Consider the following 56005-nt stretch of genomic DNA (forward strand, 5'->3'; position numbering starts at 1 on the left):
TCGAGCACTATCGCCTCCGAATGCTCCTCATCACCGGCGGACTCGACGCCTCACCCCACACTCAACTCTGAAGAGCCGCTGATCGCGGGCACGGGCGTCGTCGTCGGTGTCGCTTGTCTGTGTCGTCGTCGGCGTCGCCGGTCAGCGCCGCTCGTCGCGCTCGGCGACCTCCCCGGCCTCGAGCTCGGTCTCGTCCTCGAGGTCGATGTCCAGCCCGTCCTCGTCCTCGACGTCCGCGGCGCCACCCTCCGGCTCCTCCCAGTTCCGTCCGGTGAGGGGCGCGACGGTGTCCGTGACGACGTTCTCGGGGAACAGCTCATGGCCGCCCCCGTGCAGGTCCTCGTGGTCGTCGTCCGGCTCGTCGACGAAGCCGTCCTCGTCGTCATCGTCGTCGGACGGGGTGGCGAGCCGCTCGCTGAGCTCGTCGATCGCGTAGTCGCCGCCGCGCACGAAGCCGCGGCGGAAGGCGGCGCGCCCCACCATCGCGCTCGCGACGGGGACGGTGAGCATCTGCGCGAGCAGCACGACCAGCAGGAACGACGCGATGCTCCACGACCTCGCGGCCAGCGCCGCCCCGGCGAAGACCAGGATCAGGCCGAGCACCTGCGGCTTGGAGGCGGCGTGGGTGCGCATCAGCACCCCGTCGAAGCGGTTCAGCCCGATCGCGGAGAGGACGCCCAGCAGGAGCCCGGCGCCGATCAGCACCGACGCGATGATCTCGACCGCGCTCATCGTGCACCTCCCGTCGGACCGTCCGCGAGCCGGTCGTCGCCCTCGAAGCCCCGGTCGCCCGCGGCGGAGCCGTCCGTCGTGCCGTCGAGGCCGAAGCCCTCCTCGGAGCCGTCGTCGGCCTCCTCCGCCGGGTCCGCCGCCCCGAGCACGCGGGCGTGCTCGTCCTCGGGCACGCGGGCGCCGTCCTCGGAGGCGGTGGCGGCCTCTCGACCGAACCCGTCCTCGCCGCCGAAGCCGTCCTCGGAGGCGGAATCGGTCGCGAGGTGGATCGCCTCGTGCGGGCCGGTGTCCGCATCGGGCTCCTCGGGATGGGGGCGGCGCCGCCCCTGCATCGGGTCCTCCCGCGCGACGAAGCGCGCGAAGGTCACGGTGCCGACGAAGGCGAGCCCGGTCAGGCTCAGCATCGCGGGCCCCGCCCAGGCCGCGCCGGCATGCGCGACGTGCAGCGCCAGGCCCATCACCACGAGGGTGACCAGGGAGTCGCTGGAGATCGCACGGTCCAGGATGGTGGGGCCCACGATCATGCGGTACACGATCGCGAGGCCGGCGAGGGCGAGGATCACGGCGTAGATCACCAGGACGACGTCGAAGGCGCTCATCGCAGACCCGCCTCCTCGAGGATCTCGCGGCGGCCGACGGCCCACAGCAGGCGCTCCTCCTGCGCCCGCACGCTCTCGCGGGCCTTCTCCACGGCCTCCGGGGTGCCCGCGTTGAAGGTGTGCAGGAACAGGGTGCCGGTGGCGCGCTGCGCCTCGACGACGACCGAGCCCGGGATCAGAGTGCACAGCACGCCCGTGAAGGTCAGGAAGAAGTCCGAGCGGGAGGCCATCTGCACCGCGATCACGGAGCTCGGGGGCTGCGGGCCGGGACGCACCGCGAACCAGCCCACCTGCACCGCCGAGATCGCGCAGTCGGTCAGGAAGCGCAGCACGAAGAGGGTGAAGCGCACAGGGCGCAGGGTCAGCTCATGACCGGTGGGAGGCATCGGGAAGAGCACGAAGACGAGCACGGCCACCAGGGCGCCGCCGAGCACGTTCTTCAGGTCGACCCCGCCCCACAGCAGGCACCACAGGGCCACGGCCGTGAGCACCCACAGCCAGGAGCGGCGCAGGTCGCGGATCCGTCGCGAGATCATCCGTCCACCTCCACGGCCACGCCGTCCTCGATCCGGTGGCCCTGGTCGTCGATCCGGTATCGCAGGTCCCCGGCCGCCTCGTCACCGAGCACCGCACCCACGTAGGGGGTGCGCTGCAGGACCGAGTGCGCGGCCTCGTCGGCGTAGTTCATCAGCGGGCCCGCGAAGACGGTCAGCGCCAGGGAGAAGGCGATCATGGCGGTGGTCGCGCCGGTCATCACCTTCGGCATCGGCACGTCCCGGGCGATGATCTCCTCGCTCGGCTCCTGCCAGAAGGCGCGGTTCCAGATCTTCGCGATCGCGTACAGGGTCAGCAGGCTGGTGATGACGCTGACGGCGATGAGGATCCACCCGGCGGTGTTGTCATAGGCGATGCCGGCCTCGATCAGGCCGACCTTGCCGATGAAGCCGGAGAACGGCGGGATGCCGGCGAGGTTCATCGCGGGGATGAAGAAGAGCACCGCGATGAGCGGGGCGAGCTTCTGGAGTCCGCCGAGCCGGATGAGGTTGGTGGTCCCTCCGCGGTGCTCGATCAGCCCGGCGGCGAGGAACAGCGTGGACTGCACGGTGATGTGGTGGGCGACGTAGTAGATCGTCGCCGCCATGCCGAGCTGGGTGACCATGCCGATGCCGAACAGCATGTAGCCCATGTGGGAGACCAGCGTGAAGGACAGCACGCGCTTGAGGTCGGTCTGCGCGACGGCGCCCAGGATCCCGATGAACAGGCTCAGCCCGGCCGCGGCCAGCAGCAGGTTCGAGATCTGCGAGAAGGGGAACAGCAGCGTCTCCAGGCGCAGGATCGCGTAGATGCCGACCTTCGTGAGCAGTCCCGCGAAGACCGCGGTGACCGGTGCGGGCGCGGTCGGGTACGAGTCGGGCAGCCAGGCGCTCAGCGGGAAGATCGCGGCCTTGATCGCGAAGGCGACCAGCAGCATCAGCTCCAGGATCATGCGGGTGCCGGGCTCGAGCCCGTCCAGCCGCACCGCGAGCTCGGCCATGTTGACGGTGCCGGCGGCGGCGTAGATCGCCGCGATCGCGGACAGGAAGATCACCGAGCTGAGCACGGAGACGATCACGTAGGTGGTCGCCGCGCGGACGCGGCTCGCGGAGCCGCCGAGGGTGAGCAGCACGTAGCTCGAGGCCAGCAGCACCTCGAAGCCGACGTAGAGGTTGAACAGGTCCCCGGCGAGGAACGCCATGGACACGCCCGCGACGAGGGTGAGGTAGGTGGGGTGGTAGATCGCCACCGGCGTCCGCTCGACGTTCTCGCTCACGCTCTGCGCGCTCGAGTAGACGAGAACCGCGAGGGTGACGAAGCTCGAGACGGTCAGCATCAGCGCTGTCAGGCGGTCCGCGACCAGCACGATCCCCAGCTGCGGGGTCCAGTTGCCGATCTGCAGGACCAGCACGCCCTCCTGGGTGACGTGCCAGGCCAGCACCAGCGCGATCGCGAAGATCGCCAGCAGCGTGACCACCGCGAGGCCGAGCTGCAGCCGGGTGTGGTGGCGCAGCAGCAGCGTGATCGCGGCGCCGACGAGCGGCAGCATCACGGGCAGGGCGAGGAGCAGCTCCATGCTCAGATGTCCTCCTCGTCGCTCGTGCGGTCGCGGATCTCGTGGCGCAGCGCCACGGCCTCCCCGCGGCGGTGCTCGCGGCGGCGGCGCGCGCTCTCGCGCAGCGAGTCGGCGTCGCCCTCGTCGGCTTCCGTCGCGTCCTGGGGGACGTCCTCGGCGCTGGTGAGGTCCGAGCCCAGCGGGTCGTCGTCCTCGTCGTCCAGCCCCTGGGACTGGGCGAGCGCGCCGCGCCGCGCCTCCTCGCTGAGAGCCTGCGACCAGGGCAGGCGCTCGGCGTCCTCGCTGCGACGCCGGCGACGGCGCAGCACGCGCCGGTCCTCGACGTCGTCGGGGACCTCGTCGTGGCCGAACAGCTGCCAGGCCCGGTACGCGAGCGCCATGCCGAAGGCGGTGATGCCCAGCGAGATCACGATCGCGGTGAGCACCATCGCGAAGGGCAGCGGGTCGGTCATCTGCTCGGGGTCGCCGCTGCCCTCGAAGGGCGGGGTCCCGATCGGTCCGGCGGCGACGATGAACAGGAGGTTCACGCCGTTCCCGGCGAGGACGAAGCCGAGCATGATGCGGGTCAGGGTGCGCTCGAGCACGAGATAGATGCCGCAGGCGATCAGCACCCCGGCGGTCAGGAGGAGGGCGAGGCTAACGGGCATCGGCATCGGCCTCCTGCTGCTGGTCGATCTGGGCGCCGAGGGAGCGCAGGAAGTCGAGCATCACGCCGACCACCACGAGGTACACGCCGAGGTCGAACAGCAGCGCCGTCGGGAAGTGCAGCTCGCCCAGCAGCGGCACGTGCACCACGGGCGTCGCCTGGGAGAAGACGTTGGCGCCGAAGAGGACGGGCAGCACCCCGGAGATGACCGCGAGCGCCATGCCGGCGCCGAGGACGAAGCCGGCCTGGACCGGGGCGGCCTCGGTGAGCTCGTAGCGGCCCCCGGCGAGATAGCGCAGCGCGAGGGCCAGGCCCGCGACGAGGCCGCCCGCGAAGCCGCCGCCGGGCAGGTTGTGCCCGGCCATCAGCAGGTACACGGAGAACATCATCATCATCGGGAAGGCGATGCGGGTGATGACCTCAAGGATCACCATCCGCCGCTCGGGCGCGAGGGTCAGCCCGGCCGAGAGCCAGGTGCGCCAGCGGTTGCCGCCCGCGACGTCATCGGGGCGCGCATCGAAGTCGAGCGCGTTCTGCGGCAGGGCCGGGTCCGCGCGACGGCGCCAGATCGAGGTGCGCGAGGCGTCGAGGTCGCGCACGCGGGCGATGGGCCGCTCGCGCCGGGTCACGAAGATCAGCGAGGCGACGCCGGTGGCGACCACGAGCAGCACGGAGATCTCGCCCATCGTGTCCCACACGCGGGCGTCGACCAGGGTCACGTTGACGACGTTGTGGCCGCCGCCGATCTCGTAGGCCGGCTCGATCAGGCCCGGGCCGAGGGCCTCCCGGTAGCGGGCGTCGGCGGCGTACAGGGCGCCGCCGCACAGCACGAGCGCGGTCGAGATCGCGATCGCCCATCGGCCCCAGGCGCCGATGCGCAGCGGCCGGCGCGAGAAGTGCAGCGGCAGGCGGCGCAGCACGAGCACGAGCACGACGGTCATCGCGGTCTCGACCAGCACCTGGGTGGTGGCGACGTCGGGCGCGCCCGCGATCAGGAAGAGCACGGCCACGCTGTAGCCGGTGACGGTGATCAGGAAGACCGCCCGCAGACGGCGCCGGGAGCGCGCGGCGCCGATCGCCGCGAGCGCCGCGACGGGCAGGACGATCAGCTCGACCGGGTGCTGGAAGAGCACCAGGTTGTCCGGCAGCGGCGACTGGGTCAGCGCGACCGGGGCCACCAGCGCCAGCAGCACCACGAGCATCGTGCCCAGGGTGTAGGGCAGCGAGCCCCGCTGGAACAGGGGCGTGATGATGATCGAGAGCTTGTCGACCGTGCGCAGGATCCGGCGGAAGCCTCGCTCGGCGTCGAGCACGTCGAGCGCCGGCTCGGGTGCCCAGGCCAGCGGGGAGACCGCCTTCTGGAGCAGCGCCACGGGCCGCGGGATCAAGCACAGGACGATGCCGAGGCCGAGGGTGATCACCGAGGCGAGCAGCGGAACTCCCAGGTGCGGGACGACCACGAGGTGGATCCCCTCCCCCGTCTCCGGGAGCACCGAGGCGTAGGTGCGAAGCACCTCCTCCAGCGGCGAGGTCAGCACGATCAGGGCGAGGGACGCCGCGGTGATCAGCGCGGGCGCGAGCAAATACAGCGGGGTGATGCGCACGGCGGCGACGCGGGGGGCGCCGGGCGCCGGGCCGAAGGCACCGCGCACGAAGCGCCAGGAATAGGCGACGGTGAGGACGGATCCGGCGACCAGCGCGATCAGGAGCAGGCGCTGCCAGCCGCCCGCGTACCAGAGCGCCGAATAGATCGACTCCTTGGCGACGAAGCCGTACAGCGGCGGGACCGCGGCCATCGAGGCGGCCGAGAGCGTGCCGATCACCGCGAGGACGGGCGCGACCCGGCCCACGCCGGAGAGGATGCGCAGGTCGCGGGTGCCGAACCGCTTGTCGATGATGCCCACGACCATGAACAGCGGCGCCTTGAACAGCGCATGGGCGATCAGCATCGCGAGCCCCGCGAGCACCGCGTCGTGCGTAGCCAGACCCGAGACCGCGGCGAGGAAGCCGAGCTGGGAGACGGTGCCGTAGGCGAGCAGCAGCTTGATGTCCGTCTGCCGCAGCGCGCGCCAGCCGCCCAGCAGCATCGTCGCCGCGCCGAGCACCGACAGAACGACCGTGATCACCTCGAGGTGGGTCAGCGCCGGCGCCATGCGGAGGATCAGGTAGATGCCCGCCTTCACCATCGCCGCGGCGTGCAGGTAGGCGGAGACCGGGGTCGGGGCGGCCATCGCGCCGGGGAGCCAGAAGTGGGTCGGCACGAGCGCGGACTTGCTGGTCGCGCCCGCGAGCATGAGCACCATGGCGGTGATCAGGAAGGGGCCGGCATCGGCCCACATCGGATCCGCGACGATCTCGGACAGGCGCAGGGTCCCCGCCTCGGCGGCGACCATCAGCATGCCCACCAGCATCGCCAGGCCGCCGGCGGTGGTGGAGATCAGGGCGTTCAGCGCCGCACGGCGGGAGGCCTGCTTGTCCTGGTAGTGGCCCACCAGCAGATAGGAGAAGACGGTGGTGAGCTCCCAGAAGGTGTAGACCACCATGACGTCGTCGGCCAGGACCAGACCCACCATCGCGCCGGCGAAGGCGGTGAGCACGCCGGCGAAGCGGCCCAGCCCAGGCTCGGAGTCCTTGAAGTAGCGCGCGCAGTACAGCAGCACCATCGCCCCGATGCCGGTGGCGATCAGGCCGAGCACCCAGCTGAGGGTGTCCAGGCGGAAGGCGAGGTCGATCCCGAAGGCGGGGATCCAGGGGACGGACACCTCGACCGGCGCGTCCCCGAGGGTGCGCGGATCGAAGGTCGCCAGCCACACGGCGGAGGCGGCGGGCACCACGGCCAGGGGGTAGAACGCGCTGCGCCCGATCCAGCGGACGAGAAGAGGAGCCACGAGCGCCGCCACCATGTGGGCGAGCAGCATCGTGAACACGGAATCTCCGTCCGGCGCGGGGAAAGGGCCAGGTGCCATCCTACGCGAAGGGGCCGTCTCGTTCCTGGGGCTCCGCTGATCTCACAGCAGGCGGGGCCCGCAGCGCGGGGCTCGGCGCTCCGTAGAGTGTGGTCATGATCTCGCCCCGACGGCTCCGTCCCCCGGTCGTCCCCTTCGTACTGTGGGACGGCGGCATGTCCGCCTTCAGCTCCGTCATCCTCACCTTCGTCTTCGCCACCTACGTGGCCAGCGGCGTCGCTTCCGAGGGCGCGGTCGGCGAGGAGGCGATCACCGCCGCGCAGGCCCATGGCTCCCAGGTGCTGACCACCTGGCAGTCGATCGGCGCGGTCGCCGTCGCGCTGCTCGCCCCGCTGCTGGGCAACCTCGCCGACTCCGGCGGCGCCCGCAACGCCCTGCTGCGGATCACGACGCTCGCCACCGTGGCGACCGTCGCGCTGATGCCGCTGGTGAAGCTCGACTCCGACTACCTCACCCTCGGGGCGGTGCTGATCGCGCTCGCGGTCGTGTTCAGCGAGCTCGCGGGCGTGTTCGTGAACTCGGTGCTGCCGGAGATCTCCACCCCCGCGAACCGGGGACGGGTCTCGGGGACCGCCTGGGCGGTCGGCTACTGGGGCTCGATCGTGTGCCTCGGCCTGGTGCTGGTGCTCTTCGTGATGCCCGGGACGGGGATGCTCGGCATCACCGGCGAGGACGGCTGGAACTACCGGGCGATCCCCCTGTTCGTGGCGCTGTGGATCCTGGTCGGGACGCTCCCGCTGATGCTGCGCGCCCCGCGCCACGCGGCCACCGCGCCCGGCGAGCGCTGGAACCCCTGGCAGGGCTACGCCTCGATCATCCGCCGCGTGCTCCGGGCGGTGAAGGAGGAGCCGGTGATGCTCCAGTACCTGGTCGCCTCCGCGATCTACCGCGACGGGCTCGGCGCCGTGTTCTCGATCGCGGGCGTCCTCGCCGCGAACGCCTACGGCTTCGGGGCGGTGGAGATCATCGTCTTCGGCATCGCCGCGAACCTCCTCGCCGGCGTCGGGGTGTTCCTCGGCGGGAGGGTCGACGACCGCGTCGGCCCCCGCCCCGTGATCATCGCCGGCTGCACCGGCATCATCGTGCTGGGCCTGGTGGTGCTCGCCTTCGAGCCGACGATCGTGTTCTGGGTCGCGGGCCTGGCGATCTGCCTGTTCGTCGGCCCCGTGCAGTCCGCCTCGCGGAACCTGCTCACCCGGCTGTCGCTCCCGGGCCGGGAGACGGAGAACTTCGGCCTCTACGCGACGACGGGCCGGGCGCTCGGGTTCCTCGGCACCGCGGCCTTCGCCGCGACCGTCGCGCTCTCCGGCGAGACCCGCACCGGGATCCTCGGGATCGTGATCGTGATGGCGCTGGGCCTGGTGGCGTTCCTGCCGATCCGGCTGGGAGCGGCGGGCCGCGCCGCCGCGGCCGCGCGCTCGGGAGCCTCGACAGCCTGACCTGGATCACACCCCCGACCGGGTTCAGCCGCCGGAGCGGGATCAGGCGAGGTCGGCGGGGTCCACCAGGAGGCCGTCGAGGTCCAGGACGTAGCCGCCGACGCTCTCGGCGATCAGCCCGGCGATCACCCCGATGCGCCGGTACGCCTCCTGCCAGCGCTCCGCGGTCGGGGCGTCCGGCGTCTCGATCGCGTCCTCCTCCGGGTTCGCGGTGACGTGGACCAGCTGGTAGTCCACGGCATCGCCCAGCCATTCGAGGGCGCTGAGGGCGACGGGGCGGGCACTGCGTCCCACCCGCACCTCGATCACGTCGCCGCCGGGCAGCGGCGCGGTGAGCCCGTAGCCGGTGCGGGAGGCCTCCTCGGGGGCGCGGTCCAGCTCCGCCTCCGGCTCGAGCGGCGCGAGCAGCTGGGCGAGGGACTCCGGCGCGAGGGCGTGAGGGCTCGTGACCGTCAGGTCCCGCACGTGGTACGGATGCGGCTCGAGGCGGACGTGGCCGTCGGTGACGACAGCGCCGTACAGACGCCGTGCGAGCGCCCAGGCCAGGTCGAGGCTCTCCCGCTCCACGCCGAAGGGCAGCCCCTCGGGGAAGGCGCGGCCGTAGCCGTGGGAGTCGACCATGCCCTCGGGCACGGGGTCCTCGCGCACCCGCGGGGTCTCCAGGGTCCAGCGGCCCGCGCCGCGCGGCGTCCGGTCGGGGACCAGACGGACGTCGTCCCCGATCGCGATCGCCCCGTCCTCGTCCTCCCGGGCGGTGGGGCGGACGTTGAGGATCATCGTGAGCACCTCGGCGGGGTCGGTGTCCCGCGGCAGCTGCAGACGATGGCTGGTGCGGACCGGCTCGGTCACTGCTGCTCCTCCTGGAGGGGGATCCGGGTGCGATGGAAGTTCTGCGCCGAGCGGGAGGGCGTGGGCCCGCGCTGGCCGAGATAGCGGTTGAGGTTCCCGGCGCTGCCGTAGGGGTTCTGCGACGGGCTGGAGAGGCGGAAGAAGCACAGCTGGCCGATCTTCATGCCGGGCCACAGCGCCACCGGGAGGGTCGCCATGTTCGACAGCTCCAGGGTGATGTGCCCGTCGAAGCCGGGGTCGATGAACCCGGCGGTCGAATGGGTCAGCAGCCCCAGCCGGCCCAGCGAGCTCTTGCCCTCCAGCCGGGCGGCGACGTCGCCTGGAAGAGTGATCTGCTCGTAGGTCGAGGCGAGCACGAACTCCCCCGGGTGCAGCATGTACGCCTCGTCGGGATCGACGGCGACCTCGCGCGTGAGGTCCGCCTGCTCGATCGAGGGATCGATCAGGGCGTGCTTGTGGTTGTCGAAGAGGCGGAAGAAGCGGTCGATCCGCACGTCCACGGAGGCGGGCTGGATCATCGCCTCGTCGAAGGGGGACAGCCGCACCCGTCCGGCCTCGATCTCGGCCCGGATGTCTCGATCGCTCAGCAGCACGGCGACCAGACTAGCCCGTTACCTTGTGAGCACCCCGATGGACGGGGTTCTGGTCGCTCGGCCGGGTATGGCTTTGTTGCCCTGCCATCAATGGTCCGGGGGGTGTTGCCGCCCGGTCGAGAGACACGCGTTGACCGCTGATAGGGACACGGCCCAGCACTGCTGAGGTCTCTTTGTAACGTGGGTGCCGGCATCGGGTGTCAAGACTGCGACCAGCGATGATGCTTCAGGGAAGGACAGCATCATGGAAACCAGATTCGCGGTCGTCATCGGACTGGACGTCGGGAAGACTGCCCACCACGCGTGCGCGCTCGATCCGGACGGGAACAAGCTGTTCGACAAGCCCCTCCCGCAGGACGAGACCAGGCTCCGCGAGCTGTTCACCCAGCTGCAGAACCACGGCGAAGTGCTGATGGTGGTCGACCAGCCCAACACCATCGGAGCGTTGCCGATCGCGGTCGCCAGAGACTCCGGCTGCTCCGTCGCCTACCTGCCAGGCCTGGCGATGCGGAAGGCCGCGGACCTCTATCCGGGCAGGTCGAAGACCGATGCGCGCGACGCGTTCATCATCGCTGACACCGCCAGGACCATGCCCCATACCCTGCGCAGCGTCGATCGTGACAGCGAGGTCCTCTCCGCACTGAAGGTCCTTGCCGGCTTCGACGAGGACCTCGCCCACGAGACGACCCGGGCACTGAACCGGATCCGGTCGCTGCTCACGCAGATCCACCCCGCGCTCGAGCGAGTCTTCGCCGGCGGGACCCTCTCGACCGGGCTCGTGCTGGACCTGCTGGAGAAGTTCGGCGGCCCCACCGGGCTCAACACTGCTGGTCGAGGCAGGGTTCTGAGGTTCGCCCGGGCCCACTCGCGTCGTGACCCCGAAGTGCTGATCGATCAGATCTTCACCGCGCTCGCGGAGCAGACCGTGGTCGTGCCGGCGACCGCGGCAGTGGAGCTGGTGATCCCGAGAGTCGCTGGCCAGGTCAAAGAACTGAAGGACCAACGAGCGACCGTGGCGAGGGAGGTCGAGGGCATGTTGGAGGACTTCCCTCTCGCCTCGGTCTTGATGAGCATGCCGGGGATCGGCATCAAGACCGCCGCCCAGATCCTCCTGAACATCGGTGACGGCACCGCGTTCGAGAGCGCGGGCCATCTCGCGGCCTATGCCGGGATCGCACCGGTCACACGACGATCCGGCACCTCGATCCGCGGAGAGTTCCCCGCCCGCTCCGGGAACAAACGCCTGAAGAACGCGCTGTTCTACTCCGCCTGGGTCGCCACCCGCTGCGACCCGATCTCCAAGGCCTACTACGATCGCAAACGTGCCGAGGGCAAGCGTCACAACGCTGCCGTGATCTGTCTGGCACGCCGCCGCTGCAACGTCATCTTCGCGATGCTCCGCGACGGCACCTACTACCAACCGCCCATCACCCCTGCCCCCGAGCCGACCGCTCTCGCAGCTTGACTCGGAACATAGGGACACCCCCCACCGGCGCAGTGCGTGAGCTCGTCCCGAATCGTCCCGGTTCGCGGACCACTCCGGAGAGGGGGTATGCTGTCTCCCGTTCGCTCGGACAGCAGGCCTCCTGCACCGACCGGGCACCGTGTCGCGGGTGTAGTTCAATGGTAGAACTTCAGCTTCCCAAGCTGACAGCGCGGGTTCGATTCCCGTCACCCGCTCTCGCGACCAGAGCCGCGATCTCCGTCCCCGGAGGTCGCGGCTCCGTCATGTCCGGGGTCAGGTCCAGGATCACGTCCGAGTGGGCCCGCGCCCTCCTCCCGCCTCGCCCCCCCCGCCGCGGCGTGACGCGTTCCGATCCCCGCCGCGCAGGGGTCTGCGGCTTGCGGGTTCTGTCGAACGTCCCGGTGAGTGTAAGAATGCGGCATGCCCAAGATCATCGGAGGGTCGCTCGAGGAGCACCGCGAACGCACGCGGGAGAAGATCTTCGCCGCCCTGGCCGAGCTGCTGGAGACCCAGGAGTTCGAGACCATCACCTTCTCCCGCATCGCGGCCGCGGCCGGCGTGGGCCGCACCGCGATGTACAACCACTTCCCCGACCGCGAGACGCTCCTGATCGAGTACGCGATCCACGAGACGACGGACTACATCACCCAGCTGCGGGCCGGGGTCAGCGACTCGGCGACCCCGCGCGAGGCGGTCATCGCCTACGTGCGCACCCAGCTGGAGCTCACCGTCTCCTTCCACGTCCCGCAGGCCGCGGGCCGGGCCGCCCTCACCCCCGACGCGGCCGCGCGGATGCGCGAGCACGTGGTGCTGATCGAGGAGGTGCTCAGCACGATCGTGGAGGCCGGGATCGCGGCGGGCGACTTCTCCGCCGACCTCGACGTGACCGGCACCGTCCGGATCATCAACGGCCTGCTCGTCGGCTCCTCCGCGAAGCGCTACCCGCGCGAGGCGCTCGAGCGCTTCGTGCTGCAGGGGCTCGGCGCGACCGTCTGAGCGCGCCGACGCCTCAGCCCCTGCCCTTGCGCTTCCTGCGGGTGGGCCGGGCGGTGACGGTGGCCTCGTGACGGTCCTCCTCGTCGACCTCCCAGTCCATCGCGTCCAGGGAGTCCTCCGGGGTCTCCTCCGCGGTGCGGGAGAAGAGCGGGCGGGACAGCTCCTCGTGCTCGTCCTCGAGGTCCACCTCGGGCGCGGTGGCGGTGATGACCCAGCAGGTCAGCGCGATGATGATCGCGACCACGGCGATGCCCCAGCGGAGATAGGCACTGGTGCCGTCGGTGCTCATCCCCACCACGGCGCTCACCGCGAGCGCGGAGAGCAGCGAGGCGGTCAGCGCCAGCGGCAGCGCCACCGAGCCGATCACGGAGCGCAGGATGCCGGTGAGCACCGCCCCGCCGAGCGCGCCGGAGTGCCCCCAGGAGCCGGGGCCGCCGTAGCGGCCGGAGCCGATCACCGCGGAGGCGCCGGCAAGGGTCGAGGCGGAGCCGAGGGTCCACAGCCCCAGGCCCGCCGCGGTCAGCACCACGCCGACGACGAGGCCCGGCAGCGCGGCCGGGCCGAGCCCGAAGCCGGCCACCACAGGGGCGAGCACCGCGACGACCACGGGGGTCAGCGCGGCCCGGCGCACCATCTCGGGCAGCTCGGGCAGTTCCGCGCCGTCACGGCCCTCGAGCATCGCCGCGCGGGTCTCCACGACCGCGTTCGCGCCGAGCCGGCGGGCGCCGTCCAGGAGCGAGGAGGTCATCAGCAGGACGGTCACGACGCCGAGGGCGACGCCGCCGAGCAGGGTGAGCGAGGCGGGGGTCGCCAGGTGCAGGGCCCGGTCCTCCCACACGGTCGCGGCGCGCGGGGCGAGCTGCAGCGCGGAGACGACGGGGCCGAGTGCGCCGAGGCCGATCAGCACCGCGGCGAGCAGCAGCGCGCCGAGCGGACCGGTCGCGATGCCGCCCGCGGCGCGGCGCGAGCCGCTCTCCGCCCCGGCGCGGTCCAGCAGCGTGGAGGCCAGCAGCGGCCCCGCATGGCCGGCGACCACGATCAGCGCGCCGAGGCCGGCGTGGACCGCGAGGGCCAGGGCGAGGGAGGGCACACCGGCGGCGAGCACGGAGAGCACGGCGGCGATGAGGACCACGAGGGCGAGCGCCCCGGCGGCGGTCAGCGCCGAGGAGCCCAGGCCCGCGGTGAGGCCGAGCGCCCCGCCGGTGCGGGAGGTGCGGGCGGCGCGCAGCACGGAGCCGCCCAGGCGATGGCCGGTGCCGCCCAGCAGCAGCACCGTCGCGAGCGCGGCGAGGGCACCGAGGCCCAGCGCCACGGCGACCACGACGTTCGGGGTGATGCCATAGAGGGCGAGCATGTCGAGGAAGGCGGAGGCGTACTGCGAGTCGTCCGTCTGGGAGATGAACTGGCTCAGGTCGCCGCCGAGCTCCTCGATCTGCGGCTCGAGCTGCTCGCGCGGCGTGTCGGTGCCGCCGGTGATCGCGGGATCGGTGAAGTTCTCGAGCCCTACGTCCTCGAAGCGGAGGTCCTTGTACTGCGAGGGGATCCACAGCGCCGCAGCGGCGACCGCGCCGGCGGCGCCGAGCACGGAGGGGATCAGCCCGCCCAGCTGCAGCGCACCGCGCTCGTGGCCCTCGCGGCCCGCATGGGGGACGACGGCGGAGACGCCCGCGGCGAGCAGCGCGGTGCCCAGCGCCAGCAGCGTGACGACGAAGCCCTCGGCCGCGAGGACGGGCACGCCGAGCAGCACGCCGAGGGCGGCGCCGGCGGTCGCGACGGCGACGAGGTCGGCGCCGAGGGCCCCGCCGCGGCGCACCATGCGGGCGCTGCGCAGGTGGGGGCCGCCGAGGTTGTCCTCGTCGTCGACGTCGAGCTCGTGCTCGTCGGTGCCGACCAGCACCGCGGCCGCGGCCGCGCCCGCCTCGACCGGGGCCGCGCTGGCCCGCACCACGAGGGCGGAGATCGCGGCGCCCGCGGCGAGGGCGATGAGCGCCGGCCCGGCCGTGGTCTGCAGGAACCACACCGCGATCACCACGGGCAGCGCGGCGAGCGCGAGCGCGCCGGCGACCGTGAGCGCCCCCAGACGCGGGAGCATCGCCCCGCGCCGCTCGGGATCGACGCCGAGCGCCGCGAGCTGGATCGCCAGGCCCCGCCAGGCCGCGAGCGGGCCGAGCGCGAGCCCGACCAGCAGCATCGCCGAGCGCAGGATGCGGTCGTCGGTCCCGCCGGGGGCCAGGTACACCACCACGGCGAGCGGCAGCCCCACCCACAGCAGGATCGAGGCGGAGGACAGCAGCGGCGCGCCGAGCCGCCGTCCGAGCGTCGGGTCCACCTCGGCGCTGTCCTCGTCGCGCCGCAGCCGGGTGGGCACGACCGCCCCGGCGACGAGCGCGGCCACGGCCAGAAGGCCGAGGACGAGCAGGGTGACGGCGAGATCGTCGCCGAGGGGGAATTGCGTGATCAGATCCACGGGTCGGCTTCAGCTTCCGTCGGCGTCAGAGGTCAGGCGAGCAGGGAGAGGTCCAGATGATCCAGGCCGCCCTCGACGACGCGGATCGGGACCCCCCAGTCCTGCTGGTGCATGTGGCAGGCGGGGAACTCCACGGCCGGGTCCGCGTCGCAGGAGGCGGCGCGGGCGCTGACGTGGAGGACGCCCTCGGTGTACGCGGGGTCGAGGGTGACGGTGCGCTCGAGCGCGGTGTCCACCCCTCCCCCGGCCTTCAGCATCGAGGTGGGGGTGGTCGCGATCGTGACCTGCGTGGACGGTCCGAGGGAGTCGTCGAGCTTGTGCCCGGGCGGCGGCGTGAACAGCACGCGCACGGTGAGCGGGCCGGGACCCACCTCGGTCGCGGGCCGCTCGGAGCGCTGGGCGCCCTCGTCGATCACGCGCTCAGCGGCCTTCGCGACAGGCACCCAGGTGATGCGGTGCGCGCCGGACTCGACGACGATCAGCTGGCCGATCCCGTCCACGGGCGGGCCGACGATCGCGTCGGAGGGCTCCTTGAGGTCGGTCGCGACGGTGACGACCTCGCCGGTCTCCTCGTCCAGGAGGCGGATCGCGCCGTTGTAGGTGTCGGCGATCGCGATGCGCCCGTCGGGCAGGGCGGTCACGCCGAGCGGGTGCTGGAGACGGGCCCGGTCGAGCGGTCCGTCCACATGGCCGAAGTCGAACAGGCCCTTGCCCACCAGGGTGCTGACCTGCATGGTCTGCGGGTCCAGGAGCCGCACCGCGGAGGACTCGGAGTCCGCGATCACGATCCGGCCGTCGGGCATCTCGTCGAGGCCCGAGGGCTGCGCCCACCAGGAGGTGACGGCGGGGCCGTCGACGAGGCCCTCCTGGGTGGTGCCCGCGAGGACCAGCAGGGCGCCGGTGACGGGGTCGTAGGTCCACAGCTGGTGGATCCCGGCCATGGCGATCACGGCCCGGTTCAGGGAGTGGCTCCAGGTGAGGTCCCAGGGGGTGGAGAGGCTGTAGGAGCGGGCATCGCCCTCGCCGCGCGGCAGCGGCTCGCCCTGCATCCACTGCTCGCCGGTGCCGGCGAGGGTGGTGACCTCGGTCGTGGTGCGGGAGCGCAGCAGGCGGTCCTGCCCGATCTTCACGCCGCGCAGGCGGTGCCCGGCGGTATCGGCGACCAGGAGGTCGTAGCCCACCTCCTGGGCGACCTCGGCGGGCAGGGCGAGGACGCCGTTGGGCTCGGCGAACTGGGCGGTGTCCTCGTCGCCGTCGGCATGGCCGCGCTCCCCGGTGCCGATGATCGCGTCGACCGTCGCGCCGTCGGCCTGGAAGACGACCAGGCGGTGCTGGCCCGCGTCGGAGACCACCAGCCGGCCGTCGGGCAGGACGGCGAGCTTCGAGGGGAAGCGGAGGGTCTGCTCGGTCCGCTCGGCGAGGACCGTCGGCGCGGGGCCGCGGCGCAGCGAGCCGTCGGCCTCGCCCTCGGCGACGAGCTCGGCGACCAGGCGGTCGAGGTTCGCGGCATGGCCCTCCCCGGAGAGGTTGCCGGCGATGCGGCCGTGGGTGTCCAGGACCATCAGGGTGGGCCAGGCGCGGGCACCGTAGGCGCTCCAGGTCTCCAGCTCCGGATCGTCGATCACCGGGTGGGAGACCTCGTAGCGCTCGATGTTGGCCCGCAGCGCCTCGGGGTCCTTCTCGAACTCGAACTTCGGGGAGTGCACGCCGATGACGACGAGCTCATCGGCCCACTTCTCCTCGAGGGGGCGCAGCTCGTCCAGGACATGCAGGCAGTTCACGCAGCAGAACGTCCAGAAGTCCAGCAGCACGATCTTCCCGCGCAGCGTCTCGAGGTCCAGCTCGGCGCCGCCGGTGTTCAGCCAGCCGCGGCCGCGCAGCGGCGAGCCGTGGGCGCGGGAGGTCAGGGGCGCGGAGGGGTCCGACGAAGTGGTCATGGGGTCCAGTGAACACCGGATCGGCGCCCGGGGGCCACCTCGAGTGACATGCGCGGACATCCGCGCCAGATCGCCTCCCGGGTCACCAGGTCGCGATCCAGGCCGCGAGCTCGGGATCGGTGAGGGAGGTGAGGGCGAGGTCCGCGGGCGGGACGGGGTGCCCGGGGGCGGGGACCGCGATGAGGCGCAGCCCCGCGTCGCGGGCGGCGCGGGCACCGGTCCCGGAGTCCTCCAGGGCCAGACAGTCCTCGGGCCGCTGGCCCAGGGCGCGGGCCGCCGCGGCGTACATGTCGGGGGCCGGCTTGGGGTTCTCGACGGTGTCCGAGGCCTCCAGGACGGTGAAGTGCTCCCGCAGGCCGCCGGCGACGAGCTTGTGGTCCAGCGCCTCGAGCCAGGAGTTCGAGGCGCAGCCCAGCGGCACCCGGGCCGCCGCCGCCCGCAGCACCTCGTCCGCGCCGGGCAGGGGGCGCACCGCGCCGGAGAGCTCGTGGTCGAACTCGCGGTGCAGGTCGGCGAGGACCTCGGCCTCGGTGTGGCCGGAGCGGCGGGCGATCAGCTCGGCGGCGACCTCGATCGTCGAGCCGTGCAGCACGGCGTCGTCCTCGGGGTCCAGGACCGCGCCGCGCGCGGCGACGACCGTGTCCTGGGCGCGCTGCCACACCGACTCGGTGTCCAGCAGCAGGCCGTCGCAGTCGAAGACGACGGCGCGCGGGGTCCAGTCGCCGAAGGCGCGGGCGAAGCGGTCGGGCGCGGTGCTCACCGGCGGGCCTCCCAGCTCGAGATCCAGTCGGCGAGGACGGGGTCCTCGAGGGAGTCGAGACGGCGCGGCGCCACGGGGTCCTGGCCGGGGATCGACGGCACCGCGATGAGCTGCATCCCCGCGGCGAGGGCGGCCCGGGCGCCGGTCTCCGAGTCCTCCAGCGCCAGGCAGTCGGCGGGGTCGGCGCCGAGCGTCGCGGCGGCGGCGAGGTAGAGGTCGGGGGCGGGCTTCCCGGCGGCGACGTCGTCGAGGGAGACCCGGGCGTCGAAGGCGCCCGTGAGGCCGAGCGCGTCGAGGGTCCGCTCGAGCAGGTCCCGCGGGGAGTTCGAGGCGACGGCGACGGGGCGCACGGCGGCGACCGCCCGGACGGTCCTGACCACCCCGGGCAGCGGCACGAGCGGCTCCTCCAGGCGCTCCTGGTGGGCGGCCATCAGCTCCGCCCCGGCGCGGTGCGGGTCCTTGCCGATGGCCTCGGCGATCGTGGTGACCACGACCTCGATCGGCCGGCCGGTCAGGGCGCGGCGCACCTCCGGGGCGAGGGAGGCGCCGTGGTCGGCGAGATAGTCCTCCTGCAGCGCGAGCCAGCGCCCCTCGGTGTCCACCAGCAGTCCGTCGCAGTCCATCACCACGGCGGCCGGGGACCACGCGGGCGGCCACGTCTCCAGCGGGGAGGGTGCCAGGAGGGCGCCGGGGTCGCTCGCATCGGTCATGGCCCCAGCCTAACGATCACCGCGGCCCCGGCGTCCAGCGGGCTCCTGCCCGCGGAGCGGCCGCTCAGGCCGACACCGCCGTGAGCCCCTGCTCGAGGTCGGCGAGGATGTCGTCGATGTGCTCGATGCCCACGGAGAGGCGCACGAAGCCGGGGGCGACGCCGGCGGCGCGCAGCTCCTCCTCGGTCAGCTGCGAGTGGGTGGTCGAGGCGGGGTGGATGACGAGGCTGCGCACGTCGCCGATGTTCGCCACGTGCGAGTGGAGGGTGAGGGCGTCGACGAAGCGGCGCCCGGCCTCGAGGCCGCCGGGCAGCTCGAAGCCGAGCACGCTGCCGGAGCCCTGCGGGAGATAGCGCTGTGCCCGCTCGTGGTGCGGGGAGGAGGGCAGGGAGGCCCAGGTGACCGTGCCCACCCGCTCGTCGGCCTCGAGGAAGTCGGCGACGCGGCGGGTGTTCTCCAGGTGGCGCTCCATCCGCAGCGGCAGCGTCTCGAGGCCCTGCCCGATGAGGAAGGCGTTGAAGGGGGAGACGGCCGGGCCCAGGTCGCGCAGCAGGTTGGTGCGGGCGCGGGTCGCGAAGGGGCCGGGCACGCCGGCGAAGACGAGGCCGTTGTAGGACTCGTCGGGCTCGGTGAACTGGGGGTACTTCTCGGCGTGGGCGGTGAAGTCGAAGCTGCCGCCGTCCACGATCGCGCCGGCGATCGAGGTGCCGTGCCCGCCGAGGAACTTGGTCGCCGAGTGGACGACCACGTCCGCGCCGTGCTCGAGGGGGCGCAGCAGGTACGGGGTCGCGACGGTGTTGTCGACGATCAGCGGGACGCCGACCTCGTGGGCGACGTCGGCGAGGGCGCGCAGGTCGGGGATGTCCTGCTGGGGGTTCGGGATCGACTCCACGAAGAAGGCGCGGGTGGTTTCGTCCGCGGCGGCGCGCCAGGAGGCGGGATCGGTCGGGTCCTCGATCCACTGCGGGGTGATGCCGAGGCGGGTGAGGGTGTGCTTGAAGAGGTTGAAGGAGCCGCCGTACAGGCTCGGGGAGACGGCGATCGAGTCGCCGGCCCCGGCGAGGTTCAGGATCGACAGCGTGATGGCGCTCTGCCCGGAGGCGAGCAGGAGCCCGGCCGCGCCGCCCTCGAGCGCGGCGATGCGGTCCTCGACCGCGGCCTGGGTGGGGTTGGTGATGCGGGTGTAGATCGGGGCGGCCTCGGCGAGCGCGAAGCGGTCCGCGGCGGACTGCGCCGAGGGGAAGACGAAGCTGGTCGTCTGGTGGATGGGCAGGGCGCGCGAGCCCGCGTCCGTGTCGGGGGTCTGTCCGGCGTGGACGGCGAGGGTCTCGAACTTCTGGGGCTGGTGCGTCATGGCTGCGCTCCTCCTGGGCGTCGGGGGTTGCGCTCAGCCTGTCCGCCGCGCGCCGGCGGGGCGAGGACTGTGAACGTCTGTGTCGCCGAGCTCGAGCGGCTCCCCGTCCCAGCGGCGGCGCAGCCAGCGGTCGTGGTAGGCGATCAGCACGGTCCCGCCCCAGTCCGCGAGCGCGGTCTCGAGCCGGGTCGCGACACGGGGTATGGAGGGCATGGATCAGCTCCTCGGCGCGGAGGGACGGCGGGCGCGGGGCTGATCACAGACGCATGGTCGCCACCGTAGGGGCCGCGCCCCGGCGGCGTCGAGCGAATTACCCGCCGAGCGCCGCGACCGCGGAGCGGATCCCGGCGGGGTCGCCGATCCGGCGGGGGTCCCGGGGGAAGTCCTCGAGCGCGGCGGCCGACGCCCGCGCATCGGTCCCGGACAGCAGCGCGACCAGCGCGACGCGCACGCTGCCGCCCGCGGCCTCGAGCACCCGTGCCGCGTCCTCGGGATCGGCGCCGCTGGCCTGGACGAGCATCCGCACGGTGCGGGCGACGAGCTTCTCGTTGGTGGGGCGCACCTGGATCATCAGGTTGCCGAAGGTGGTCCCGAGCCGGACCATCGTCGCGGTGGAGAGGGCGTTGAGGGTGAGCTTCTGCGCGGTCCCGGCCTTCATGCGGGTGGAGCCGGTGACCACCTCGGGGCCGACGTCGAGGAGGATCTGGTGGTCCGCGAGCGGAGCGAGCGGCGCGGCGGGGTTCGCGGAGATCAGCGCGGTGGGCATCCCCGCGGCGCGGGCGGCCTCGAGCGCACCGGCCACGAAGGGGGTGCGGCCGCTCGCGGCGAGGCCGATCACCACATCGCCCTCGCGGCACTGCTCGCGCACCAGCTGCGCGCCCTGCGCGGCGGAGTCCTCGGCGCCCTCGACCGCGGTGAGGAAGGCGCCGGGCCCGCCCGCGAGATGGGCGGTGACCATCGACTCGTCGGCGTCGAAGGTCGGGGCGAGCTCGACCGCGTCGAGCACCGCGAGCCGGCCCGAGGTCCCGGCCCCGAGGTAGTGGACGGTGCCGCCGTCCGCGATCGCCGCCACGCACGTCTCCACCAGCGCGGCGATCTCGGCGGACCGCGCCTGGACCGCCGCGGCGACGGTCGCGTCCTCGCCGAGGATCACGTCGACCATCCCGCGGGCGTCGAGGGTGTCCAGCTCGGCGCTGGCGGGATTGCGCTCCTCGGTGGGCGAGGCGAGCCCCACCAGGTCGACGTCGAGGCTGCTCGGGTCCCTGCGGGGGTTGCTCACGTGGTCTCCAATGATCGGTGGGCGTCGCACGGGACAGCGTAGGACAGGCGGGGCGGGCCCTACGATGTGGGGACGCTCGACGGGGAACGCTGGAGGAGGGAGCCGTATGCGCCAGCACCTGGTGCTCGCCGGGGATGTCGGGGGGACGCGTTCGCGGCTGGTCGCCGCGTCGGTGGACGGCGGGCTCCTCGCGCAGGCCGAGGGGCCGGGAGCGAACCTCCGCTCCTCGGGACCGGCGGCCTTCGACACGCTCGCGGCCACGATCGCCGAGGTGCTCGAGCAGACGCGGCACGCGCTGCGCACCGCCGACGCGGGCGCCGACGACGACACCTCCGACGGTCCGGCCGGCCCGCTCGCCGACGACCCGGCCGAGGTCGCGGCGGTCGCGCTCGGGATCTCCGGGGCGGGGCCGGCGCGTGCGGCGGAGGTCCGCGCCGCGGTCGGCGAGCGCCTCGGCCCGCTCGGGATCCCCGCCGAGCGCCTCCTGGTCACCGACGACCTGCACACCGCCTTCCTCTCCGGAGGGGTGGGCGACGACGGCCTGCTGGTGCTCGCCGGGACCGGCGCGGTCGCGGTCCGCTTCCGCGACCGCGAGGCGATCGCCCGCCGCGACGGGATGGGCTGGCTGCTGGGCGATGTCGGCTCCGCGGTGTGGCTGGGGCGGCGCACCCTCGAGGCGGTCGCCGCGGACCTCGACGGACGCGGCCCCCGCACCCTGCTGACCGAGGAGGTCGGCGCCGCGCTGGGCCTGGACCTGCGCGAGGGGCTCCGCCCGCCCTCGCCCACCGGCGACCCGCGCCAGGACCTGATCCGCGCGCTCGACGAGCACCTGCCCGCCGGGGCGCCGGCGGCGCTGGGACGCTTCGCGCCGCTGCCCGCCCGGGTGCGGGACGATCCGGTCGCCCGCGGCATCCTCTCCGCCGTGATCGAGCACGTGCTGGACACGGTTCAGGCGCTGGACCCGGAGGCGGTGCTGCCCGTCGTGCTCGCAGGCTCGGTGCTCACCGGTCCGGGCCCGATCCATGACGAGGTGACGGCCTCGCTGCAGGACCGTCGCCGCTCCGTGAGCCCCGCGCCCGACGGGCTGCCGGGTGCGCTGCTGCTCGCACGCGAGCTCGTGGGCCGGATCGCCGGCTGATCTCCACGGCGCGGTGCAGATCCAGGCCTCCGCGGGCGCCGCGGACCTCAGCCCGCTCACGGCCACCGCACGTCGCCTGGTGCGCCACCAGGTGGTCCTCGCCTATGTCATGACGACGATCATCACGACGCTCGGCGTCTCCGCGGTGATCACCGCGGTCGCCTGAACCGCCCCCGCGCGGAGACTAGGATGGCGGGCGTCAGCAGGCCGTCCACCCGGAAGAAGGCTCCTTTCGATGCCCGAGCTCCACGACCAGATCCCCACCCGTGAGAAGGTCCTGATCATCGGCGCCGGCCCCGCCGGCCTCGCCGCCGCGGCGTCGCTGAAGGCGCTCGAGGTGCCCTTCGACATCGTGGACCGCGCCGACCACGTCGGCGGCATCTGGGACCCCGAGCGGGAGGACTCCCCGATCTGGCCGACGATGGAGATGATCTCCTCGCGCGAGCAGACCCAGTACGAGGACCTCCTGCAGCCGGTCTCCTTCCCCGAGTTCCTCACCCCCGCCCATATGGCGAAGTACCTGCGCGCCTACGCCTCCCGCCACGGGATCACCGACCACTTCCGCCCGCGCACCGCCGTGCGCGCCGCACGCCCCTTCGGGGAGGGCGTGTGGGAGGTGGAGCTCTCCACCGGCGAGATCGGGATCTACCGCGCGGTGATCTCCGCGCACGGCATCTCGGAGCGCCCCCACCGCCCTGACTGGGCCGCCGACGTCCCGGGCACCGTGCAGGTCGTGCACTCCTCGGAGTGGACCGGCGCCGACGGTCTCGAGGGCAGGCGGGTGCTGGTCGTCGGCTCGGGCCAGTCCGCCGCGGACATCGCGGTCGACGCCGCCCGTCGCGCGCTCGAGGTGCGCTGGTCGATGCGCACCGGCCACTGGGTGGTGCCGCGCCGCATCGCCGGGATCCCCGGCGACGTCGCCTCCGCGCGCGAGCCCGCGATGCTCGGCGGGCTGAACGCGAGGATCGCGGAGACCGTGGTGCGACGCACCGTCGGCGACCCGGTCGAGGCCGGTCTGCCCCGCCCGGCGCAGCCCCTGCTCGAGGACCGCGTGATCGTCTCCGACGACCTGCTGCAGCGGGTCCGCGAGGGGCGCATCACCCCCGCCGGCGAGGTCCAGGGCGTGGACGCCGAGGGCGTGGTCACGCACGCCCGCGGCCGCGACGCCTTCGGCACCGACATCTACCGCGCGGACCTGATCGTGCTGGCCACCGGCTACGAGACGGCGGCCGACCACCTCCCCGAGGACCTCGTGCCCCGCACCGCGAGCGGCGAGAGCGACCTCTTCCTCGGCGCCTTCGCCCGCGGCCGCGACGACCTCGTGATCCTGGGTCAGCAGCGGGTCTCCGGCGGCGTGCTGCCGCTCCTCGTCGAGCAGGCCGACATCGCCGCCTACATGCTCGCCGCGACCCGTGACGGCGGCACCTCCCCCGCGCTCGAGCAGTTCCGTCGCGTGCGCGGCGGCGCGGAGGCCGCGATCCCGGCCCGTCCCGCACCCGCCTCCGGCGGTCTGCGCGGCCGGCTCGAGACCGCCGTCGGCACCCGCCGCGTCACCCCGCGCGAGGTCCCCTCAAGCGCCGGCGCCCTGGAGGGCCTGGTCCCCGCCGTGGACCGCGAGACCCAGCTCGCGCGGCTCCGTTCGGTGCGCAGCCTCTTCGGCTGAGCGGTCCCCGGGGCCGACGCCCCGCCGCACGCTCCGACGAAGGGGCCCGCGCCGCTGCGCGGGCCCCTTCGTCGTGCGGTCAGCCGCGGCGCCCGCGGTTCCGCAGCGCCGCCCCGCCGGCCACGAGCGCGATGAGCACCACGACGACGAGCACGAGCGTGCCCGCGGACTGCTGATCGGCGAGCGCGTCGGCCCGCCAGGTGCGGCCGGTCGCGCCGAACCAGCTCGCCGCCAGCAGCCTCTCCGTGCTGCGCAGCGCGATCCCCCCGGCAGCGCCCAGCAGCAGCGGGACCGCCGCGACCCAGGCCCGACGCGGCGCGGGCGCGAGCCTCACGGCGAGCGCGATCAGCGCACCGGCGGCGAGAGCCAGCAGCTGCAGCGCGAGATGGGCGGCGTGGCTGTCCAGGGCGGCGCGGAGCAGCGGCGGGCTGATGTAGCAGGCGGCGAGCAGCAGCGGCCCGGCCGCGGCGAGCAGCGCCGCGAGCGGCCAGCGCCCCTCCAGCAGGGTGCGCAGACGCGGCGGGATCGTCATCGCGCAGCCCAGCAGCACCCCGGCGGGCACGAGCAGCAGCACGTGCTGGAGGACGTGGGCGGAGACGAGCACCTTGCCGTACACGTTCAGAGGGCCCGAGGTCAGCAGCACGAGCGCGGCGGCCCCGAGCAGGAGCTGCAGGCTGCGTCCACGCGGACGCGGCGGGGCGCTCGGCCTCCACCACAGCAGCAGCAGGACGCAGGCGAGCGCCGCCCCGAAGGGGTCCGGGCGCCACTGCCCGAGCACGGTGACGAGGTCCGGGGCGGGAGGCAGGGGGTAGCCGGTGAGCGTGCCGGCGGTGCCCGCCGGCGGGGTGCCCTCCTCCGCGGGCGGCGGGGAGGAGCTCATCGCCGCGGCGAGCGCGACGGCGAGCCCCATCAGCGCCAGCTCGAGCAGGGCGAGGCGCCGGTAGGTCCCCAGCGCCCGGCGCCCCTCGGCGTCCGTGCCGAGCCCGGTGGCGAGCTGGCGGCGCTGGAGCGCGCCGAGCAGGCCCAGGAGCAGCAGCACCACGGCCTTGCCGAGCCCGATCTGCACGTACGCGCTGGTGAGGAGCTCCGCGGGGGTGTTCATACGCACCACGAGAGCGAGCACCCCGCTCAGCGCCAGGGCGATCCAGCAGATCAGCGCGAGATGGGAGTAGCCGCGCAGCACGCGCACGTCGTCGCGGCTGCGATCGGTGAGCACCTGCAACACGGCGAGGCCGCCCAGCCAGATCCCCACCGCCAGCAGGTGCACGAGCATCGTGGAGGTGGCGATCTCGTGGGTCTCGTCGCCCGCGGCGTGCCCGGTCATCGCGGCGGAGAAGGCGACGACGGAGGAGAGGACCGCGACGGCGCGGGCGAGAGAGGCGGAGGTGCCGAGCACGGCGACGGTGGTGGTCGCCGCGGCGGCCAGCAGCCCGCACAGGAGCCAGACGCCGAGCTCCGTCGCGAGGAACACCCCGAGGTCGGAGCCGAAGCGCGGCGAGCCGACGGGCTGCCCGGTCGCGATCGCGTACGAGAAGGCGAGGGAGGCGCCGCGGGCGAGGGTGGTGGCCGCGGCGGCGCCCGCGACGATGCCGAGGGCGCGGGTGCGGTCGGCCTCCTCGCGCAGGAGCCAGCCCGCCACCACGGCGCCGCCGAGGGTCAGTGCGGCGGCGAGGTCGGCGAGGGTCGCGGCGACCGGGGCGCCGATCCGGGCGACGGGGCCCGCATCCAGCAGCACGAGGTTGTCGCCGCCGGCGGCGTCGGCCGCGAGCACGGCGAGCAGGCTCAGCACCGCGAGGGCGGGCAGGAGGGCGAGGAGGGTGCGGCGCAGCGTCATGAGGCGATCACCAGTCCCACCCAGAGGGCGCCCATGCCGGTGCCGACGCTGAGCATCAGGTAGGCCAGCGCGATCGAGTAGGCGCCGCGGCGGGCGAGCACGACGATGTCGTGCGCGGCGGTGGAGAGCGTGGAGAGCCCGCCGCAGAAGCCGCCGCCGAGCAGCACGTAGAACACGCCGCCCGCACCGGTGGCGGAGCCGAGCCGCGCCACGACGATGCCGAGCAGGAAGCAGGCCGCGACGTTGACCAGGAAGGTCAGCCAGGGCACGAACCGCTCCCCGTTCTCGATGCCGCGGGCGGCGATCATGCGGGTGCCGGCGGTCTGCACGCCCCAGCGGGCGACCGCCCCGAGGCCGCCGCCCACGCAGACCACGGCCAGGCTGAGGACGAGCTGCAGTGCCGTCATGCCGCCCCTCCGTCCGTCGCCTCGAGCCCCCGGGCGCCGAGGCGGTTGCCCAGCAGCAGGCCGAGGACGACCGCGCCGAGGCACAGCGCGAGGGTCAGCGCGGCGTACAGCAGGGCCAGCAGCGGGAAGTCCGCGCCGATCATCGCCGAGCCCTCGAGCACCACGGTGGACATGGTGGTGAAGCCGCCGCACAGCCCGGTGCCCAGCAGCGGGCGCATCCACGGCCGCCCCTCGCGCACCTCGAGCACGCCGTTGAGCGCGCCGAGCCCGAGGGAGCCCAGCACGTTGACGGTGAGGGTCGTCCACGGCATCTCGACCAGCGTGGGGGTGGTCACGGCGGGGTCGAGCACGGTCAGCAGGAAGCGGAGCATCGCCCCGAGCGCTCCGCCGGCGGCGACGAGCAGGGCGATCCGCCAGCTCGCCGGCGCCGGACGGACCGGGCCCGAGACGAGGGTCTCGGAGTCGGCGACGACCACGTCGCGCAGGGCCGCCATCTCGACGGTGTGCATGCGGGGGTCGTCGCGCCGCGGCGGCGGGGAAGCGGGCGGGCTCGAGGTCACCGCACAAGGGTACTAAGGAGCGATCCCTCGCCTCTCAGCCCCAGACCAGGCCCAGGGAGGGGTCCTCGAGCACGGCGGAGACGTCGCGCAGCAGCTCCGCGCCGAGCGCCCCGTCGATCAGGCGGTGGTCGAAGCTCAGCGAGAGGGTCGCGACCCGGCGCGGCTCGATCCGCCCGTCCACCACCCACGGCTTCTCCTTGATCGCGCCGACGCCGAGGATGGCGGACTCCCCCGGGTTCAGGATCGGGGTGCCGGAGTCGATGTCGAAGACGCCGTAGTTGGTGATGGTGATGGTGCCCTCGCGGGTGTCGCGCAGGGAGGTGCGCCCGGCCCTCGCGGTGCGGGCGAGCTCCCCGATCCCCTCGGCGAGCTCCCGCAGCGTCATCAGGTGCGCGTCCTTCAGGTTCGGGACGATGAGGCCGCGCGGGGTCGCAGCGGCGATGCCGAGGTTGACGTAGTGCTTGTAGACGATCTCCTGGGCGTCCTCGTCCCAGGAGGCGTTGACCTCGGGATTGCGGCGGATCGCGACCAGCAGCGCCTTCGCGATCACGGCCAGGGGGCTGACCTTCACGTCGGCCCATTCGCGCGAGGCGCGCAGCTGGGAGACGATCCGCGTGACGCCGGTCATGTCGATCTCGTTGAACACCGTGACGTGCGGGGCGGTGAAGGCGGAGGCCACCATCGCCTCGGCGGTGCGCTTGCGGACCGAGCGGATCGGGACGCGGGTGGTGCGCTCATCGCTCGTGACGCCGGAGAAGGGCTGGTCACGGGTGGTCTTCATGACGTCGCCGAGGTGCTCGGGCGCCTGCGGGGACTCTTCGGGGAAGTACGCACCGGCGCCGTCGTGAGCGGCGGGCTCCGCGCCGTAGGAGCGCTGCTGGGCGTTGAGCACGTCCTGCCGGGTGACGGTGCCCTCGGGGCCGGTGGCGAGCACGTCGTGCAGCGCGATCCCGAGGTCGCGGGCGAGCTTGCGCACCGGCGGCTTGGCGAGGATCCGGTCGATGGGGACCTGCTGCTCCGCGGCGGGCTGCGCGGGCTGGGCCCGGCGTCGGCGGCGGCGCGTGCCCGTGGCCCACTCCCCGTAGCCGACGAGGTTCTTCGGCTCCTGCGCAGCCGGCGCGCCCTCGCCCTCGCTCGGGGCGACGGGCTGTTCCGCCTGCCCCTGGGCCTGCTCGGCGGCCTGCTCCGTCGCCTGGGCGGAGAGCTCGGCGGCCGACGGGTCCGCCTCTGCCGCCGCGGCGGGGGCCGGGGACGGGACGGCCCCGCCGGTGGTGTCCACGCGCATCAGCGGGGCGCCGACGGGCACCTCCTCGCCGACGGCGACGAGGATCTCGACGACGGTGCCGGCGACGTGGCTGGGCAGCTCGACGGCGCTCTTGGCGGTCTCGACCTCGACGACGGGGTCGTTGATCTCCAGGCGGTCGCCGACGGCGACCTTGATCTCGAGGATCTCGGCCTCGGTGAGGCCCTCGCCGGGATCGGTGAGGGCGATCGTGACGATCGAGGAGGCGTTCATGGTCGTGATCCTTTCACGCGGCGGGCGCGCGGGTCAGTGCTCGAGCAGACGGTCCACGCCGTCCAGCACCCGGTCGAGGTCGGGGAGATAGGCGTGCTCCATGCGGGAGGGCGGATAGGGCAGGTGGTAGCCGCCCACGCGCAGCACCGGCGCCTCGAGGTGGTAGAAGCACTGCTCGGAGATGCGGGCGGCGATCTCGCCGCCGAGCCCGCCGAGCACGGGGGCCTCGTGGACGATCAGCAGGCGCCCGGTGCGTCGCACCGAGTCCGCGATCGTGGGGTAGTCGACGGGGGCGAGGGAGCGGGCGTCGATCACCTCGAGGTCGAGGCCGTCGGCCGCGGCGGCCTCGGCGCTCTCGAGGACGACGGGCATGCTCGGCCCCCAGGCGAGCACCGTCGCGTCGGTGCCGGGGCGCACCACCTGCGCCTGCCAGGGCGAGAGCTCGGGGCGGTGGTCGGGGTCGACGTCGCCCTTGACCCAGTAGCGCCGCTTGGGCTCGAGCATGATCACGGGATCCTCGGACTCGATCGCCTGGCGGGTCATCCAGTACGCGTCCTGCGCGGTGGAGGGGGCGAGGATCCGCAGGCCCGCGGTGTGGGCGAAGAGCGCCTCGGGACTCTCGGAGTGGTGCTCGACCGCGCCGATGCCGCCGCCGTGCGGGATCCGGATCACCATCGGCATGTTCACCCGGCCGGAGGTGCGGTTGTGCATCTTCGCGACCTGGGTGGTGATCTGGTTGAAGGCGGGGAAGACGAATCCGTCGAACTGGATCTCGACGACGGGCCGGTAGCCGCGCACGGCCAGGCCCACGGCGGTGCCGACGATCCCGGCCTCCGCGAGCGGGGTGTCGACCACGCGCTGGGAGCCGAACTCGGCGTGGAGCCCGTCGGTGACGCGGAAGACGCCGCCGAGCACGCCGATGTCCTCGCCCATCAGCAGGACCTTGTCGTCGGCGGTCATCGCGTCACGCAGCCCCGCGGTGATGGCCTTCGCGATCGGGAGGGTCGTGGTGGAAGGGGTGGAGGTGCTCATTCGCTCGTCCCCTCCTCGTCCTCGAACTGGGCGACGTAGGCGAGGTACTCCTCGCGCTCGGCGTCGACGATCGGGTGGGGCTCGGCGTAGGGGTGGTCGAACATGCGCACCGGGTCGGGGTCCTCCATGCCGTGGATGTGGTGGTGGAGCTGCATCGCGAGGTCGTGCGCCTCCTCGTCGCAGCGGGCGACGAAGGCCTCGTCGATCTCGCCGAGCTGCTCGAGGTGGCGGCGCAGGCGCAGGATCGGATCCTTCTCCGCCCATTCCTGCTCCTCCGCGGCCGGCCGGTAGCGGGAGGCGTCGTCGCTGGTGGTGTGCGCGGCCATGCGGTAGGTGAGGGCCTCGACGAAGACCGGCCCCTCCCCCGCGCGGGCCGAGTCCAGGGCGGTGCGCACGGCGCCGAGCACCGCCAGGACGTCGTTGCCGTCCACGCGCACCGAGGGGATGCCCCAGCCGCGGGAGCGCTGGGCGAGGGGGACGCGGGTCTGGACGGAGGTGGGCACGGAGATCGCCCACTGGTTGTTCTGCGTGTAGAAGACGACGGGGGCCTGGAAGGAGGCGGCGAAGGTGAAGGACTCCGAGACCTCCCCCTCGCTCGAGGCGCCGTCGCCGAAGAGGGCGAGGACCGCGGTGTCGGTGGCGCTGTCTCCGGTGCCGACGACGCCGTCGCGCTGCAGCCCCATCGCATAGCCGACCGCGTGCGGGGCCTGGGAGCCGAGCACGATCATGTAGGGGTGGGTGCGCAGCTCGTTGGGGTCCCAGCCGCCGTGGCTGATGCCGCGGAACATCTCCAGCAGGCGCCACGGCTCGATGCCGCGGGCCCAGGCGACGCCGTGCTCGCGATAGGTGGGCACGAGATAGTCCTGCTCGCGGGAGGCGTGGCCGGCCCCGATCTGCGCGGCCTCCTGCCCGAGCGCGCTCGCCCACAGGCCGAGCTGGCCCTGGCGCTGCAGGCTCGTCGCCTCGAGGTCCGCGGCGCGGATCATCACCATGTCGCGGTAGTAGCCGCGCAGCCGCTCGGGGGTGGCGAGCCCCGCCTCCTCGAGCACGGCGTCGAGCTGCTCGTGCGGGGTGCGGGTGCCGTCGGGCCCCAGGAGCTGGACCATCGGCTCCTCGGCCGCGACGTCGGGGATCGTGGATCGGAAGACGCTCACGGGGGCGAGCGTAACCTACGGTGCCGTAAGTTCCAAGGAGCCGTCCGTCACCGCCGCCGGGAGCCCGGTGCGGCGCGGGTGCGGCGCAGCGCCCCCTCCCCCGCCTCCGGCAGCGCGGCGGCGAGCGCGAGGGCGTCGATCGCGTCCGGGCTCGTGCCGGACATCATCCCCAGCGCCTTCATCCTGCTCTCCCGCCGCGGTCCGCGCCGTCGAGGAGCAGGTCCACGGCGGCGCGCATCATGGTGCGGCCGGCGCCGTGGGCGAGGACGATCAGGCGGTGGTCGGGGGCGGCGTCGGGCACCCCGGTGTGGACCACGATCGTGTCCGGCCGAGCGGCGAGCAGGGCGGCCAGGCGGCGTCCCTCCTCGGCGTCGCTGCGGGGCAGACGGGTCACCGCGAGCAGCTGCGCGGTCGGGTCGTCCTGGGCGCGCCGCGCCGGGAGCCGCGGGCCCGCGGGAGGCGCAGACCGCTCCGGGTGCCGATGCTGCTCGGGGCCGTCGAGCTCCGGGGGCTCCGCGGCGTCGATCCCCCGTTCGCGCAGCGCCGCGACCAGTTGCTGGGTGCGGGCTCCGGAGGTGTGCTGGGCCCGGTGGCGAAGGTCGAGCACGACGGCGGGCCGCCCGTCGAGGCGGGCGTGGCCGTGGCGGGAGCTGACCGCGCGGGCGGCCGCCGCGGCCCCGAGTCGTTCGAGACCGGCGAGGGCGTCCTCGATCTCGGGGGCGGGGACGAAGCGGCGCCGGGTGCGCAGACTGCGCAGGCGCTCACGGGTGCGCTCGGCACGCTCGCGGAGCACGACGCGCGGGAGTCGCCCCGTCTCGACCGCGTCGAGGAGCGCATCGTGCGCCTCGCGGAGCATCCGCTCGTCATCCCGGCGCAGGGAGGTGCCCAGGCACAGCAGGTCGGCGCCCGCCTCGATCGCGCGGACGGCCGCCTCCCCACAGCCGGGGTCCTCGGCGACGGCCGCCATGTCGAGCGCGTCGGTGATGACCAGGCCGTGGAAGGTGCCGCCCACTGCGCGGTCCAGCAGCGGCCGCGCCCAGGGCGAGATCGAGGCAGGCCCCTCGCCGAGCGCGGGGACCAGCACGTGCGCGGTCATCACCGAGTCGAGCCACGGTGCAATCCGCCAGGGCGCCAGGTGCTCGCGCTCGAACTCCGCCGGTCCGAGGTCGATCCGCGGGAGCGCGGTGTGCGAGTCGGCGGAGGTCGCGCCGTGGCCGGGGAAGTGCTTCGCGCAGGTGCCGAGCCCGGCGTCGATCAGCCCGGCCGCGAAGGCGCGGGCGTGCAGGGCGACCCGGTTGGGCTCGTCCCCGTAGGCGCGCGTGCCGATCACCGGGTTCGCGGGATCGGTGGACACGTCCAGCACGGGAGCGAGGTCCAGGTCGAGGTCGCAGGCGGCGAGCAGGTCGCCGAGGGCGCGCCCCGCCCGCCGGGTGAGCTCGGGGTCGTCTATCGCGCCGAGCGCCCTGGCCGTCGGCAGGCCGGAGCCGGTCGCGGACTGGAGGCGGGTGACGTCCCCGCCCTCCTCATCGATCGCGACCACGCAGTGCTCGGCCCGGGCGTGGAGCGCGCGGGCGAGGTCGCGGGCGGTCGCGGCGTTGGGGGTGTTGTGCCCGAAGAGGATCACCGAGGCGAGGCCGCCGTCGAGCGCGTGGCCGAGCCAGCCCGGCACGGCGGTGCCGGTGAAGGGGGCCATGAGCACGCCGAGCACGTCGGCGTCGTAGCGGAGCCGGGCGCCGGGGCCGGCGGGGATGCTGGTCACGCCTCAGCCTTTCACGGCGTCGGCGGTCATGCCCTCGGCGAGGGCCCGTCGGACCGGGGCGGAACATGCGCAGACAGGAGGCGCCGTCGAGGCAGGCGGCCTCCTCGAGCTCGCGGGGGACCGCGGCGTGAACGCCCCGAAGCTCCCAGATCGCGAGAGCGAGGGACCTCGCGCCCCGGGCGGTCCGGCACGCCGCAGCGCCCCCGCCGCTCCACGTCTCGGGAACGTCTCGTCGAACGGCCGGGGCGAGCAAGAGGAGCCGGGCGGGACCGGACGGTCAGGCGCCGACGGCCTCGGGGACCACCCCGACCGCAGCGGCGAGCGCCTGCGGGTCCAGCGCCTCCTGGTCCGCGTCGAGGTCGACCACGGGCAGCGGGCAGTCGCCGAGGTCGTGGATCTCGAGCCGCTCGCCGCCGCGGTTCATCGACTGGTGGGCGATGACGCCGGGCAGCGTGTAGCGGGCGGCCTGCCACGCGTTGACCACGGGCTGGTGGCCGCCGACGACGGCGCGGGCGAAGTCGTCGACGAGGAAGTGGTGGGCGCCCTCATGCCCGTTGGGCATGCCCTGGAACTCCCCGGGCAGGCGCTCCTGGTGGTGGGCGCGGGAGGCGCCGGCGACGAAGGCGTCGCGCAGGGTGGGCGAGACGTCCGCGAGCCGCGGGTCGTCCAGGCTCATGGTGCGGTCGGTGCGGATCAGGTCCGTCACCTCGAGCACGTCCTTCTTGTCGTGCCAGTAGGTGACGTCGATGGTCTCCTCGAAGGAGGAGGCCTCGCCGAAGTAGCGGAAGCGGCTCTCGCGCCTGTGGGAGGGGTAGCCCACGCGGCGCAGCTCATTGGTGCGGAAGGCGCCGCCGTTGTCCATCCCGAACAGGGCGAAGGCGTTGGAGACGTCGTTGCCGAACATCGAGACGTCCTTGTCGAAGACCCCGTCGCCGCGGGTGTCTGGCCGTCCCAGCGCCGAGACGGAGACGGCGTGCCGCTCCCCCAGCACGCCGAGGATGCCGCCGATGGAGTGGGTGGGGTAGAGCAGGGGCGGGTAGGAGGCGGTGGACTTCCACTGCTCGCCGCCGGAGTACCTGTAGGCGTCGTAGAAGCCGAGGTCCATGTCGTGGACGTAGTCGCCCTCGGCGTAGAACACCTCGCCGAACGCGCCGGAGCGGTGGATGCGCCGGGCGAGGACGACGGCGGCGTTGTACTGGCTGGTCTCGCCCATCATGTAGACGAGTCCCGTGCGCTGCACCTCCTCGGCGATCTGGCGGATCTCGTCCTCCTCGATGGCCATCGGCACCGCGGAGTAGACGTGCTTGCCGGCGCGCAGGGCGGCCAGGGCATGCTGCCCGTGGGTCCAGCGCTGGGTGAAGATCGCGACCGCGTCGACGTCGGAGGCGAGCAGGTCCTCGAGGGTCTCGAACCGGCCGGCGAAGGCGACCCCGCGCGCCTCGACGGCGTCGATCCGCTCGGCAACGGAGTCGACGGCGTAGAGCGCGTCGATGTCGGGATGGGCGGCGAAGAGCTCCGCGAAGTGGGACCCGAACTGGCCGATCCCGACGATGCCCAGCGTGAACGACATATTTCCTCCTTGAAAGTAAGTGTTGGGAGGAACGCTACGGCACGGCGGGGGCGGCGGCAAGCCCGGCGCGGGGGCGCGGCCGACGAGCCGGCCGGCGTCGGCCCTGCGGCGGCCCCGCGGCTCAGAGGCGGCGCCAGCGGCCGGAGCGCCAGACGTGCCGCCAGGGCGGGACCTCGCGGCCTTGCGCAGCCATGCGACGACGCAGGTTGCGGCGGGTGATCAGCATTCCCGCGACGCCGATCGCGAGCAGCGGGAGCTGAACGGCGAAGGCGAGGCGGAAGGAGGCCAGGTCGTAGTCCCCGTCGGGGCGCAGCAGGTCCAGCACCACGCCGATCAGGAGGATCGCGACGAGGGCGCCGATGAAGCCGCCCATGATCACAGCGCCCGTCGCGGTGCCGAGCCGGTGCCGGGCGAGATCGGTGCGGGGGAAGTCGAAGCCGACGGAGCTCGCGGGGCCGCCGATCGAGAAGCCCGAGACCAGCACGATCAGCAGCCACATCGGGGCGGGGCCCGGCCAGAGCACCAGCGCCAGCAGGGGCACCACGATCGTGGCGACGATCAGCAGCACCAGGGTGGAGCGGCGCAGCGGGTGACGCTGGGTGAGCGCGCCGATCAGCGGGCCGCCGACGATCGCGACGACCACCAGCACGGTCATCACCGCGGAGGCGGCGGGACGGCTGAGCCCCTCCCCGGCGGTGAGATACGGGTAGCCCCACATCATCGAGAACGCGATGCCGGGGAACCCGGCCGTGAAGTGGGTGAAGAAGCCCAGCTGCGTCGAGGGGTGGCGCACGATCCGCCCCAGCACCACGGGGATCCGTCGGAGGTCCTGCTTCACCGTCGGCCGCGACATCCCCGGCGGCGTCGCGCGGACGACGAGCAGCACCAGCACCGCGGCGATCGCGCTGAGCGCCGCGGCGGAGGAGAAGGCGGGCGTCCAGCCGGCCACGCTCAGCACGGCCACGAAGGGGACGGCGGAGAGGATCTGCCCGACCTGGCCGAGGATGCCGGTGAGCTGGGTCAGCAGCGGCACGCGCCCGGGCGGGAACCAGGCCGGGATCAGCCGGATCGCGCTCGCGAAGGTCAGCGCATCGCCCGCGCCGAGCACGATGCGGGCGATCATCGCCACGCCCACGGTCTCGGTCTGGGACATGAGCACCTGGCCGAGCGCCATCAGCACGGCGCCGGAGGTGAGGGTGATGCGGGAGCCGTAGCGGTCCAGCAGCACGCCGGCGGGGATCTGGGCGAGGGCGTAGACGCCGAGCTGGAGCACCACGAAGGTCGACACGATGGTCGCCGAGGCCCCGAAGCGGTCCGCGGCCTCGAGCCCGGCGACGCCCATCGTGGTGCGCTGCAGCACCGCGATCGAGTAGGCCGTCACCGCCGCGATCCAGACCCCGTAGGCGCGGGGGCCGCCGAGGGCGGCGGCGGGGACAGGGACGGCGCGGGCGGTCATGAGGTCCTTCGTGCGATCAGGTGCGGGGCGAGGGCAGTCGGACCGGACGCCTCGGGCGCCCGTCCCGCAGCGGCAGGGGCCCGACCGCTCTCAAGACTATCGGCGGCGACCGCGGGACCGGTAGTGATGTCCACCCCTCCCCCGCATCACCGGGGGCGTCCGTCGGCCGGTCCTGGGTCGCCGGCCGGACGTGCCGCGCAGCACGACCCGGGCTGGGCTATGGTGCCGCGATGCGCATCGCGACGATCAGCTGGTGGGCCGCCTGAGGGCGGTCCCCTGTCGCATGCGCTGACACCGAAGCCGCCCGTCACCCGGGCGGCTTCCCCTGTCTGCGAGCCTCCCGGTCCGGGCCCGATCGCAGGAGATTCCCATGACCAGCACCACCGCACCCGTCGTCCCCGCCGTCGACGGGGCTCCCGCCCCGCGCACCCTCGCCGAGGCCGCGGCGCTCCCCCGCTCCGCTGCCTTCGCCGGGAACACCGGCGGTCGCTTCGGCGACCACGGCGGCGCGATCCTGCCGCCGCCGCTCGCGGAGCCGATGGCGAAGGTCGCCGCCGCCTACGAGGAGGCCCGGCACGACGAGGAGTTCTTCGCGGAGTACTCGCGCCTGCTGCGCGAGGTCGTCGGCCGCCCTTCCCCGATCACGAGCGCCGACCGGCTCTCCGACCAGCTCGGAGGGGCCCGGATCCTGCTCAAGCGCGAGGACCTCAACCACACCGGCGCCCACAAGATCAACCACACGATCGGCGAGGCGCTGCTGGCGAAGCGGATGGGCAAGCGCACCCTGATCGCCGAGACCGGGGCGGGCCAGCACGGGGTCGCGCTCGCGACCGCCGCGGCGCTCGTCGGCCTGGAGTGCGAGATCCACATGGGCGCGGTCGACGTCGCCAAGCAGCGCCCGAACGTGGTGCGCATGCGCCTGCTGGGCGCGAAGGTGGTCGCGGTGGAGACGGGCCAGGCCACCCTGAAGGAGGCGGTCGACTCCGCCTTCGCCGTCTACGCCGCGGATCCCGAGCGCTACCTCTTCGCGATCGGGTCCGTGGTGGGTCCGGCGCCCTTCCCGGACATGGTGCGCGACTTCCAGTCCGTCGTGGGCCGCGAGTCCCGTGCCCAGCACCTCGCCGCGCACGGCCGCCTGCCGGGCGCGGTGATCGCCTGCGTGGGCGGCGGCTCCAACGCGATCGGCGCCTTCACCGCCTATCTCGAGGACGAGGAGGTGCGGCTGATCGGTGTCGAGCCCGGCGGGCAGGGCGACGAGCCGGGCCGCCACGCCGCGACGATGAGCTTCGGCCGCCCCGGCATGCTGCACGGGATGGAGACCCTCGTCCTGCAGGACGAGGACGGCGAGCCCGGCGAGGTCCACTCGATCGCCTCGGGCCTGGACTACCCCGGCGTCGGGCCGCAGCACGTGCATCTGCGGGAGCTGGGCCGGGTCGAGTACGTGCGCGAGGGAGACGAGGCGGTGCTCGATGCCTTCCGCCTGCTCAGCCGCACCGAGGGGATCATCCCCGCGCTCGAGTCCGCGCACGCCCTCGCCCATGCGATCCGGATCGCGCCGACGATGGGCCATGAGGAGCACCTGCTGGTGAACCTCTCCGGGCGCGGCGACAAGGACATCGACTACGTCGCCGAGAGGATCGGGATGACCGGGGAGGCCGACGCCTTCGTGCGGTGACCCGCAGCCTGGGAGCCCCACTGGGGTGACCCGCAGGTCACCGAGGAATCCCCTTACCGCCGGGTCGTGGCGGTGCTTCGCTGAGGGACATGCACCCCCTCGCGAAGCGCCGCTGCCTGGCATATGCCGCCGATGCCGCCGGCTCTCTCGGGATCGCCGCGTCGATGCTCCCGCTCGGCGCGGTGATCGTCCGGACCACGGATCTCGCGTCCATGCCGTGGTTCGGGCACGTCGTCCCGGCCGCGGAGCCCGTCGGCGCCTGAGGCTCCGCCCGCCCGGCAGACCTGCCGGGCGCCGTGCGGCCGGTCCCGCGCGCCCGGCGGCGGCTCAGCCCGCGAGCCACTCCTTCGCGATGGCGAGCAGGCGATCGTTCGCCTCCTCCTCCGCGATGGTGGCGCGCACCCCGTCGGTGCCGTAGGCGCGCAGCACGAGGCCACGTGCGTCGGCGAACTCGGCGAACTCGCTCGTGCGCTTCCCGAGCGGGAAGTAGACGAAGTTGCCCTGGCTCGCGGGCAGCTCCCAGCCCTGCTCGCGCAGTCCGGCCATCACCCGCGAGCGCTCGGAGCGGACCTGCTCCGCGCGGCGCTCGAGCGCCTCGGCCGCCTCGGGGGCGAGCGAGGCGAGGGCCGCGGCCTGGGCGGGGGCTCCCGCACCGAAGGGCACGGTGACCTGGCCGAGCGCCCGGGCGAGCCGCGGATGGGCGACGGCGTAGCCGATGCGCAGCCCGGCCAGGCCCTGGAGCTTCGAGAAGGTGCGCAGCAGCACCACGTTGCCGTGGCGGCGGAAGATCCCGGCGGTGCCGAGCACGGTCGCGGGGTCGTGGAACTCGCGGTAGGCCTCGTCGATCGCGACCACCACGTCCTCGGGGACGCGGGCGAGGAAGTCCTCGACCTGCTCGGTGGAGAGCGAGGGGCCGGTGGGGTTGTTCGGGGTGCACAGCAGCACCAGGCGGGTGCGCTCGGTGACCGCCGCGGCCATCGCCTCGAGGTCGTGCTCGCCCTCCGCGGTCAGCGGCACCGGCACGGGGGTGCCGCCGTGGGAGCCGACGAGGATCGGGTAGGCCTCGAAGGAGCGCCAGGCGTACACGACCTCGTCCCTCTCGCCGACGACGGCGCGCACGAGGTCGCCGGTGACCGCGACGGCGCCGGTGGACAGGGCGATCTGCGCCGGGTCCACGCCGTGCTTCTGTCCGAGCGCGGCGCGCAGCTGCTGCGCCGAGGCGTCGGGGTAGCGGTTCGAGGACTCCATCGCGGCGACCGCGGCATCGCGCACCGAGGGGATCGGCGGCAGGTGCGACTCGTTCGAGGAGACCTTGAAGCGATGGATCCCGTCGTCGGCCGCGGGCTTCCCGGCCACGTAGGCGGGCAGGTTCTCGAGCGCGGGACGAAGACGGATCGTCTCTGCGGGCTGGTCGAGTCGAGCTGCGGGGTCGGACATGCCGTCCAGGGTATGCCGGACGTCGTCACCGGCGCGGCGGAGTCCGAGGGCGTCCCCACCCCGACATCCAGGGGCTTTCCCCCATGCGTGCACAGCGTCCCGCGAGGACAATAGCCCCATGAGATTCCTCGGACACATCATCGTCACCGGCCTCGCGCTGTGGGTCACGGCCCTGATCCTGCCCGGCATGCATCTGGGCGACGACTCGGCGACCCTGCTCACCCAGGTCCTCACGATCGGCGCGATCGCGCTGATCCTCGCGCTGATCAACACCATCGTGAAGCCGCTGCTGTCGTTCCTGGCCTTCCCCATCACCTGCCTGACGCTGGGGCTGTTCCAGCTGGTGATCAACACGCTCATGCTGCTGCTCGCGAGCTGGGTGTCGGGGCTCGTGGGCCTGACCCTCGAGTTCGACTCCTTCTGGTGGGCGCTGCTGGCGGGCGTGATCATCGGGATCCTCTCGGCGATCGTCGAGGCCGTCACCGGCGTCGGCGAGCGCGACGTCGAGCGGGCCTGACCCCTCACCGCGCCGGAGGGACTCTCGGCCTCCCGGCGCGCCCCCGGCGCCGTCGGCCCTGAGCCGACGCCCGCGCATCCGCGCTGCCCCCCGCGCCCGCCCGTCGGCCCCGACGGCGCGGGTGCGCGCGATTCTGGGAGAATGCCCGTCATGGCTCACTCCTTCGCGGACATCACTCCCCCGATCGCCCTCACCCCGCTCGACGGTCGCTACCGCGGCCAGGTCGCACCGCTGGTCGACCACCTGTCCGAGGCGGCGCTGAACCGCTCCCGCCTGGTGGTGGAGACCGAGTGGATGATCCACCTGCTGGACGGCGAGGTGATCCCCGGTCTGCGCACCCTGACCGATGAGGAGCGGGCGCTGCTGCGCGCGATCCCGGAGGACTTCGGCGCCGACGGCATCGCCGAGCACGCCGAGATCGAGCGGGAGACCGTCCACGACGTCAAGGCGATCGAGTACTACATCAAGCGCCGCCTGGCCGGCACCTCCCTCGAGCCGCTCGCCGAGGTCGTGCACATCTACTGCACCAGTGAGGACGTCAACAACCTCGCCTACGCGCTGATGATCCGCGGGGCCGTGCACGAGGTGTGGCTGCCCGCCTTCGAGGCACTGATCGGCGACCTCGAGGCCCTCGCCCGCGAGACCGCCGAGGTGCCGATGCTCTCGCGCACCCACGGCCAGGCCGCGACCCCCACCACCCTCGGCAAGGAGATGGCGGTCTTCGCGCACCGCCTGGGCCGCCAGGCCCGCCGCATCCCCGCGAACCAGATGCTGGGCAAGATCAACGGCGCGACCGGCACCTACGCCGCGCACGCCGTGTCCGTGCCGGGCGCGGACTGGGAGCGCATCGCGCGCACCTTCGTGGAGCACCTGGGCCTGACCTGGAACCCCCTGACCACGCAGATCGAGTCCCACGACTGGCAGGCCGAGGTCTACGCCGACATCGCCCGCGCCGGCCGGATCCTGCACAACCTCGCCACCGACGTGTGGACCTACATCTCGCTGGGCTACTTCCGCCAGCGCCTGTCCGCGCAGGGCGGCACCGGCTCCTCGACCATGCCCCACAAGGTCAACCCCATCCGCTTCGAGAACGCGGAGGCGAACCTCGAGGTCTCCGGCGCTCTGCTGGACGTGCTCTCCCAGACCCTGGTCACCTCGCGCCTGCAGCGCGACCTCACCGACTCGACCACGCAGCGCAACGTCGGCCCGGCGCTCGGCCACTCGCTGCTGGCGATCGCGAACATCCGCAAGGGCCTGGCGGGCCTGGACGTCGACGCCGACGCGATGGCCGCGGACCTCGAGGGCAACTGGGAGGTGCTCGGCGAGGCGGTGCAGTCCGTGATGCGCACCCTGGGCGTGCAGGGCCACGAGGGCCTGGACAACCCTTACGAGCGGCTGAAGGACCTCACCCGCGGCCACCGCGTGGACGGGGAGGGGATGCGCGAGTTCATCTCCTCGCTCGGCCTGCCCGAGGCGGAGCAGGAGCGGCTGCTGGCCCTGACCCCGCAGACCTACGTGGGCCTCGCCGCGAAGCTCGTCGGCCACCTGGACGACCAGCGCGGCTGACGCGCCCCGCACGGCCGACGACCCCTCCTGCTCGGGCGAGCAGGAGGGGTCGTCCTGGTTCCGGCGGACGGGGCCCGGGTCGGGCCGGCCCGTCGGCCGCGCCGGGTCAGCCGATCGCGCGGGGGCGCAGGTCCAGGCTCGTCACCACCGCGTCCTCCGGGGCGCGCAGCACGAAGCCGATCGCCGCGGCGACCGTGGTGGGGCGCAGGTACTGCTCGGCCTGGTAGGCGCCCTGCTCGGCGGCGCGCAGCTCGTGCTGCATGTCGGTGTCGACCCGTCCGGGGTGGACCGAGCTGACCCGCACGCCCGCGGCGAGCTCCTCCTCGCGCAGCGCGTCGGCCCAGGCGCGCAGCGCGAACTTCGAGGCGGAGTAGGCGCCGCGGTCCCCCTTCGCGGCGTAGCCGGAGCCCGAGTTCACGGCGACGACGGTGCCGCGCGCCGCGCGCAGCGCGGGAAGCAGGCGCCGGGTCAGCTCCGAGACGGCGGTGACGTTGACCGCGAAGTTCCGCTCCCAGTCCGCGGGCGTCAGCTCCTCGATGGAGCCGTTCACCAGGATCCCCGCGGAGTGGACGAGGCCAGCGAGTCCTTCCTCGAGGGCGAGGCCGGTCAGCGCCCGGTCGAGATCGGCGGGGTCGGTGAGCTCGGCGACGACGGGCTCGGCCGACGGGAGCTCCGCGGCGAGCGCGGCGAGCGCCTGCTCGTCCCGCCCGCCCAGCAGCAGGTGGTGGTCGGCGGCCAGCTCGTGCGCGACGGCGCGGCCGATCCCCCGGTTCGCGCCCGTGACCAGGACGACGGGACGGGAGGTGCGGGCAGCGGGATGCGAGGCAGTCATGGGATCGAGTCTGGCACGGAGCCGGGGTGAGAGCATGTGCGCGTGGAGACGTGGAGACCGAGCCCGGCCTGGCTGCGCGCCGAGGTGCTCATCGTGCTGGCGCTCTCGCTGGGGCGCAGCGCCGTGTACTCGCTGATCGCGCTGGCCCAGGCCCTCGCCGCCGGCCCCCTCTCCGGTCAGTCGACCTCGCTGAACTCCTCGCTGCGGGAGGACGCGTGGCTGGACCTGATGTACCAGCTGCTCTCGATCGTCTTCGCCCTGGTGCCGGTCGCGCTGGTGGTGCTGCTGCTGGCCGCGACCGCGGGCTCGCTGCGCCAGGCGCTCGGCGACCTCGGCCTGGACCTCGCCAGGCCGCTGCGGGACCTGGGCCACGGGCTGCTGCTCACCGCCGCGATCGGGGTGCCGGGCCTGGCCGTCTACTACCTGGGTCGGGCGCTGGGCGCGACCGTGGAGGTGATCCCGGCGGCGCTCGCGACCCACTGGTGGACCACTCCGGTGCTGATCCTCCACGCGCTGAAGAACGCGCTGCTCGAGGAGGTGATCGTGGTCGGCTACCTCTACCAGCGCCTCGAACGGCTCGGCTGGTCGCCGAGTCGGATCCTGCTCGCCTCCGCCCTGCTGCGCGGCGCGTACCACACCTACCAGGGGGTGGGTCCGGGGCTCGCGAACCTGGTGATGGGGCTGGTGCTCGGCGAGTGGTACCGACGCACCCGTCGGACGATGCCGCTGGTCGTGGCGCACACCCTCCTCGACGTGGCCGCGTTCGTGGGCTACGCGCTGCTGAAGGACGTGCTGCCGCTCTGAGGGAGGCGCCTCAGAGGATGAAGGCCTCGCCCTCGCCGTCGGACTCTATCGGCAGCCCGGACTCGAACCACTGGTCCATGCCCCCGCCGACGTTGATCGCGTCGAACCCGTTGGCGTTCAGCCACTGCGCGACCTGGAAGGAGCGTCCGCCGCTGCGGCAGACGATGTACAGGTCCTCGTCCGTCTCCGGGAGCTGCTCGAGGTGCTGCAGGAGCGTGCTCGCCGGGAGGTGCTGGGCGGTGGGGGCGTGCCCGGCATCCCATTCGGCCTGCTCGCGCACGTCGATGAGATGCGCACCCTCGGGCACGTCCTGCGGGGCGACGGTCTGCATGTCCATCGCCCCAGCCTAACGGCCGTGCCCCGCGCCGCGGGAAGGCGGGGCGGGGCACGCGGAGGTGCCGCTCAGGCGGTGCGCGTCGCGTACCGGCGCACGAGCGGGGAGGCGACGAGCACGGCGAGGATCACCAGGGCGTAGGCCCCGGCGACGCTGACCAGGTAGCGCACCGCCGCGCTCGGATCGGCGGCGCCCGATCCCAGCACCGACAGCACGACGAGCAGAGCGGTGAAGGTCGCGAGCACCGAGCTCAGCAGCACCGGCAGCGTGATCTCCGCGATCCGGGCCCGGTGCAGCTGGCCCACCTCGGCGCCGGCGATGTGCTGGGCGCGCAGCACCGGCGCCTGGTCGATCACCCGCGCGGTCTGCGTCACGCCGGTGCCGACCGCGGCGAGGACGGCCGCGATGCCGAGGGTGAGCAGCCCGCCGGTGGACATGGCGGTGGCCATCATCCGGTCCTCGACCGCGCGGGCGCCGCCGTCCGGGGTGAGCGTCGCGAGCGTGGTGAGGAAGCCTGCGATGACCAGGGCGAAGGTGATCCCGGAGACGGCCCTCCAGCCGGCCTTCGGGTCCGCGGCGAGGCGCCTCGCGCCGACCATCAGCGCAGGGGTCGGGGCCGTGCGCGCCACGAGCAGCGCCACGCCCCAGACGAGGAACGGGCCGACCACGTTCACGCCGGCGACGACCGCGCCGATGAACACGATCATGATCCCGATGAACAGCATCCCGTCGGCGACCTCGCCGAAGATCATCCCGCCCACCTGCATGAACACGAGGAAGCCGAGGATCAGCGCCGCCCAGATCACCAGGCGGAGCACAGACATCCGCACGATGCGGGAGTCGCGGGCGACGCCGAGGGGGCTGAGCACCACTGCGGTGAGGGAGACGGCGGCGGAGCCCGCGGCGAGCAGGACCATGCCGATCACCAGCAGCGGATACGCCCACCACGGCATCAGCAGGTCCGCGGTGGTGAACGGGGCGATCCCGAAGTCGAGCGCGGTCAGGGGCGGGGTCACGAGCAGGTGCAGCACCACGCCGAGCAGCCCGCCGAGCAGAGCCTGCGCGGCGACGTCGAGGACCGCCACGGCGCCGACCTGGCCGGCGGTGCCGCCGACGAGACGGATCGAGGCGAGGTCCTGCTCGCGCCGGGCGAGCGAGAGCCGCGCCGCGGAGCCGCCGAGGCCGACGGCGCTCGGGATCAGCAGCACCGAGGCGACCATCGCGCAGGAGACCAGGAAGGGGATCAGCGAGGCCTCCCCCTCGAAAGCGACCTCGCCGTCGGCGGGGAGGCGGCCGACGAAGGCGGCGGCGCCGCCGAGCACGGTCCCGGTGATCGCAGTCGCCGCGGCGAAGGCGATCACGGGCAGGACGTCGGCGAGGGCGCCGCGGCGGCGCAGCAGGAGCGGGGCGGAGACGAGCAGGGCGTTCATCGGGCGTCCCCCGTGCCCTGCGCGCCCTCGGGTCGCACGTACTCGCGGGCGATCCGGCCGTCGCGCATCGCGACGGTTCGCCGGCAGGCCGCGGCGACCTTCGCGTCGTGGGTGACCATGACCAGGCTCGCGCCGGTCTCGGCGCACGCGTCGACGAGGGTCGCGAGGACGGACTGTCCGGTCTCCTGGTCCAGGGCGCCGGTGGGCTCGTCGGCGAAGACGACCGACGGACGCCCCGCGAGCGCGCGGGCGACCGCTACGCGCTGGGCCTGGCCGCCGGAGAGCTGGGTCGGCCGGCGGTGGTGCATCCCGGCGAGGCCGAGCCGGTCCAGCCAGGCGGTGGCCTCGGCGGTCGCGGCACGGCGCGAGGTGCCGCCGAGCATGCGCGGGAGGATCACGTTCTCGACCGCGGTCAGCTCGGGCAGCAGCTGGCCGTCCTGGAAGACGAAGCCGAACTCGCTGCGGCGCAGCAGGGTGCGCCGTCGGTCCCCGAGCTCGGCGAGGGCCTCGCCGTCCAGTCGCACCGTCCCGGAGGTCGGGGCGAGGATGCCGGCGAGCACGTGCAGCAGGGTGGTCTTGCCGCAGCCGGAGGGGCCCATCACGGCGAGGGAGTCGGCGCGGGCGATGTCGAGGTCCACGCCGTCGAGGGCCCGGGTGGCGGTCTGGTCGCTGCCGTAGGTGCGCACGAGCCCCCGGGCGGAGAGGATCGGCGTGGGATGGGCGGGCGCCGACGGGGCGGCGGAGGGCTGCGAGGCAGGGGGTGCGAAGTTCATGTCCCCCACGATCCGCCGCGGGCCCCTCACACCGCATCCACCCGGGGATCGGTTCCGCACAGGCGGCGTCCGACCGTGGGATGACGCCCGGATGCGACCGTCGGCCCCGGGACGACGGAGCGCCGGGACCCGGGCACTCGGCCCAGGGTCCCGGCGCTCCTCGCCAGGACGTCGATCAGACTCCGTCCACCTGACTGATCTCCTACCGGCTCGTCCCTCGCCAGTACGTCGATCAGACTCCGTCCACCTGACTGATCTCCTACCGGCTCGTCCCTCGCCAGTACGTCGATCAGCCGAAACGACCGGAGATGTAGTCCTCGGTCTGCTTGTTGCTGGGGTTGGTGAAGATCGTGTCGGTGTCGTCGATCTCGATGAGGTGCCCGGGCTTGCCGGTGCCGGCGATGTTGAAGAAGCCGGTGCGGTCGGAGACGCGGGACGCCTGCTGCATGTTGTGCGTGACGATGACGATCGTGTACTCCTCCTTCAGCTCGTGGATGAGGTCCTCGATCGCGAGGGTGGAGATCGGGTCGAGCGCTGAGCAGGGCTCGTCCATGAGGACGACCTCGGGCTTGACAGCGATGGTGCGGGCGATGCACAGACGCTGCTGCTGACCGCCGGACAGGCCCATGCCGGGCCTGTCGAGACGGTCCTTGACCTCGTTCCAGAGGTTCGCGCCCTTCAGCGCGCGCTCGACCAGCTCGTCGGCCGCGGACTTCGAGATCCGACGGTTGTTGAGCTTCACGCCCGCGAGCACGTTGTCGCGGATCGACATGGTCGGGAAGGGGTTTGCCTTCTGGAACACCATGCCGACGCGGCGACGCACGTTGACCGGGTCGACCTTGGCGTCGTAGATGTCCTCGCCGTTGATCTCGACCTTGCCCTTCGCGTATGCGCCGGGGATGACCTCGTGCATGCGGTTCAGGGTGCGCAGGAAGGTCGACTTGCCGCAGCCGGAGGGGCCGATGAGGGCCGTGACCGAACGGGGCCGGATCTGCACGTCGACACCCTCGACGGCGAGGAAGTCGCCGTAGTAGATGTTCAGGTCCTCGACGTTGATGGGCTGGGGGGCTGCCATCAGATGTCCTTTCGCGTGGGTGGCCCGGCTCAGCGGCTGAGCTTCGGGGAGAAGTAGTGGCTGATCAGGCGCGCGATGATGTTCAGGACCATCACGATCACGATCAGGGTGAAGGCGGCCGCCCAGGCGCGGTCGATGTTGGTGCTGACCGCACAGGCGTACACCTCCTGGTTGATCGGGTTGGTGACCGTGTCCGACATGCAGTTCGCGTTGCCGTTGCGGTACTGCTGGTTGATGAAGGTGGGCAGGGTCGCCATGCGGCCGTCGAACATGTTCCAGTTCACCGAGGTGACCATGCCGACCGTGAGCAGCAGCGGCGCGGTCTCGCCGATGACGCGGGCGATGGCGAGGGTGATGCCGGTGGTCAAGCCCGCGATCGCGGTGCGAAGCACGACCTTGACGATCGTGAGCCACTTGGGCACGCCGAGCGCGTAGGCGGCCTCGCGCAGGTCCATGGGGACCAGGCGGAGCATCTCCTCGCTGTTGCGGACCACGGTGGGGATCATCAGCAGCGAGAGCGCGACCGCGCCCATGATGCCCATGCGCACGGACTGGTCGGGCATGAAGGCGATGAACACCGCCAGGCCGAACAGGCCCGCCACGATCGAGGGGATGCCGGTCATGACGTCGACGAGGAAGGTGACACCCCTGCCGAGGGTCCGCTTCCAGCCCACGTTCGCGTACTCGACCAGGAAGATCGCGGTGAACAGGCCGACGGGGATCGAGATGATCGAGGCCCACAGCGTGATCAGCAGCGTGCCGACGATCGCGTGGAAGACGCCGCCGGCGTCCGCTCCGCCGATGATGCCGGACATGTCCTCGGTCCAGAACGCGAAGCTGGTCGGCTTCGCGGCGATCACGCGGGTCAGGCCACGGGAGACCACGGACCACAGCAGCGACAGCAGCGGGAACATCGAGATCGCGAACGCGCCGATGACCAGCAGGGTCATCAGCCGCTCGGTCGCCCAGCGGGGGCCCTCGCGCAGGAGCGAGTAGCCCCAGCCGAAGAGCAGGTGCAGGACGAATCCGAGCAGGATGGCGCTGGTGACCGAGAGGGCGCCGACGATCGCCAGCACGGCGATGGCGACCAGGAGGCCCGCGAGGCCGGTGAAGACGAGGTGGTACCAGGGCAGGCGGCGCTCGTCGCGGGGGTGGTGGACCGAGGGCCCGGTCCGCACGGTGGTGGGGGTGCTCATGGGGGACCTCTCAGCTCTTGGGGCCGCTGCGGGCGACGATCCACCGGGCGATGGCGTTGATGACGAAGGTCAGCACGAACAGCACCAGGCCGGTGAAGATGAGCAGGGACATGTCGACGCCGGAGGCCTCCGCCTGCTTCGAGGCGATGTTCGCGGCGATCGAGTTGTGGCGGCCGACCTCGAGGATGTGCAGGGAGAAGGTCGCGCCGGGCGCGAGGATCATCAGCACGGCCATGGTCTCGCCGAGCGCACGGCCGAGACCCAGCATCGACGCGGCGACCACGCCGCTGCGGCCGAAGGGCAGCACGACGGTGCGGATGGTCTCCCAGCGGGTGGCGCCGAGCGCGAGCGCGGCCTCCTCCTGCAGTCGCGGGGTCTGCAGGAAGACCTCGCGGGAGACCGCTGTGATGATCGGCAGGACCATGACGGCCAGGACCACGGAGGCGGAGGCGAGGTTGCGCATCGGGGCGGTCGGATCGCCACCGAACAGCGGGATCCACCCGAAGTAGGTGTTGAGGAAGACGTACAGGGGCTCGAGCTTGGGGACCAGCCACACGCCGCCCCACAGGCCGTAGACGACCGAGGGCACGGCGGCGAGCAGGTCGATCATGTAGCCGAGCGCCGAGGCCAGGCGGCGCGGCGCGAAGTGCGAGATGAACAGAGCGATGCCGAGGGAGATCGGGATCGCGATCACCAGCGCGATCGCGGCGGCGAGGACGGTGCCGAACACGAGCGGCAGGGCGTACTCGATCAGCGAGAAGTCCGCAGTGCCGGAGAACTCCCGGCTCGCGATGATCGCGGGGAGGGACTCCAGGGTGAGGAAGATGGCCACCGCGGCGAGGGTGACGAAGATGAGGAGCCCGGAGCCGACGCTCAGGGCGTTGAAGAGCGAGTCGCCGAAGCGGCGGCCACCGGACTTCATGGAGGCGGGCGGGGCCGATGCCGCGTCCGGTTCGATGTCAGCTGTGCTCATGGGGACCTTCCTCCGAGCTCACGGTCCGCGCGCGGTGCGCTGGCCGGGGTGATGACGGCGGGGACAGCGATGTCGCCGGGCCGGTACGGCCCGGCGACACGCTGTCGTGAGGTGGCGGGATCAGCCGACGGTGATGCCGTCGATCGCGGCCTGGGCCTCGGTGCGCAGCTCCTCGGAGATCGGGGCGGAGCCGGCGGCGTCGGCGGCGGTGGCCTGACCGTCCTCGGAGACCATGTAGGAGGCGTAGGCCTTGACGGCCTCGCCCTGCGCGGAGTCGGCGTAGGAGCCGCACAGCGCGAGGTAGGACACGAGGACGATCGGGTAGACGCCGGCCTCCTCGGTGGTGCGGTCGAGCTCCACGACGATGTCGTTCTCCTCGCGGCCCTCCTCGCGCGGGGAGACGTCGACGGCCTTGGCGGCGGCGTCGGCGCTGTACTCGACGAACTCGTCGCCGACCTGGATCGCGGCGGTGCCGAGGTTGCCGGCCTGCGAGGCGTCGGCGTAGCCGATGGTGCCGTTGCCGCCCTCGACGGTGGAGATCAGGCCGGAGGTGCCGTCGCCGGACTGGCCGCCGGAGATGGGCCAGGTCTCGACCGGGCCGTGGGTCCAGGCGTCGGGCGCGGTCTCGGAGAGGTACTCGGTGAAGTTCTCGGTGGTGCCCGAGTCGTCGGAGCGGTGGACCGGCACGATGTCCATGTCGGGCAGCTCGGCGTCGGGGTTCGACTCGGCGATCGCCGGGTCGTTCCACGTGGTGATGTCGCCCGCGAAGATCCCGGCGATGGTCTCGGGGGTCAGGTTCAGGGAGTCGACGCCCTCGAGGTTGAAGACGACGGCGATCGGGGAGATGTAGACCGGCAGGTCGAAGGCCTGCGAGTCGTTGCACACCTCGGCGGACTTGGTGAGCTCCTCCTCGTCCAGGGCGGCGTCGGTGCCGGCGAACTGCACCTGGCCGGTGAGGAACTGCTCACGACCGGTGCCGGAGCCGGTGGGGTCGTAGGTGACCGTGAGGTCGCCGCCCTCGGCCTGGGTGAGGCCCATGAAGGACTCGGTCCACGCGGTCTGGGCGTTCTGCATCGAGGACGCGCCCGAGCCGGCGAGGTTGCCGGAGAGCTCCGCGTAGCCGCCGGCCGCGGCGCCGCCGCCGTCGGAGGCGCCGTCCGTGCCGCCGTTCTCCGAGCCGCCGCCGCACGCGGACAGCGCGAGGCCGCCGACGAGTCCGAGCGCTGCGAGCGAGACGAGCTTGTTCTTGCGAACGTTCACTGCGAGTCCTTTCGGGGCCTTCGGCCCGGGTTCACACCTGCTGACGTCTGTCAGCGGCGAACCTAGGGAGGGGAGATGACGCGGGGCCCGTCGTTGCGTGAACACCAGGTGAACAGCCCTCCCGCTCCCATGAATTCGCAGGTCATGAGCGGATTACGAACGGATCACACTCCCGTTTCGTCCGACTTCCAGTGGGCTGGGACACGTTCGGCATGCCCCTCAGTAGCCGGAGCCGGCGGCCACCCCTGCGATCACGAACATGACCACGAAGTAGGCGATGATGAGAAGCAGTGCGACCGTGCCGATGATCGAGAGGATCAGCCCGGTGATCGTGAGCCCGCGGCCTCCCTTCGGCGGGGTCGCGGTCGGGGACGTCTCCCGCATGCCCAGGATCGACAGCACCAGGCCGACGGGCGAGACGAGCGTTCCGCACAGGGTGAGCCCGAGCAGGCCGATCACGAAGCCGGCGATCCCGAGCCCGGAGCTCGGCGGCGCCGGCTGCACCGCGACGGCATAGCCCGGGGCGGCGTAGCGGCCCTGGGACAGCCCCGAGGGGAGGGAGGCGTAGGGATCCGGCACCCCGGCACCGCGCTGCGGGGCCCCGTGCGGATCGGCCGCGCCGTACGGATCCGCCGTGCCGTACGGGTCCGCCGCCTCGTGCTGCTCCGCGCTGCCGTACGGGTCCGCCGACGCCGAGGAGCCGTACGGGCCGTACCGCTCCGACGAGGGCCCGTACGGGTCCTGCCCCCACTGCGTGCTCATCCGTGCTCTCTCCAGTCCGTCGTCAGCCGATGTTCGGCAGGTGTCGTTCGATCGCCACCACGACGCCCTCAGGCGTGACGTGCAGCAGCAGGGCCTCGCCGGCGGCGAGATAGGGGTCCTCGCGCGGCAGCTCGAGGGCCGCGCCGGGCCGGGAGACCCGGCGCACCGCTTCGATGACCGTGGGGAGCACAGGACGGTGCGTGCACACGACCGTCGGCCGCGCCTCGCTCAGCACCCGGTCGATGACCGCCTCGGTGCGGGAGGGGTGCTCCGCGTGGCCGGCCTCGGAGAGCTCGCCCTTGGTCCGCACCGTGAGGCCCTCGTTCTTCGCCAGCGGTTCGACGGTGCTCAGGCACCGCTCCCACGGGCTGCTCACCACGCTCCCCGGGTCGAAGGCGTCCAGCAGCGGCGGGAGGGCCTTGGCCTGCTTCTTCCCCTTCGAGTTCAAGGGGCGGGCCCCCTCCCCGCGGCGCCACTTCGACCGGGAGACCGCCGCGCCGTGGCGCTGGATCACGACGGGCGCCGTGCGCAGCTCCCCGGCCTCCGCGAAGCGTCGCAGCGACTGCAGGAGGACCTGGTCGCCCTGGCGCGCGACCATCCCCTCGGCCTCCGCCAGCGGGACCCAGCGGACCTTGTCGATCTCGGCGGCGTTCTCCGGACCGGGCGCGACCTTCGCCCGGACCGTGCCGAGCCAGTACTGGACGATCTTGGTGCGCCCGTCCGGCAGCAGGTACACGGAGGCGGGCAGCGGCCGGTGCAGGCGCACCCGGTAGCCGGTCTCCTCGGTGACCTCCCGCACCGCGGCCGCGGGGAAGGTCTCGCCCTTGTCGAGCTTGCCCTTGGGGACCGACCAGTCGTCGTAGCGGGGCCGGTGCACGAGCAGCACCTGGAGCTTCCCGCCCTTCTCGCGCCAGGCGAGGGCGCCGGCGGCGAGGACGGGAGGCGGTTTGCCCGGGCCGACGCTCACGCTCATGCCGAGGCCGCTGCGGGACGGCGCATCTGCACGTCGCGGCCCGAGACCTCGAAGCCCCAGCGCTCGTACAGGCGCAGCGCGGCGGTGTTGTCCGCCTCGACGTAGAGCTCGACGCCGGGGACCCCGTCCTCGGCCAGGCGACGCAGCGCGGTCGCCAGCAGCACCGCCGCGATGCGGTGCCCCTGGACCGCCGGGTCGGTCGCCACGACGTAGATCTCGGCGTCGGCGTCCGTCGCGCCGGGCCGCTCCCGCTTGACCCAGACGAATCCGATCAGCTCCCCGTCGCGACGGGCGACGACCATGTCCTCGGCGTCGAACCAGGGCTGGGCGAGGCGCTGGTCCAGGTCCGCGCGGGTGAGCGCCCCCTGCTCGGGATGGGAGGCGAAGGCGCGGGAGTTGACCCCGACCCAGGCGTCCGCGTCGCGCACCGGATCGAAGACGCCCAGGGTCAGCCCGGACAGGGAGGACTCGGGCACGGGCTCGAGCGCGGCATCGGCCCCGAGCGCGCGGTGCAGGGTGAGCAGGCGGCGCGTCTCGACGAGCCCGGCCGCGGAGAGGAAGGCGAGGGAGCCCTCGAGCGCGCCGTGCGCCCACACCCCGGCGTCGGGCCGGTCGGAGAGCGCGGCCTCGAGCAGGGCGGTGCCGTGGCCGCGGCGGCGCACCTCCGGGCGCACCATCCCCTGGACGGTGCCGTCGGAGAGCACACCGGCGTAGGCGACCGCGCGGTCCCCCTCGAGGCGGAGCAGGTGCCGGGCCCCGTCGCCGTCGAGCGCGAGGCTCGCCGCCTCGTCGAGCGGGGAGACGCCGTCGTGCGCGGTCACCGCGCCGAGCAGATCGAGGATCTGGTCACGGTGCTCCTGCGACAGCTCGGCCGTGGAGATCATGGGGTCCTTCCGGGACGACGGACGGCGGTGGTGAGCGGCACGAGTATGCCTCCACCTGCGGGCACTCGTAGACTGCCACTGTAGCGCCGCGGACCTCGAGCCGTCGGCGACCCATCGAGCGACCGGCAGAGACAGCGAGGGAGGCCCCGTGACCGCTCCCGAGCGCGCACCCCTCGGCGCCGCCCTCGCGCTGCTCCTGGCGCTCGTCTCGCTCACCGGGCCCCTCTCCCCCGTGCTGATGGCGACCTCCGTCGCCCTGCTCGGGCTGCTGATCGGGATCTCCTGGCCCGGGCTGCTCGAGCTGCCCTCCGCGATCGGGACGCGCGTGGTCGTCGCCGGCACCGGGATCGGCGGCGCGCTGGTCGCGGTCCTCGTCCCCGAGCGCCTCACCCCCGTCTCCGCGATCGTGATGCTGTGCGCAGTGGGGATCTTCGCCTCCTTCGTCCATCAGATGCTCCGTCGCGACCGCCGCGACCTCACCTCCTCACTCACGGGCACGGTCGCCGGGGTCTTCCTCGCCGGGCTCGCCGCGACCTGGGTGATCGCCCAGGTCGACGCCCAGGCCTCCGGGAGCACGGCCGTGGTCACCGCCGTCGCGACGGGCCTCGCCGCGACGCTGCTGCTGGACTGGACGCCGCTGCCCGCGCTGCCCCGCTTCGTGCTCTCGGTGGCGGTGGGGGCGGGTCTGACGTGCCTGCTCGCGGTGTCGCTGGCCTCGCTCGCCCTGCCGATCGCGGTGATGCTGGGCGTGGCGACGGCGATCGGGGCGAGCAGCGCGCATCTGCTGGTGGGCTCCTCGCTCGTCGCGCACGAGCCGGTCCCCTCGCTGGCGGTGGCGGCGGTGCCGGTGGCGACCGTGGGCGTCCTCGCGCATCTCGCGATCACACTGTTCGGCTGACGACGGTAGACTCGCCGCCATGTCTGCGCTGTCGCTGTTCTTCCTCGCCCTCGTCGTCCTGGTGGGCATCCTCGTCCTCGGCTTCTCCGTGCTGGTGATCAGCCGCCTGTTCAACCGCTGAGCACCCCGCGGCACCGATGCCCATCACGCTCGACCCCTCCCTCCCCCGCTCCCTGTACCCGCTCGCCTGGCTGATCGGCGAGTGGGAGGGCAGCGGTGCCCTCGCCGCCCCGTCCCCGAGCACCCCTGACGTGCGCGTCGAGCAGCGACTCGTGTGCACCGCCCAGGAGGACGGCACCCTCGCCTGGCGGTCGACGATCCACCGGGTCGACGCCCCCGCTCCGCTTCCGCCCACGAGCGCCTTCGCCCGCACGGAGGACGGGGACGACGACGCCCCCGCCGCGCCGTCGACCGGCGAGCGGAGCCTGCTGCACCGCGAGGACGGCGTGTGGACCGTCGGCGATCTCCTGCCCGGGCAGGACCGCGCCGCCGCCGAGGCGGCACGCCCCGGCAGCCCCGAGGGGCAGCTCTCCCATCATCTGGAAGCGCGCTTCGAGCGCCGCGGCGAGGCCGCGGAGACCTGGCGCGGCGAGGTCCGCGGGCCGCGCCTGCAGCTCGCCCTCCCGGGCGCCGACGGCGAGGTCGCCGCGACGCGCATGGTCGGCTACATCTCCGGACGCCTCATGTGGCTCTGGGAGCAGCGCGGCCCCGCCCCCGAGGGTGCGCCCGGCGAGACGGCGCTCCTCCCCCACCTCTCCCTGGAGCTGCATCGTGTCTGATCCTGTGTCCGGTCCCGTGCGCGAGATCCGCCCCCTGTTCCTGCGCGGCGCGGTCCTCGGCGAGGGCCCGGACGCGTCCGTGCCCGCCCACTACGGCGCCCCGCTGCGCGAGCAGCGCCGCCTGCTCGAGCGGGAGGCGGTCGTCGACCTCGGCCAGCTCGAGCTGCTCGAGGTCAGCGGCGCCGACGCCCGCAGCTGGATGACCACGGTCTCCACCCAGGTCCTCACCGGCACGCCCGTCGGCGCCTCGTCCTCCCTCGCGGTGCTCTCCCCGCAGGGCCGCGTCGAGCATCTCGCCGCGGCCGTCGTGATCGGTGAGGAGTCGCTGCTGCTGGTCCTCGACGCCGGGGCGCGCGCCGGACTGCGCCGCTACCTGGAGATGATGCGCTTCGCCGCCCGGGTCGAGATCCTCGATCGCGACGACCTGCGGGTGCTGGGCGCCCTCGTACCGGCGGCCGAGGTGCTCGCGGACCTCGACCTGCCCGAGCCCGTCGCCGTGTGGTCCGAGCCCTGGCCCGAGGTCGCCCCCGGTGGCGTCGCCTACGGTCCTGCGCCCGAGGACGCGGCCGGCCAGGTCCTCTCGGTCTTCCCCGCCGCGGCGCTCGAGGCGCTGCCCTGGCAGGAGCGGCAGCTGGCCGGGATGAGCTCCTGGGAGGCGGTGCGGATCGCGGACCATCGCGCCCGCCAGGCGCGCGAGGTCGACGAGCGCACCATCCCGCACGAGCTCGACCTGCTGCGCACCAGCGTGCACACCGCCAAGGGCTGCTATCGCGGCCAGGAGACCGTCGCGAAGGTGCTGAACCTGGGCCAGCCGCCGCGGCGCCTGGTGATGCTCCATCTCGACGGCTCCCAGGACGTCCCCGTCGCCCCCGGCGGCGAGGTGCGCCTGGGCGGGGCCGACGGGAAGGTCGTCGGCGCCGTCACCTCCGCGGCCCTCCATGCGGACCTCGGCCCGATCGCCCTCGCCGTCGTGCGTCGGGCGGTGCCGCTGGATGCGGCGCTGTCCGTGCAGGTGCTCCTCGGCGAGGCCGACGGCGAGACCGGGGCGCTCTGGATCGACGCCTCCCAGGAGCCGGTCGTGGTGCCCCGCGACCACGGCGAACGTCCCGCGACCGCGAAGCTCTGAGCCGCGCCTCCACGCTCTTCGCACATCCCCTGCACCGCACCTCCTGCCCGGCTCCGCTGTGCTCGGCGCCGCGGCCTGGAAGAATGGCGTCATGAACAGCCAGGCCGAGCAGCAGGAGTGGTCCCGCCACCGGCGCGAGGTGGTCGAGGCCAAGGAGCAGGCCCTCCGCGCAGCCCGTGAGGACGAGCACGCACGGGCCACCGCGCTGATCCGTGAGGCGGTGGCCGGCTATCTCGCCGACGGCATCGCCCCGGTGCCGCTGCGGGCGCGGCCCTATCGCGGCAGCGGCACCGTGCGCACCGGCCTGAGCGGCTGGTACCTCAAGCGCGACCGCTCCCTCGCGGTGGATGCGGAGGGCCGCTACTACGTGCTGCGCGTCGAGGGGGGCCTCCTCGCCCGGCTGCGCGGCGAGGCACCCGAGCCCTCCCCCGCACCGCTCGTCGTCGGCCGCGGCGCCCGCGACGGAGACACCTTCGATCTCGAGGAGCTGCTGCGCCGTCGGCGCCAGGATCCGGTGCCCGCATGAAGCACTTCTCGCTCACGCCCACTGGGCCGCTGCCCGTCATCGAGCGCGTCCGCGGCGCCCTGTCCGCCCGGCTGCGCGGCGGCGTCTCCCGCGGCCGCGCCGACGCGCTCACGGTCGCCCGCGCGGCGCTCGCCGCCTCGCTCGCCTATCTGATCAGCCAGTTCGTGTGGGGGCACGAGTTCCCGTTCTTCTCCTCGATCGTCGCCTTCATCATCATCGGCTTCGGCATCGAGAAGAAGATGCGCAAAGTGGTCGAGCTGGGCTGCGGCGTGATGCTCGGCGTGCTCCTGGGGGAGCTGGCCCGCCAGGTGATCGGCTCCGGCGCGTGGCAGATCCTGGTGGTCGTGTTCGGCGCGGGGATGCTCGCGCGCTTCCTCGAGTCCAGCAATCTCTTCGGCTTCCAGGTCACCATCCAGTCGCTGCTGGTGATGATCATGCCGGCCACCCCCACCATGACCCCGGGGGGGCGGGTGCTGGACGCGCTCACCGGCGTGAGCGTGGCGCTCGTGATCCACCTGCTGCTCTCCGGCAACCCGCGCCGACTCCAGTCCCGTGCCGCGGACTCCTTCTTCCGTGAGCTCGAGGACGCGCTGGTCAGCCTTGCCGTCTCCGCCCGCACCGGGGACCGCGGGGTGGCGCTGGCGACGCTGCGGAATCTGCGCGACGTCTCCCAGAAGTACACCGACGAGTGGAGCCTGGCCAATGACGTCGCCAACGAGATGGCGACCTTCTCCCCCACCGGGCTGCGCCATGCCGAGGACGTCGAGCGCATCCAGCACCTGCTGGTCGGCTCCGACCGGGCGATGCGGAACCTGCGCGTGATCGCACGTCGCCAGGCGGAGTTCCTGGAGGCCGTGCGCGGGGACGCCCATTCGACCCTGGCCGACGCGCTGCTCGCCGCCCGCGACGCCGTGCAGGAGCTGCGGGTCGCCGTCACCCATGAGGAGGTCGACTTCACCACGGCGCGTCGCCAGCTGCGGCTGTTCGGCTCCTATCTCACCCCCGAGATGCTGCTGCGCAACGACGAGGGGGTGCGGCCGGGGCGAGCCGGCCACTTCGAGGGCGTGACCCTCACCATCCAGCTGCGCTCGCTCGCGATCGACCTGCTGCAGGCCACGGGGCTCACCGCCGCGGAGGCCAAGAAGTTCCTGCCGAGCCTGGTCATCGCCGCCGACGGCGACGCGATCGGCCCGC

The 56005-nt window shown here is 73.3% G+C and carries 52 protein-coding genes, 1 tRNA gene and 1 pseudogene (1 of these 54 cut by a window edge); 17 read left to right on the top strand and 37 right to left on the bottom strand.

All coding sequences use genetic code 11. The features are described 5' to 3' along the window. Positions 1-141: 141 nt before the first annotated feature. From L3K22_RS09020 to L3K22_RS09045, 6 genes are read right to left on the bottom strand one after another with little or no spacing between them, the layout of a single operon-like run. The gene (locus L3K22_RS09020; protein ID WP_263311084.1) at positions 142-732 is read right to left on the bottom strand and encodes a cation:proton antiporter; all 591 of its coding nucleotides are present in this window, start codon (positions 730-732) and stop codon (positions 142-144) included. Further along, a complete protein-coding gene (locus L3K22_RS09025; RefSeq protein ID WP_263311085.1) occupies positions 729-1331 on the bottom strand; it encodes an MrpF/PhaF family protein in 603 nt (200 codons plus the stop codon). The genes L3K22_RS09020 and L3K22_RS09025 overlap by 4 nt, the downstream gene beginning before the upstream one ends. Next, entirely contained in the window at positions 1328-1867 is a 540-nt protein-coding gene (locus tag L3K22_RS09030; RefSeq protein ID WP_263311086.1) for a Na+/H+ antiporter subunit E, read from the bottom strand. The genes L3K22_RS09025 and L3K22_RS09030 overlap by 4 nt, the downstream gene beginning before the upstream one ends. Continuing rightward, positions 1864-3441 (bottom strand): Na+/H+ antiporter subunit D, encoded by a 1578-nt coding sequence (locus L3K22_RS09035; protein WP_263311087.1) that lies wholly within the window; start codon positions 3439-3441, stop codon positions 1864-1866. Before L3K22_RS09035 ends, L3K22_RS09030 begins: the two co-directional genes overlap by 4 nt. 2 nt (positions 3442-3443) lie before the next feature. Continuing rightward, a complete protein-coding gene (locus tag L3K22_RS09040) occupies positions 3444-4094 on the bottom strand; it encodes a Na(+)/H(+) antiporter subunit C (RefSeq protein WP_263311088.1) in 651 nt (216 codons plus the stop codon). Continuing rightward, entirely contained in the window at positions 4078-7005 is a 2928-nt protein-coding gene (locus L3K22_RS09045) for a Na+/H+ antiporter subunit A (protein ID WP_263311155.1), read from the bottom strand. Before L3K22_RS09045 ends, L3K22_RS09040 begins: the two co-directional genes overlap by 17 nt. A 143-nt stretch (positions 7006-7148) precedes the next feature. Between L3K22_RS09045 and L3K22_RS09050 the strand changes: the two genes are divergently transcribed. Continuing rightward, the gene (locus L3K22_RS09050; RefSeq protein WP_263311089.1) at positions 7149-8492 is read left to right on the top strand and encodes an MFS transporter; all 1344 of its coding nucleotides are present in this window, start codon (positions 7149-7151) and stop codon (positions 8490-8492) included. 42 nt (positions 8493-8534) lie between these two features. Here L3K22_RS09050 and L3K22_RS09055 read toward each other — a convergent pair whose 3' ends face one another. Both L3K22_RS09055 and dcd read right to left on the bottom strand, forming a co-directional pair. Beyond that, entirely contained in the window at positions 8535-9341 is an 807-nt protein-coding gene (locus tag L3K22_RS09055) for a hypothetical protein (protein WP_263311090.1), read from the bottom strand. Beyond that, the gene (dcd, locus tag L3K22_RS09060; protein ID WP_010550549.1) at positions 9338-9934 is read right to left on the bottom strand and encodes a dCTP deaminase; all 597 of its coding nucleotides are present in this window, start codon (positions 9932-9934) and stop codon (positions 9338-9340) included. The genes L3K22_RS09055 and dcd overlap by 4 nt, the downstream gene beginning before the upstream one ends. 244 nt (positions 9935-10178) lie before the next feature. Between dcd and L3K22_RS09065 the strand changes: the two genes are divergently transcribed. From L3K22_RS09065 to L3K22_RS09075, 3 genes are all read left to right on the top strand, one after another. Further along, a complete protein-coding gene (locus L3K22_RS09065; protein WP_259883858.1) occupies positions 10179-11399 on the top strand; it encodes an IS110 family RNA-guided transposase in 1221 nt (406 codons plus the stop codon). Positions 11400-11543: 144 nt separating this feature from the next. Then, positions 11544-11614, top strand: a tRNA-Gly gene (locus L3K22_RS09070). 205 nt (positions 11615-11819) lie between these two features. After that, the gene (locus tag L3K22_RS09075) at positions 11820-12395 is read left to right on the top strand and encodes a TetR/AcrR family transcriptional regulator (RefSeq protein WP_259814374.1); all 576 of its coding nucleotides are present in this window, start codon (positions 11820-11822) and stop codon (positions 12393-12395) included. Positions 12396-12408: 13 nt separating this feature from the next. Here L3K22_RS09075 and L3K22_RS09080 read toward each other — a convergent pair whose 3' ends face one another. From L3K22_RS09080 to L3K22_RS09110, 7 genes are all read right to left on the bottom strand, one after another. Beyond that, entirely contained in the window at positions 12409-14862 is a 2454-nt protein-coding gene (locus L3K22_RS09080; protein WP_263311091.1) for a pyrophosphatase, read from the bottom strand. 32 nt (positions 14863-14894) lie between these two features. Then, positions 14895-16799, bottom strand: a complete 1905-nt coding sequence (locus L3K22_RS09085) for an NHL domain-containing thioredoxin family protein (RefSeq protein WP_263311092.1) — start codon at positions 16797-16799, stop codon at positions 14895-14897. An 82-nt stretch (positions 16800-16881) separates the two neighbouring features. Further along, positions 16882-17559, bottom strand: a complete 678-nt coding sequence (locus L3K22_RS09090; RefSeq protein ID WP_263311093.1) for an HAD family hydrolase — start codon at positions 17557-17559, stop codon at positions 16882-16884. After that, on the bottom strand, positions 17556-18269 hold the full coding sequence (locus L3K22_RS09095; RefSeq protein ID WP_263311094.1) for an HAD family hydrolase: 714 nt from the start codon (positions 18267-18269) through the stop codon (positions 17556-17558). Before L3K22_RS09095 ends, L3K22_RS09090 begins: the two co-directional genes overlap by 4 nt. Before the next feature lie 64 nt (positions 18270-18333). Beyond that, positions 18334-19623, bottom strand: coding sequence for an O-acetylhomoserine aminocarboxypropyltransferase/cysteine synthase family protein (locus L3K22_RS09100; protein ID WP_263311095.1), 1290 nt, complete (start codon positions 19621-19623; stop codon positions 18334-18336). Positions 19624-19656: 33 nt separating this feature from the next. After that, positions 19657-19836, bottom strand: a complete 180-nt coding sequence (locus tag L3K22_RS09105; protein ID WP_263311096.1) for a hypothetical protein — start codon at positions 19834-19836, stop codon at positions 19657-19659. A gap of 97 nt (positions 19837-19933) precedes the next feature. Then, the gene (locus L3K22_RS09110; RefSeq protein WP_263311097.1) at positions 19934-20902 is read right to left on the bottom strand and encodes an N-acetylmuramic acid 6-phosphate etherase; all 969 of its coding nucleotides are present in this window, start codon (positions 20900-20902) and stop codon (positions 19934-19936) included. 106 nt (positions 20903-21008) lie between these two features. Here L3K22_RS09110 and L3K22_RS09115 point away from each other — a divergent pair, with 106 nt between their 5' ends. The 3 genes from L3K22_RS09115 (at position 21009) to L3K22_RS09125 (ending at position 23703) form a co-directional block, all read left to right on the top strand. After that, positions 21009-22040 (top strand): N-acetylglucosamine kinase, encoded by a 1032-nt coding sequence (locus L3K22_RS09115; RefSeq protein ID WP_263311098.1) that lies wholly within the window; start codon positions 21009-21011, stop codon positions 22038-22040. A 13-nt stretch (positions 22041-22053) separates the two neighbouring features. Further along, on the top strand, positions 22054-22206 hold the full coding sequence (locus L3K22_RS09120; protein WP_263311099.1) for a hypothetical protein: 153 nt from the start codon (positions 22054-22056) through the stop codon (positions 22204-22206). A 69-nt stretch (positions 22207-22275) separates the two neighbouring features. Then, positions 22276-23703: a flavin-containing monooxygenase gene (locus L3K22_RS09125; RefSeq protein ID WP_263311100.1), complete on the top strand. Its 1428-nt coding sequence runs from the start codon at positions 22276-22278 to the stop codon at positions 23701-23703. Between the two features lie 79 nt (positions 23704-23782). On the opposite strand, the gene L3K22_RS09130 is transcribed toward L3K22_RS09125, so the two are convergent. From L3K22_RS09130 to L3K22_RS09170, 10 genes and pseudogenes are all read right to left on the bottom strand, one after another. Beyond that, on the bottom strand, positions 23783-25537 hold the full coding sequence (locus L3K22_RS09130; protein ID WP_263311101.1) for a cytochrome c oxidase assembly protein: 1755 nt from the start codon (positions 25535-25537) through the stop codon (positions 23783-23785). Further along, entirely contained in the window at positions 25534-25944 is a 411-nt protein-coding gene (locus L3K22_RS09135) for a fluoride efflux transporter FluC (RefSeq protein WP_263311102.1), read from the bottom strand. The genes L3K22_RS09130 and L3K22_RS09135 overlap by 4 nt, the downstream gene beginning before the upstream one ends. Then, a complete protein-coding gene (locus tag L3K22_RS09140) occupies positions 25941-26504 on the bottom strand; it encodes a FluC/FEX family fluoride channel (protein ID WP_263311103.1) in 564 nt (187 codons plus the stop codon). Before L3K22_RS09140 ends, L3K22_RS09135 begins: the two co-directional genes overlap by 4 nt. Positions 26505-26538: 34 nt before the next feature. Further along, on the bottom strand, positions 26539-28020 hold the full coding sequence (locus L3K22_RS09145) for a dihydrolipoamide acetyltransferase family protein (RefSeq protein ID WP_263311104.1): 1482 nt from the start codon (positions 28018-28020) through the stop codon (positions 26539-26541). Positions 28021-28053: 33 nt separating this feature from the next. Next, positions 28054-29052, bottom strand: coding sequence for an alpha-ketoacid dehydrogenase subunit beta (locus L3K22_RS09150; RefSeq protein ID WP_263311105.1), 999 nt, complete (start codon positions 29050-29052; stop codon positions 28054-28056). Further along, positions 29049-30158, bottom strand: a complete 1110-nt coding sequence (locus tag L3K22_RS09155; RefSeq protein WP_263311156.1) for a thiamine pyrophosphate-dependent dehydrogenase E1 component subunit alpha — start codon at positions 30156-30158, stop codon at positions 29049-29051. The genes L3K22_RS09150 and L3K22_RS09155 overlap by 4 nt, the downstream gene beginning before the upstream one ends. A 226-nt stretch (positions 30159-30384) precedes the next feature. Continuing rightward, a complete protein-coding gene (locus L3K22_RS09160; RefSeq protein ID WP_263311106.1) occupies positions 30385-31965 on the bottom strand; it encodes a glycoside hydrolase family 3 N-terminal domain-containing protein in 1581 nt (526 codons plus the stop codon). A 58-nt stretch (positions 31966-32023) separates the two neighbouring features. Next, a pseudogene (locus tag L3K22_RS16735) lies at positions 32024-32137 on the bottom strand (carbohydrate ABC transporter permease); the annotation flags it as partial. Between the two features lie 105 nt (positions 32138-32242). Then, a complete protein-coding gene (locus L3K22_RS09165) occupies positions 32243-33535 on the bottom strand; it encodes a Gfo/Idh/MocA family protein (RefSeq protein ID WP_263311107.1) in 1293 nt (430 codons plus the stop codon). Between the two features lie 121 nt (positions 33536-33656). After that, positions 33657-34991, bottom strand: a complete 1335-nt coding sequence (locus tag L3K22_RS09170) for an MFS transporter (protein WP_263311108.1) — start codon at positions 34989-34991, stop codon at positions 33657-33659. Positions 34992-35361: 370 nt separating this feature from the next. Here L3K22_RS09170 and trpB point away from each other — a divergent pair, with 370 nt between their 5' ends. Then, positions 35362-36666 carry a tryptophan synthase subunit beta gene (gene trpB, locus L3K22_RS09175; protein ID WP_263311109.1) on the top strand — a complete coding sequence of 435 codons (1305 nt, stop codon included), beginning with the start codon at positions 35362-35364 and terminating at the stop codon, positions 36664-36666. Between the two features lie 89 nt (positions 36667-36755). Continuing rightward, positions 36756-36929, top strand: coding sequence for a hypothetical protein (locus tag L3K22_RS09180; RefSeq protein WP_263311110.1), 174 nt, complete (start codon positions 36756-36758; stop codon positions 36927-36929). 64 nt (positions 36930-36993) lie between these two features. Here the strand turns inward: L3K22_RS09180 and L3K22_RS09185 are convergent, their stop codons facing one another. Further along, complete coding sequence (locus L3K22_RS09185; protein WP_263311111.1) at positions 36994-38103, bottom strand: histidinol-phosphate transaminase; 1110 nt, start codon at positions 38101-38103, stop codon at positions 36994-36996. Positions 38104-38221: 118 nt separating this feature from the next. On the opposite strand from L3K22_RS09185, the gene L3K22_RS09190 reads away from it, so the two are divergent. Together L3K22_RS09190 and purB are read left to right on the top strand one after the other, a co-directional pair. Beyond that, positions 38222-38620 (top strand): phage holin family protein, encoded by a 399-nt coding sequence (locus L3K22_RS09190; protein WP_263311112.1) that lies wholly within the window; start codon positions 38222-38224, stop codon positions 38618-38620. A 150-nt stretch (positions 38621-38770) separates the two neighbouring features. Further along, positions 38771-40186 carry an adenylosuccinate lyase gene (gene purB / locus L3K22_RS09195; RefSeq protein WP_263311113.1) on the top strand — a complete coding sequence of 472 codons (1416 nt, stop codon included), beginning with the start codon at positions 38771-38773 and terminating at the stop codon, positions 40184-40186. A 106-nt stretch (positions 40187-40292) separates the two neighbouring features. Here purB and L3K22_RS09200 read toward each other — a convergent pair whose 3' ends face one another. Next, complete coding sequence (locus tag L3K22_RS09200) at positions 40293-41018, bottom strand: SDR family oxidoreductase (RefSeq protein WP_263311114.1); 726 nt, start codon at positions 41016-41018, stop codon at positions 40293-40295. A 36-nt stretch (positions 41019-41054) separates the two neighbouring features. On the opposite strand from L3K22_RS09200, the gene L3K22_RS09205 reads away from it, so the two are divergent. Continuing rightward, positions 41055-41822 (top strand): CPBP family intramembrane glutamic endopeptidase, encoded by a 768-nt coding sequence (locus tag L3K22_RS09205; protein ID WP_263311115.1) that lies wholly within the window; start codon positions 41055-41057, stop codon positions 41820-41822. Between the two features lie 10 nt (positions 41823-41832). On the opposite strand, the gene L3K22_RS09210 is transcribed toward L3K22_RS09205, so the two are convergent. From L3K22_RS09210 to mshD, 10 genes are all read right to left on the bottom strand, one after another. Next, a complete protein-coding gene (locus L3K22_RS09210) occupies positions 41833-42159 on the bottom strand; it encodes a rhodanese-like domain-containing protein (RefSeq protein WP_263311116.1) in 327 nt (108 codons plus the stop codon). A 65-nt stretch (positions 42160-42224) separates the two neighbouring features. Beyond that, positions 42225-43586 (bottom strand): FtsX-like permease family protein, encoded by a 1362-nt coding sequence (locus L3K22_RS09215; RefSeq protein WP_263311117.1) that lies wholly within the window; start codon positions 43584-43586, stop codon positions 42225-42227. After that, a complete protein-coding gene (locus L3K22_RS09220) occupies positions 43583-44359 on the bottom strand; it encodes an ABC transporter ATP-binding protein (protein ID WP_263311118.1) in 777 nt (258 codons plus the stop codon). The genes L3K22_RS09215 and L3K22_RS09220 overlap by 4 nt, the downstream gene beginning before the upstream one ends. Before the next feature lie 289 nt (positions 44360-44648). After that, entirely contained in the window at positions 44649-45434 is a 786-nt protein-coding gene (pstB, locus tag L3K22_RS09225) for a phosphate ABC transporter ATP-binding protein PstB (RefSeq protein WP_263311119.1), read from the bottom strand. A gap of 29 nt (positions 45435-45463) precedes the next feature. Further along, entirely contained in the window at positions 45464-46630 is a 1167-nt protein-coding gene (gene pstA / locus L3K22_RS09230; protein ID WP_263311120.1) for a phosphate ABC transporter permease PstA, read from the bottom strand. 10 nt (positions 46631-46640) lie between these two features. Next, positions 46641-47603, bottom strand: a complete 963-nt coding sequence (gene pstC / locus L3K22_RS09235; RefSeq protein ID WP_263311121.1) for a phosphate ABC transporter permease subunit PstC — start codon at positions 47601-47603, stop codon at positions 46641-46643. Positions 47604-47723: 120 nt separating this feature from the next. Then, positions 47724-48863, bottom strand: a complete 1140-nt coding sequence (pstS, locus tag L3K22_RS09240; RefSeq protein WP_263311122.1) for a phosphate ABC transporter substrate-binding protein PstS — start codon at positions 48861-48863, stop codon at positions 47724-47726. A 219-nt stretch (positions 48864-49082) separates the two neighbouring features. Beyond that, positions 49083-49625, bottom strand: a complete 543-nt coding sequence (locus tag L3K22_RS09245) for a DUF4190 domain-containing protein (RefSeq protein WP_263311123.1) — start codon at positions 49623-49625, stop codon at positions 49083-49085. 22 nt (positions 49626-49647) lie between these two features. Next, positions 49648-50598: an NUDIX hydrolase gene (locus tag L3K22_RS09250; protein WP_263311124.1), complete on the bottom strand. Its 951-nt coding sequence runs from the start codon at positions 50596-50598 to the stop codon at positions 49648-49650. After that, positions 50595-51482, bottom strand: a complete 888-nt coding sequence (mshD, locus tag L3K22_RS09255; RefSeq protein WP_263311125.1) for a mycothiol synthase — start codon at positions 51480-51482, stop codon at positions 50595-50597. The genes L3K22_RS09250 and mshD overlap by 4 nt, the downstream gene beginning before the upstream one ends. A 148-nt stretch (positions 51483-51630) precedes the next feature. Here mshD and L3K22_RS09260 point away from each other — a divergent pair, with 148 nt between their 5' ends. From L3K22_RS09260 to L3K22_RS09280, 5 genes are all read left to right on the top strand, one after another. Continuing rightward, positions 51631-52380 (top strand): hypothetical protein, encoded by a 750-nt coding sequence (locus L3K22_RS09260; RefSeq protein ID WP_263311126.1) that lies wholly within the window; start codon positions 51631-51633, stop codon positions 52378-52380. 137 nt (positions 52381-52517) lie between these two features. Beyond that, the gene (locus L3K22_RS09265; protein WP_263311127.1) at positions 52518-53159 is read left to right on the top strand and encodes a heme-binding beta-barrel domain-containing protein; all 642 of its coding nucleotides are present in this window, start codon (positions 52518-52520) and stop codon (positions 53157-53159) included. Further along, positions 53152-54285 carry a CAF17-like 4Fe-4S cluster assembly/insertion protein YgfZ gene (ygfZ, locus tag L3K22_RS09270; RefSeq protein WP_263311128.1) on the top strand — a complete coding sequence of 378 codons (1134 nt, stop codon included), beginning with the start codon at positions 53152-53154 and terminating at the stop codon, positions 54283-54285. The genes L3K22_RS09265 and ygfZ overlap by 8 nt, the downstream gene beginning before the upstream one ends. A gap of 91 nt (positions 54286-54376) precedes the next feature. Further along, the gene (locus L3K22_RS09275; protein ID WP_263311129.1) at positions 54377-54811 is read left to right on the top strand and encodes a hypothetical protein; all 435 of its coding nucleotides are present in this window, start codon (positions 54377-54379) and stop codon (positions 54809-54811) included. Continuing rightward, positions 54808-56005: the 5' portion of an FUSC family protein gene (locus tag L3K22_RS09280; RefSeq protein WP_263311130.1), read on the top strand. Its footprint extends 101 nt past the window's final position; only the first 1198 of its 1299 coding nucleotides appear in the window; the start codon lies at positions 54808-54810; the stop codon falls past the right edge of the window. Before L3K22_RS09275 ends, L3K22_RS09280 begins: the two co-directional genes overlap by 4 nt.

This window comes from Brachybacterium atlanticum, from assembly GCF_025669985.1.
Taxonomy (GTDB): domain Bacteria; phylum Actinomycetota; class Actinomycetes; order Actinomycetales; family Dermabacteraceae; genus Brachybacterium; species Brachybacterium conglomeratum.

Coding starts and splice junctions, on each gene's coding strand:
- L3K22_RS09210 (WP_263311116.1), bottom strand. CDS start 42,159: ATGGACATGCAGACCGTCGCCCCGCAGGACGTGCCCGAGGGTGCGCAT.
- L3K22_RS09030 (WP_263311086.1), bottom strand. CDS start 1,867: ATGATCTCGCGACGGATCCGCGACCTGCGCCGCTCCTGGCTGTGGGTG.
- pstB (WP_263311119.1), bottom strand. CDS start 45,434: ATGGCAGCCCCCCAGCCCATCAACGTCGAGGACCTGAACATCTACTAC.
- pstA (WP_263311120.1), bottom strand. CDS start 46,630: ATGAGCACCCCCACCACCGTGCGGACCGGGCCCTCGGTCCACCACCCC.
- L3K22_RS09035 (WP_263311087.1), bottom strand. CDS start 3,441: ATGGAGCTGCTCCTCGCCCTGCCCGTGATGCTGCCGCTCGTCGGCGCC.
- L3K22_RS09275 (WP_263311129.1), top strand. CDS start 54,377: ATGAACAGCCAGGCCGAGCAGCAGGAGTGGTCCCGCCACCGGCGCGAG.
- L3K22_RS09135 (WP_263311102.1), bottom strand. CDS start 25,944: ATGACGGCACTGCAGCTCGTCCTCAGCCTGGCCGTGGTCTGCGTGGGC.
- L3K22_RS09085 (WP_263311092.1), bottom strand. CDS start 16,799: ATGACCACTTCGTCGGACCCCTCCGCGCCCCTGACCTCCCGCGCCCAC.
- L3K22_RS09065 (WP_259883858.1), top strand. CDS start 10,179: ATGGAAACCAGATTCGCGGTCGTCATCGGACTGGACGTCGGGAAGACT.
- L3K22_RS09150 (WP_263311105.1), bottom strand. CDS start 29,052: ATGAGCACCTCCACCCCTTCCACCACGACCCTCCCGATCGCGAAGGCC.
- L3K22_RS09025 (WP_263311085.1), bottom strand. CDS start 1,331: ATGAGCGCCTTCGACGTCGTCCTGGTGATCTACGCCGTGATCCTCGCC.
- L3K22_RS09245 (WP_263311123.1), bottom strand. CDS start 49,625: ATGAGCACGCAGTGGGGGCAGGACCCGTACGGGCCCTCGTCGGAGCGG.
- L3K22_RS09095 (WP_263311094.1), bottom strand. CDS start 18,269: ATGACCGATGCGAGCGACCCCGGCGCCCTCCTGGCACCCTCCCCGCTG.
- purB (WP_263311113.1), top strand. CDS start 38,771: ATGGCTCACTCCTTCGCGGACATCACTCCCCCGATCGCCCTCACCCCG.
- L3K22_RS09145 (WP_263311104.1), bottom strand. CDS start 28,020: ATGAACGCCTCCTCGATCGTCACGATCGCCCTCACCGATCCCGGCGAG.
- L3K22_RS09100 (WP_263311095.1), bottom strand. CDS start 19,623: ATGACGCACCAGCCCCAGAAGTTCGAGACCCTCGCCGTCCACGCCGGA.
- L3K22_RS09155 (WP_263311156.1), bottom strand. CDS start 30,158: ATGGTCCAGCTCCTGGGGCCCGACGGCACCCGCACCCCGCACGAGCAG.
- L3K22_RS09190 (WP_263311112.1), top strand. CDS start 38,222: ATGAGATTCCTCGGACACATCATCGTCACCGGCCTCGCGCTGTGGGTC.
- L3K22_RS09200 (WP_263311114.1), bottom strand. CDS start 41,018: ATGACTGCCTCGCATCCCGCTGCCCGCACCTCCCGTCCCGTCGTCCTG.
- L3K22_RS09165 (WP_263311107.1), bottom strand. CDS start 33,535: ATGTCGTTCACGCTGGGCATCGTCGGGATCGGCCAGTTCGGGTCCCAC.
- L3K22_RS09075 (WP_259814374.1), top strand. CDS start 11,820: ATGCCCAAGATCATCGGAGGGTCGCTCGAGGAGCACCGCGAACGCACG.
- L3K22_RS09020 (WP_263311084.1), bottom strand. CDS start 732: ATGAGCGCGGTCGAGATCATCGCGTCGGTGCTGATCGGCGCCGGGCTC.
- L3K22_RS09040 (WP_263311088.1), bottom strand. CDS start 4,094: ATGCCGATGCCCGTTAGCCTCGCCCTCCTCCTGACCGCCGGGGTGCTG.
- L3K22_RS09185 (WP_263311111.1), bottom strand. CDS start 38,103: ATGTCCGACCCCGCAGCTCGACTCGACCAGCCCGCAGAGACGATCCGT.
- L3K22_RS09215 (WP_263311117.1), bottom strand. CDS start 43,586: ATGAACGCCCTGCTCGTCTCCGCCCCGCTCCTGCTGCGCCGCCGCGGC.
- L3K22_RS09220 (WP_263311118.1), bottom strand. CDS start 44,359: ATGAACTTCGCACCCCCTGCCTCGCAGCCCTCCGCCGCCCCGTCGGCG.
- L3K22_RS09115 (WP_263311098.1), top strand. CDS start 21,009: ATGCGCCAGCACCTGGTGCTCGCCGGGGATGTCGGGGGGACGCGTTCG.
- L3K22_RS09050 (WP_263311089.1), top strand. CDS start 7,149: ATGATCTCGCCCCGACGGCTCCGTCCCCCGGTCGTCCCCTTCGTACTG.
- L3K22_RS09265 (WP_263311127.1), top strand. CDS start 52,518: ATGCCCATCACGCTCGACCCCTCCCTCCCCCGCTCCCTGTACCCGCTC.
- pstC (WP_263311121.1), bottom strand. CDS start 47,603: ATGAGCACAGCTGACATCGAACCGGACGCGGCATCGGCCCCGCCCGCC.
- L3K22_RS09180 (WP_263311110.1), top strand. CDS start 36,756: ATGCACCCCCTCGCGAAGCGCCGCTGCCTGGCATATGCCGCCGATGCC.
- L3K22_RS09170 (WP_263311108.1), bottom strand. CDS start 34,991: ATGACCGCCCGCGCCGTCCCTGTCCCCGCCGCCGCCCTCGGCGGCCCC.
- L3K22_RS09125 (WP_263311100.1), top strand. CDS start 22,276: ATGCCCGAGCTCCACGACCAGATCCCCACCCGTGAGAAGGTCCTGATC.
- mshD (WP_263311125.1), bottom strand. CDS start 51,482: ATGATCTCCACGGCCGAGCTGTCGCAGGAGCACCGTGACCAGATCCTC.
- L3K22_RS09250 (WP_263311124.1), bottom strand. CDS start 50,598: ATGAGCGTGAGCGTCGGCCCGGGCAAACCGCCTCCCGTCCTCGCCGCC.
- L3K22_RS09130 (WP_263311101.1), bottom strand. CDS start 25,537: ATGACGCTGCGCCGCACCCTCCTCGCCCTCCTGCCCGCCCTCGCGGTG.
- trpB (WP_263311109.1), top strand. CDS start 35,362: ATGACCAGCACCACCGCACCCGTCGTCCCCGCCGTCGACGGGGCTCCC.
- L3K22_RS09105 (WP_263311096.1), bottom strand. CDS start 19,836: ATGCCCTCCATACCCCGTGTCGCGACCCGGCTCGAGACCGCGCTCGCG.
- L3K22_RS09045 (WP_263311155.1), bottom strand. CDS start 7,005: ATGCTGCTCGCCCACATGGTGGCGGCGCTCGTGGCTCCTCTTCTCGTC.